The following is a 57,671-nucleotide window of genomic DNA, read 5'->3' as shown; positions in this document are numbered from 1 at the left end:
TTCGCCAAGGTTGCCGAGTACCAGAAGCGCGGCCTGGTCCACTTCCACGCCGTGATCCGGCTCGACGGCCCCGACGGCAGCACCCAGCCCCCACCCTCGTACGCCACCACTGCTGTGCTCACCGACGCCATCCAGGCCGCCGCACCGCGCGCCCGCATCACGCTCGCGTCAGACGCGGTCGGGGAACACCAACTCGGCTGGGGCCAACAGCTCGACGTACGCGAGATCGCCGCCTTCGGCACCGACGCCGAACTGACCGACCAGGCGGTCGCCGCCTACGTGGCCAAGTACGCCACCAAGTCCGCCGACGCCTCCGGCACCCTCGACCGCTCCCTGTACTGCCGCCCCTGCCAGGGACGCGGCGCCACCCTTCTGCCCCACGGAACCCCGCTGCCCTGCACCGTCTGCGACGGCACCGGACAGGCCCGGCCCCTGCCCCGCCTCGCCGTCGCCCGACACGTGCGGCAGATGATCCGCACCTGCTGGGAGCTCGGCCGCCTGCCGGAGTTCGCCGACCTCAAGCTCTGGAAGTGGGCGCACATGCTCGGCTTCCGCGGCCACTTCTCCACCAAGTCCCGCCGCTACTCCACCACCTTGGGCGCGCTGCGCGACGCCCGCCGCGCCTGGCGCACCGAACAGGCCCGCGCCCACGCCGACCTGCCCGAGGCCGACCCGGCGACCACGCTCGTCGTCAGCCACTGGAACTACCTCGGCTCCGGTTACAGCCCCGGCGCGGCCCTCCTCGCCGCCCACGTCCGGCACCGAAACGAACTGGAACGCCGGTTCACGGCCGAAGAGGGCTGCAGATGACCTCGCCCCCGCCCGCCGTCCTCCACACCGGAACGGGCCCGGTCCTGGAGTTGCTGACAGTGCCCCAGGTCATGGCCCGCCTCCAGCTCGGCCGCTCCGCCGTCTACGACCTGCTCCGTACCGGACAGCTCGCCTCGATCACCCTCGGCCGCGCCCGCCGCATTCCCGCCCACGCCCTCACCGACTTCATCCGCACCCGCCTGGAACAGGAAGCCGCCTGATGACCACACACCGCCCCGCTCCGTCCCGCCGCTCCCGCGCTCGCGCGAACGGTGACGGGACCGTCTACCAGCGCAAGGACGGACGGTGGGAAGCCGCCGGATACGTGCTGGCCCCCGGCAACACCTGCAAGCGCGTCCGCGTCTACGGCACCACCCGCAAAGACGCGATGACCAAGCTCACCGAGAAGATCGCCGCCAGCAACCGAGGTCTCCCCGTCGCGGCAGCCGACAGCACCGTGAGCGCCTACCTTGCCTACTGGCTGGACGCCGTCGCCGTTCACCACCTGCGGGAGAACACCCACACCCGCTACGCCGCCTCCATCCGCCTCCACCTCAACCCCGGCCTCGGCGCCAAGAAGCTCGCCCGGCTCACCACCCGCGACATCCGCACCTTCCTCGACGGACTCCGCACCACCTGCCAGTGCTGCGCCCAAGAACGGGACGCTGCTCGGCGGGCCTGCTGCGCCATCGGCCAGTGCTGTGGAAAGCGGCTGTCACCGTTGACCGTGACGTACGTCCACGCGGTCCTCAAGTCCGCCCTGGAACACGCCGTCCGCGAGGACGAACTGCCGCGCAACGTCGCCCGGAACGTCAAGACCACCACGCCCCGCCCCCGGCGTTTCCAGCCCTTCACCGCCGCCGAAGCCCGACAGTTCCTCCAGTCGGTCGGCGCCGACCGGCTGCATGCCCTGTACGAACTCGCTCTGCGCACCGGACTCCGCAAGGGCGAACTCCTCGGCCTCCACTGGGAAGACCTCGACCTCGACGGCGGCACCGCCACCATCCACCGCTCCCTCCAGCGCACCCGCAGCCAGGGTCTGACTGTCCTGAACACCAAGACCCTCGCCTCCGAACGCCGCATCGCCCTCCCAACCGAATGCATCAACTCCCTCAAGATGCACCAGGAACAGCATCAGGAAGAGCGTCAGGCAGCCGGAACGGGCTGGACGGACAACGGCCTCGTCTTCACCACCCCGAAGGGCAGGCCACTCGACCCAGGCAACCTCACCCGCCGCTTCCGCCGCCTTCTCCACAGCGCCGGACTCCGGACGATCCGCTTCCATGATCTCCGCCACTCGACAGCCACCCTGCTCCTGGAACAGGGCGTCGACCTCGTCGTCATCAAGGAACTCCTCGGCCACGCCCATATCGGCGTCACCGCCGGCGTCTACGCCCACGTCCGACTCCGCCTCCAGCGCCAGGCCATCGACACCCTGAGCGACGCACTGGCTGAGGGCGACGACTCCGAAGAGCCGCCGCCCTCAGCGGTGGTCGTCCGCTGACGTTGCCGTCAGCGTTGCCGTCAAACGGCGTTACGCAGGACTCTGGCCATCTGCTTCCACAGGAATATGGGCCACAGTCACTACGCCAGAGAACGAACTTTCCACCACAATGCGGTCACCTGGAGAATAGACCCAGAATTCCGGTACGGATTCTGCGATATCCGGCAGGTGAGAGATGGAGAATTCAAGCCCCATCTCTACACTCGGAACCGCCAAGCTCTCCCAGAAAAAGATTAGGCTGCCAGCCTTCGGGGCGAACTGTTGGATTACGGTGCTCAGCTCGATGGAACCCGACTCCATCGAGCTGAGCACCAAACCATCAGCCACCGCGCCCCACGCGATCGCACCGTCGGAGCTGCGCGGGTAATGACTGAGGCTTTCGCGCTCGTACTGGAGATGCTGATCCAGGTTCAGCAGCTGCACACCCGGCCGGCCAACCCAAGTTAGCCGTCGGTCACCCTGCTGATCTGCACGAACCACTCGAACCATAGATTTGGGCAGGAGGTCCGGCCTGGTTCCGTATACATCGTCGAGCGTCACGAATTACCGCCAAGCATTCTCGCGAAATCGTCTTCTGTCCCATTCCATGGCACTGCCCACTTACGCGCCGAGTCCCCCTTGCCGACTTCCACGTTGATATGGGGACCCTTCACTGGATCGTAATCCATCCTGAACCTCTTGAATTCACCGTTAACCCGAGTAGTGAATCCCACTACCTTGCCGTAGGTCGTCGGCGCAGATTCGAGACGTCCGATGTACGGCTGCCGAGTAGCTGGATCAACCTCACCCAACAGATCAAGCGCTTTGTTGCGGGCTTGTTCGAAGCTGTCAAAGCTAGGCAGGGTTACTTCCTTGCACGCCCCTCCGGAATTGTGAACCAGGACCGGAGTCTGCCCCGCCAGCACATAGTACGTGTGCTTGTCGGAGACGGTGAGGTTGTGGACCGTCGCGTTCTGGGCGGTCCAGTGGGCGACTGCCGTGATCTGGATCAGGATGCCCGTGCTGGTGCGGAGCAGCTGGCCCGGGGTCAGGTCCTTGGCGTCCACCCATGCGCCGAGTGCGGGTACCCAGAACGGGTGTCCGTCCGTCGCGACGAGCGTTTCCGTGGCCGAGCCGGATTCACCGTCCACGTCGACGGTGACCGTGACGAGGTTCTTGAGTCCCTTGCCCTTGATCTCGGCGGTGACGGTCTCGGTCCGGGTCTCGCCGGTCTCCTCGTCGGTGGCGACGACCTGGTCCCCGGTCTTGACGTCCTCGATCGGCTTGGTGGTGCCGTCGGCCATCAGTACCTTGGTGCCGGGTACGAAGCTGTTGTCGGCTTTGCCGGTCTCGCAGCCGCTCCCGGCTTTGCCGGAGCCGCCGGAGCCGCTGGAACCGCCGGTGCTCCGCGAACTGGCGCCGGACTTGCCGCCGGTGCTGCTGCCGGCGCCGCTCTTCCCCTTGGCTGCGCTGCCCGTGACGGCCTTGGCCGAGGCTCCCTTCGGGTTGGCCTTTACCTGGGCCTGCTTGTGAGTGGTGTTTCCGGTCTTCTTCGTCTTGTTTACTGCTGCTTGACTTGTTCTCTTCTTCGCGTCGTCGGCCTTCTTCTTGGCCAACTGGGCGGCCTTCTTCTTCGCCTCCTCGATCGCCTTCTTCTTCATCTCCAGTGCTCGTTGTTCGGCGGCCTTCGCCACCGCGAGCACCTTCTCCGCGGCCTGTTTTGCCGTCTTCCAGGCACTGATGGCGCCGAAAGTCTTCCGGACGCCGTCGAGAACCTTGCCCAGCTTGAGGATCTTCTTGAACGGGATGAGGTCGGTGAAGAAGTCCAGGCAGGCCCACAGGTCGCGGCTGAAGCAGCCCATCGCCGCGTTGAGACCGGTGAACTCGGCGAGGATGCCCCACGCGGCACCGAGGATGACGTCGGTGAGGCTCCGGTTCATGTTGGCCTGCGCCTGGGCGACATCCGCCGAGCTCAGCCCCACACCCGCCAGCGCCGCCGAGAGCTCCGACGAGGTCAGTGACACCGACAGGCCCGAGGGGTCGGAGAGGGTGACCGGGTTGTTGTGTGCGTAGGTGTACCCGTTGAGGGCCAGCGGGTCGGCGAGGTCGAGCACCGGGTCGGCGGAGAGGAAACGGCCGACGGCCGGGTCGTACATGCGGGCGCCGAGGATCTGGTACCCGGAGGCGGTGTCCTTCGGGGCGCCGAGGAAGCCCTTGTCCGCCTGCATGGTGGCGGCGCCGGTGGACGCCCCGCGCTCGTTGCCGAACGGGTCCTGCTTGCGGACACGGACCTGCATGCCGCCGCCGAGGGTGACCTCCGCGTACGGGCTGCCCTGGTGGTCGCCCGCGAGGGCCACCATCTGGTCCCCGCCGTTGCCGTAGCTGTAGCGCATGACGGCGCCACCGGGGACGGCGTAGGTGCGCTGGGTGTTGACCAGGACGCCGCCCTTCTGGGTGGTGACCTGGGTCTCACCGAGGTACAGCGTGGCCTGCTTGCCCTGGATCGTCAGCAGACGGCCGCTCGGCCCGTAGATGTGCCGGGTGTCGTTCTGCGGCTCCCACAGCTGCGCCGCGGCGCTGCCGGAGCAGGTGGCCAGGGCCAGGGGGGTGGACTCGGCCGTGGCTCCGCCCTTCGCCTCGACGCAGAGCCCCGACGGCACGTGGGTGAACTGGCCCGCGGCGTTCCGCTTGAGCTGCTGGGCGGCCGAGCCGTCGCACTTGTGGATCTGGAGCTCGGAGCCGGCGGTGTTGCCGGTCGGCTGCGCGCACCAGGTGTCGTAGATGGACAGGGTGCCCAGGTTGGCGTCCGGCTGGTTCGGGGTCTGGGTGAACGCCCAGCGCTGCGGCCCGGTTCCGTTGCAGGAGTACAGCTGGACCGGCTGCCCGGCCGTGGCCGTGCCCAGTCTCAGGTCGATGCACTTCTGCGCCGGTCCGACGTAGGAGGTCCTGCCGTTCTGGCCCGAACCGGTGACGCGCTCGATCTGGCCGTCGTAGGTCCAGGTGAGCTGCTGCTTGTCGCCGTTCTGGGTGGAGGTGACCGACGTGGTCTCGCCCGTCAGCTCGTACAGCCGCTCCGCCTCGGCGGTGACCTGCGCCCCGGCCGGGGTCGTGTACTTCTTGGTGACCTTGGTCAGGGTGTGCGGCTGGCTCTTCTCGGTTCCCTTTCCGTACGCGTACGTGGTGGTGGTGTCCTTGGCGGTGTCGCCCGCCAGGTTCCGCTCGACCAGCTTGGTGCGGTTGCCGAGCAGGTCGTACTCGTACTCCTGCCAGTAGCCGGAGCTGTCCTTGCCCGTGACCGCGTTGACCTTGCCGTCGGGGCCCTTCGGGCCGGCGGCGCAGGAGTTCTGGTCACCCGAGGTCCAGGCGGTCCTCAGCTGTCCCAGCGGGTCGTAGGAGAAGCACTGGCGCTCCTCGATGCCGGTGGAACCCTCACGGATGGAGGTGACGTTGCCCGCGTTGTCGTAGGCGTAGGAGCGGTGCGAGACCAGGTTGCCCTGGACGACCGCGCCGTCACCGGTCTGCTCGCGGTAGACCTGCTGGTCGGTCACGGCGCCGCTGGCCTCGTCGTACGAGGTCTGCGACCACACCCGGTAGGGCTGGGCTCCGAGGGTGGAGCGCAGCACCTGGCCGTGCGGGGAGTAGACGGTCTCCGCGCCGTACCAGTCCTTGCCGGAGACGGACAGGGGCAGGCCCTCGTCGTTGTACCGGACGACCATCCGTTCGGAGGCCGTCCTGCCGACGGCGGGGATGGTGGCCTCGTCCAGCAGACCGGTGTCGGTGTAGGTGTACGCGTGGGTGTACGAGGACTGCAGGCCCCACGTGTCGGCGATGGACTGCGGCAGGGTCAGTGTGGTCGAGGTGGGCTGGTAGTCCTCCGTGTAGCCGTTGACCTTCTGCGTGTACGCGAGGCCGTCGGTGTAGCGGGTGGCCGTGGCCGGGAGGCCCTTGGCGCCCGTGACGCTGTCGTAGGTGAAGTCCGCCAGCAGGGTGCCGGTGGCGCCGCCGAGGCGGAGCTGCTTGGGGCGCGACAGTTCGTCGTAGTCGGTCCACGTGGTGACGCCGCGCGCGTTGGTGGCGGTCACGGGCCGGTCGTAGCGGTCGTAGGTGGTCCGGCTGGTGCCGGTGTCCGGGTCGTTCGCCGTCTCCATCCGGCCGCGCTGGTCGAAGCCCCAGGTCCACGGGTGGGTGGGGTCCTCGGAGTGGCTGGCCTTCACCATCTGGCCGCGCGTGTCGTACTCGTAGCGCATGGAGGTGAAGCCGGTCCGGCCCGCGTCCGTGAAGGTGTCGACCCTGGCGGAGCGGCCGAGCGCGTCGGTGTAGACCCGGTAGGACGGGGCACCGGACGGGTTGATCACCGTGGAGTGGTCGAGGCCGTACTCGTAGCGGGTGGCCCGGTCCGGGGTCTCGACACCGCTCAGGACGGGCATCTCCTGCAGGACACGGCCGACGTTGTCGTACGTGTACCGGGTGACGTTCGGCAGGGTGGTGTCGGCGAGCGGCGTGAACAGCTCACCGCTGGGCCTGCCGTCGGCGAGGTAGGCGTTGTTGGTCTGCCAGACCTCACCGGAGCTGTTGTACAGCGTGTCGGTGATCAGGCGGGCACCGCCCGGTGCCTGCTCCTGGGACTGGCGCTCGCGCCCCATACCGTCGTACAGGGTGACGTCGGTCTCGACGCGGTTCTCGTGGCCCCGGCTGTAGGTGGTGACGTACGGCGGCTTTCCTTCGCGCAGCGTGTACTCGGCACGGAAGTCCGGCACCGAGTGGGACGCCGGCGAACGCCCCGAGGACCACGCCTCCAGCAGCCGGCCGAGCGGGTCGAAGGAGGCGAGGCTGACCCGCCCGTTGGCGTCCGTGGTCCGCAGGGAGACCCCGCGGCCCGGTTCGACCTCCTGGACCTGGGTGTGGCCGAGGACATTGGTCTCGACGGTCTTGAACACCTGGCCGGCGACCGGCTCATAGGTGATCGTGGAGGACCGCTGCTCGGGGTCGGTCATCCGCACGACACGGCCCACGGCGTCGAAGCCGACGGTGCCGGTGGACTCAAAGCCCGTCCTGTCCGCCTTCAGGTTCCAGGTCTCGGTCGCCTTGGCCCGCGTGCCGGCGCCCGGGACGATGCCCCATGCCTGGCCCTCGTACCCGGTGCGCTGGCCCGAGGTCAGCGTCGTGAGGTTGCCGAAGTCCGCCGTCGCACACGAGGTGGGGCTGGTCAGGACCTGCTTGCTCAGGCCGATGATGTTGCGCTCGGCCTGGTGCAGGTACTCGGAGCGGGTGCACGTCTCGTCGCCCGCCTTGCCCGTGTCACCGAGGACGTCCACCTGGACCGGGAGACCGTAGACCGGCTCGTAGCCGGTCCGCGTCTCCACGACGCGTTCGGTGCGCTTGTCGTCGCCCGTCCCGGAGGACTTGGTGTAAGCCCGCTCCACCGGCTCCAGCACGCGCCAGGCCTTCAGGTCACTGAGCCCGTCTCCGCGCACCCGCTTGGCCAGTTCGACGGCCTCCAGCGTGGTGATGCCGCGTGAGACCCAGCCCTCCGGCGGGGCGTCCGGGTCGGTGTACGTGAGCTGCTCGGCGACACGGCCGGCGAAGGCCTCGCGGTCCTTGCCGATCTCCGCGCCGGTGATGTCCTTGACGGAGACGTTGTCACCCAGGCCGCGGTAGTAGCGGGTCACGGACTTGGTCCGCTTGCCGCCGGTCAGCGGGTTCTCCTGCCCCACCTCCACCGTGCCCTTCACACCGGTGGTGACCGTGGTCATCTCGAAGCCCGCGAACTGCGAGTACGTGCGGGTGGCTTGCTTGGTGAACTCGGACTCGGCCAGCTTCCAGCCCGGGTTCCTGTACTCGTAGCCGGTCGCGTTGGCGTAGGCGCCGTCGACATTCGGCAGCTCCTCGATCTTCTCGACCACGTACTTGTGGAACCAGGAGACCTCGTCCTCCTTCTGCGGGTCCGGGTGCCAGAAGGCCGGGTAGCACAGGCGCGCGTTGTTCTTCAGCGCGTCCTTGTCCTTCGCCGTCGGCAGCCCCGTACCGGTGGCGCACTCGCCCTCCGGCTTGCGGTACGTGACGACCGTCTCACCGCCGTGCTCGTTGATGACGCGGCCGATGCGCAGGCGCGCGAACCCGGGGGTGGGGTCGTTCGCGCCGCGCATGACACGGTTCGGCATGTCGTCGACGTTGTGCTCGAAACGCACCGTCGGCAACGTCACCTTCGTGTCCGTCACGCCCTTGCGGGCATAGCCGGTACGGCTGATCGACTCCAGCCACAGCGCCGTGTTCGGTCCCGTCCTCAGGACCGGGAACGACTGCTTGAGCTGGTACTCGTCCACGACCTGGCGCGCGGTGTCGCCCTCCAGGCGCTGGGCGGAGGTGACGATGGATTCCAGGCGCTTGCGGGAGAAGAACGACGGGCCCGCGTTCCAGCACTTCACCTTCGGGTCCGGCGCGCAGCGCAGGTCGGCCGGGGTGTCGTACCAGATGCGGAACTTGCCCGGGTCCTTCGCCGCGAAGTTGGCGTCCGTGCAGGCGACGGTGGGCTCGTCGAAGCAGCGCTCGGCGGTCTTGAACTGCACGCGGCCGATGGCCTCGGCGGAGAACAGGGTGTCCTTGCGCTGGCCGTAGTCGATGCGGGTCAGGTGGCCGCCGCGGTCGTAGACGACCGGGGCCTTGAAGTCGAAGTTCCGGGCGTAGTAGTTCGTCTCCTTCTGCCACCACAGCGACATGGCGTTGCCGTTGACGTCCTCGACGTAGTCGAGGTTCCAGCGCCATCCCTGGGTGCAGCCGGAGTTCTTCCAGTCGCCCGCCTTGTAGCAGGGCTCACCGGCGTGGTTGCCGTACACGGGGACGTTCAGGACCGAGTCGGTGGTCGGGTCGTCGTCCTTGGTGTCCGGCGTGCCCTTGTCCGACCAGCCCGGGAGCCGGTTCAGGCCGAAGTGGTAGCGGGTGCCGTCCTTGGTCGTGACGACCCAGTACTCGCCGTCCGCGTCACCGTTCTTCAGGCCCGTGTTCTTCAGCAGCTCGACACGCGAGTTGTCGCCGTTGCCGGTGGTCCAGGTGCCCTTGTCCTTGTCCCACACCAGTTCGGTCGTCGAGCCGCCGAGGGAGAGGGTCGCGTTCTCCGAGCCCCAGCACAGGTCGGCGGTCTTGTGGTCCTTGTTGTTGGAGCCCGCCTTCTGCGAGTCCTGGCGGCAGCTCGTGTACGTCCGGGTGATCGAGCCGGCGTTGTAGTCCCAGCCGTCACCGATCCAGGAGGCCTGGTTGTTCGATGCCGAGGTACGGCCGTCGGCCGCTTGCGAGGAATAGCCCAGTCCGACCTTCGGGGTCAGACCGCCCGGTGCCTCGGGAACCTGCACCTGGTACGAGTACGTGAACGCGCCGTTCGACGAGCCCGCGGCCCAGGAACCGGAGGACAGCAGCGGCGTCGCGGTGAAGTCACCCGACGAGGAGGCGCCCGTGTCCATCGCACCGACGACCTGACCGGAGCCCGCCAGGGAGCCTGCGCTCGGCGCGGCCATGCGGCCCTCGGCGACCCCGTCGCGGGTGTCGCCGGTGTTGCCGGGCTCGTCACTCCCGTCGCCGCCGGTGATCCTCTTGCGCCAGCCCGAGTCGCCGAGGAGCGAGGCCACGGGGACGGAACCGGTCAGGACACGGCCGGAGCTCGCGTCCTTCGCCGACGTGCTGCGGGCCTTCTTCGAGGTCTCGGTCTGCACCGTCTTGACCTCGCTGGACAGCCGCTCGAACTTCGGCTCCCCACCGCCCGTCATGGGCGTGGCGCCCGCAGGTCCGGCGGCCGCGCAGTCACCGCTGTCGGGCGCGGTCAGCACACACTCCGGGAGGAGCGTCAGGCCGAAGCGGTCGGCGGCCTGCGGGCCGTAGAGGTCCGCGAAGGGCTTGGTGTCCACCGACATGGCGACCGATGCCGTGGGGGTCGCTGTCGCCGGCGGGGTGACGCGCATGATCAGACCCGCGATGCCGACCTCCTGCGAGGTCTCCGGCGAGGCCACCGCCACCTGCCACTGACCGTCCAGCGCGGCCGGGTCGGTGCCCTCGGGCACACCCAGTGACACCGGCAGGTTCGCGACCTTCACGGACTGACCCGGCGCCACCTCGGTCAGATCGACCGTGCCGACGTCCTGCCGCCAGGGCGTCACGTTCGTCGGCACGTACGGGGTGACGGGCACCTTGTCGGCGGTGGTGAGGTTCTTCTCGGCGTTCTTGTTGGCCTTGACCGGGTCCTGCCCGGGCAGGTCCGGCAGTTTCAGTTCACGGCTGAGGCTGTCGCCGGGTACCGCGTACGCCTGGGCGGTGAGTGTGGTCACCGTCAGCGCCGTGGACAGCATCAGGACGACGCCGGTGCGGCGCAGCCGTCGACGTCGTTGTATCGACTCCGTCATGGCTGGGCGTCCACGGCCCAGCCATGGCAGGGGACTTGTGGCACGCATACGCGGCGACTCCCACCAGGAATTCAAAAGGTTGCGGGCAAGGAATTTGCGGGTCTGCGGAGACGACCGCAGGGCACACGTCCGCTCGGACCCGCGCCGGGGAACTCTCGGACACGGACCGACTGGGAATCAAGGGCACGAAGAGCGACCTCCGCGGAAGGTCTGTGGCGTTCCTCACGCCAGAAATGCCCGCACTCTCCCTGCCCGAGTTGTTGTCGGTCATTTCATACGCAAGGGAGGGGTTAACCGTGCCAACCGCACAGGGTTGCGTCCTGATCGACACTTTTACTGCCGAATTCAGGCCATCACCTCGAATGGCACAGCCCTCACCAAGGGTTCATAACGAACGAGTAAATATCAAACTCCTGGACGTGCCCCTGCTCCCGTGTGATCGTTTGTGCTTCTCTGCCCCACGGTCAGCCGTATGGGGCTGTTTGTGCTGTTCCCATTCCGCTTGGTCCCCCACGGGAGTAGACCGCAGTGACCGTGCCCCGCCTCCTCAGTCCCCTCGTGCGTACGCGCGCCCGGCTGACCTGCACCCTCGGCCTCATCGTGGCCACCTTGACGGCAGCTCTGCTGACCTGGTGGCAACCCGACGGCCCACCACCGGTCCTGGACGCGGCGTCCGGTGACGCCCGGCCGGCGTCCACCGGTCCCCGTGACGCGGTGGCCGCCGCCGCCGAGTCCCGTCGGACCGGCGAGGACGTTCCGGTCGACACCGAGACCGATGCCACGACGCTGACCTGGGCCCAGCCCGACGGCAAACTGCGCACCCGGATATCCGCCGTGCCGCAGCGCGCCAAGAACACCGAGGGCCTCTGGGCCCCCATCGACACGAAGGTGAGCGACGACGCGAAGGCCAGGGACGCCGACGGGCTCACCGTGCGCCCGGCCAACGTGCCGCTGCCGGTGCGCTTCGCCAACGGGAACGAGCCCGCCGCTGGTGACCCCGCCCAGTCCCCCGCCACCACGCCCGGCGTGACCACGGCCCGCCCGGCCGCGTACGGTCAGGCCGCCGCGGCTCCCGCGAAGGCACCGGCACCGGCACCCGCCGCCCCGTCCGGGAAGGACCAGGGTGCGGGCGAGGACATGAGCGTCTCCGTCCTCGCCGAGGTCGACCTCGCGGGTCACACCGTGGCCTACACCTGGCCCGGCCCGCTGCCGAAGCCGGTCCTCGACGGCCCGCGCGCCCTCTACCCCGAAGTGCTGCCCGGGGTCGACCTGTTGCTCGTCGCCCGCCAGGACGGCGGCTTCGGCCAGGTGCTGATCGTCAAGACGAAGGAGGCGGCGGCCCACCCCGCACTCGCCACCGTCACGTACGGGCTGCGCTCCGCCACAGCCGTCTTCCGGCACGACCCCGAGGCCCAGCGCGTCGCCGTTCTCGACCCGGGGTCGGGCGCGGAGATCGGCTCCGTGCCCACCCCCTTCGCCTGGGACTCCTCCGGTCAGGACCCGCAAGCCGCGCAGGACCCGCAGGCCGTGCCCCGGACCTCCGTCGGCAGCTCCGCCGAGGTGCTGCGCCTGTCCGGCCTGGCCGGCATGGAACCGGGCTCCCGCCAGGCCCCGTTGCCGATCGAGGTCGAGGGCGACGGCACCTCCCAGGCGCGGCTGCGCCTGGACGTCGGGGCCACCGGCCTCCTGACGGACCCGGCGACCCGGTTCCCGGTCTTCGTCGACCCGACCATGCACAGTGGTGAGCAGGCCTGGACCACGGCCTACAAACCGCACCCGAACAGCTCGTTCTTCAACGGCACCAACTTCAACAACGGCACCCCCGAGGCCCGCGTGGGCTACGAGAAGGAGTCCGGTGGCACCGCCCGCGCCTTCTGGCGGATGGGCTTCGACGAACGCCTCAAGGGCGCCGCTCTCACCAGCGCGACCTTCCGCGTGCTCAACAACCACACCTGGTCCTGTACCGCGCGCACCTACCGTCTGTACTGGACCGGCCCCATCTCCTCCGGCACCACCTGGAACAAGCAGCCGGACTGGGCGACCCTTCAGGACGAGAAGGGGTTCGCCCACGGACGCACCGGCTGCGCCGACGACTACGTCGGCTTCAACGTGAAGGACGCGGCGCAGAAGGCCGCCGACGCCGGCGCGCCCGACGTCACCCTCGGTCTGCGTTCCGTCGTCGAGAACGACACGTTCACCTGGCGCAAGTTCAAGGCCGACGCCGCCGAACTCACGGTCGTCTACAACCGCGCCCCGGACGAGCCCGTCGACGGGACCATGAACCCCGGTGGGGCCTGCGTCCCCGGTACGGGCGCCGGTCAGATCGTGGCCAAGGCGAACCTGGTGCTCTCGGCCAGGGCCACCGACGCCGACGGCAACCTCACGAGCCTGCGCTTCCGGTTCTGGAAGGACGGCGACGCCGTCCCGGCGGGCACCGTGGTCACCCCGCAGTCCGACGGCCGGGCCTCGACCACCGTCCCCTCCGCCACCCTCGTCGACACCGGCTCCTACTCGTGGGACGTGCGGGCCGAGGACTCGGAGGGCGCCGCCTCCGCCACCTTCCCGGCCGGTGACCAGCCCTGCCGGGTCACCGTGGACGCGAGCGGCCCGCCCGCGCCGGCGGTGACCAGTGCCGTGTTCAAGCCGGCCACCCCGGACGGGGCGACCTGGGCGACGGTCCGCTTCGGACAGACCGGCGCGGCCACGTTCACAGCGGCCGACGCCGTCAAGTTCAGCTACTCCTTCGCGGGCCTGAACATCAAGGAGGTACCCGCCGTCAACGGCACGGCCACCATCCCCGACCTCAAACCCACCCACTCCGGCCCGGTCGCGCTCCTGGTCCACGCGTACGACGCGGCGGGCAACCGCAGCCAGCGCACCGACTACCTCTTCTACCTGCCGCCGCGCCAGGAGGCCGACGGCCCCGGTGACGTGGGCGGCGACGGCCGCGCCGATCTCCTGGCCATCGACGCCGAGGGCAACCTGCGCACCTTCCCCGGCGACGAGCGGGGCGAGATGTACGGCTCGCTCGCGGCCTCGTACACCTCCGGCGGGCAGCTGAACCCGCCCGGCCACTGGTTCGACCCGGCCACCGGCAGGACCGCCCTCATCACCCACCGGACGGACGTGTATCCGGGCGACGGGACCACGGACCTGTTCGCGCGCATCCCCGACGGCAGCTTCTGGATCTACCCCGGCGACGGCTACGGCAGCTTCAACGTGGACAAGCGGATACGGGTGAAGGTCCCCGCCGGCGTGCCGAACCCCGACCAGTGGACCCAGATCATGGCGGTCGGCGACCTGACCGGCGACAAACTGCCCGAACTGCTCCTGCGTACCGGCACCGCGTTCTGGGCCCTGGAGGGGTACACCGGCGGCGCGTTCCAGAAGGCGACGCTCATGAACCCCGACGTGTGGGGCCCCGACCGCGAGCTGCTGACGGTCGGGGACATCGACCTCGACGGCAAGGCGGACCTGGTGTGGCGCAGCCCGGGGACCGGCAACCTCTACCTGCGGTTCGGCAAGCCGGGCACGGCCCCGGGCAGCACGGACCTGCTGTCCATCGCCACCGCCGGCGCCTCCCGCGACAAGGCGGACGTGAACTACGGCGCCGGCTGGACCAAGGCCAGCATCCCCCTGGTCATCAGCACCCCGGACGTCAACGGTGACCGCATACCGGACCTGTGGGCCAAGGGGTCCAACGGCTACACCTGGATCTACCACCCCGGGGCGAAAGACACCGGCGTCGCCGTACAAGCGGTGCTCGGCACGGAATGGTCGGGCATCAAGGCGTTCGGCTGATCCCGGCGCCACATCCACCACCCCATGACTCCCGAAGGGGACGGGACGACGACGTTGTCCCGTCCCCTTCGGGAGTCTTCACCGCATTCGAGGATCGACGTGATCTCCCACCTGATGCGACGCGCACGTGGCGCACTCGCCGTCACTGTCGTCACCAGCGCCCTGCTCATGGTCACCACGCCGGCCCGGGCCACCCCCGCGCCGGCCCTGACGGCCGTCGGCGCGATCCTGATCGACGGCACCACCGGGGCCACTCTCACGGCCAAGAACCCTGACACCAAACGCCAGATGGCGAGCACCACGAAGATCATGACTGCTGTGGTGGTGACCACACTGCCGGGCGTCGACCTCGAACAGAAGGTCACCGTCAAACAGGCGTATCTGGACTACGTCTACCTCAAGGGCGCGAGTTCGGCCCAGTTGAAGGTCGGCGCCACCCCGACGGTCCGCCAGCTCCTGTACGCGATGATGCTGCCGTCCGGCTGCGACGCGGCCTACGCCCTCGCGGACACCTTCGGCGCGGGCACGACCATCGCGGCCCGCACGGCGGACTTCATCGCGCGGATGAACGCCGAGGCGCAGGCGCTCGGGATGACGAACACGGTCTACGACTCCTTCGACGGGATCTCGCCGACCGGCAACAACCTCACCACCCCGCGCGACCTCGCGAAGCTCACGCAGCGCGCGATGACCGGCGCCCTGTTCCAGAGCCTCGTGAGGACCACCACCTACAGCACCGGCGGCACCTCCGCCCTCGCCAACTGGAGCAACAGCAACCTCCTGGTCCAGCCGCGCCCGGCCGGGTACGGGCACCCGGGAGCGATCGGCGTCAAGACCGGCACCACCACCGCCGCCGGCAAGTGCCTCGTCTTCTCCGTCACGCGCGACGGCAGGACGATCATCGGCGTCCTGCTGAACGACGAAGAGCGCTACGTCGACTCCATGGCGCTCTCGGACTGGGCCCTCGGCCCGGCCGCCGGCTCCAGGGCCGCCCTCCGGCGCGGCGACACCGACCCGATCCCCGACGTCCTCGACTGATCCTGTCGCGTCAGGCGGTGGACACGGCTTCCGCGAGGCCGTCCACCACATCGCTCAGCCGGCCGCGGCGGCGGTGGGCGGCCCGTTGTTGGGCCGAGCCGCCGCCTTCGGTCCGTACCCGGTCCAGCAGGGCGTCGGCGAGGGACAGGTCGCCCGCGGCGGCGAGCCCGGGGGCCGCTTCCGCGCGCAGCCGGGTGATCAGGTCCCAGGCCGCCGCGCCGGCCCCGCTGACCGGGTCCAGGCCCTCGCCGTCCAGGCCGTGCACGGCCGCGCGCCGGTGGGCCTCGCTCAGCCGGGCGAACTCCAGGTCGGGGGCCGGCCTGCCCTCGGCCGCCTCCGCGCGCAGGGTGGCGGCGAGTCCTCGTACGAGGACCGCCAGCAGCACGACGGTGTCGATGCGGGCGTTCACGTCGGCGACGCGGATCTCCAGGGTCGGCACGTGCTCGGACGGGCGGGCGAACCAGTAGATCATCCGCCGGTCCAGCACCGCTCCGCTCCGTACGAGCGCGTCGGCGACCCTTTCGTACGCCGCCTCGTCGAGGACCGGGGCGGGCCCCACGGTGGGCCAGCGGGCGTGTTCCACCGCCCGCCAGCTCGCGTACCCCGTGTCCCGGCCCCGGTCGAAGGGGGAGTTGGCGGCGAGCGCCTGGAGCGAGGGCAGCCACGGGCGCATCCGGTTGGCCAGGTCGAGGGCCTCCGCGCGGCTGCTCACCCCGACGTGGACGTGGCATCCGCACACCACCCGGTCGTAGTTCCCGAGGATCGGCGCGACGTGCGAGGCGATGCTCCGGTAGCGCGCGTCGCGGGTGACGGTCAAGGCGCGCTCGGGGCGGATGACGGTCGTTCCGGCGGCCAGCAGCAGGCATCCCTCGCCGGCGGCGGCGCCGACCAGTTCGGCGCGCAACCCGGCCAGCTGGGCCCTGAGTGCGGCGGGGCTCGTCGTGGGGGTGGTGCACACCTCCACCTGGGCGGTGAAGAACTCCGGCTGGACCAGCGGGCCGAGCGTGCGCGAGGCGGCCTCGATGACGCGCGGGCCGCGGCCCACCGGGGCCCGGGTGTGGCGGTCGACGAGCAGGAACTCCTCCTCGACCCCCATCGTCAGCACCTCGCCCCCGCCGGGGACGTCCGCGCGCGGGGCGGCGTGCGTGCGGGCCGCGCCTTGGTGATCGGCGGTGATCGGCGTGGATGCGGTCGGTGACATCGGAAGGCCCCTCCGTCGGTCGAGGCCGACCGCCCGGGTCGCTCCGTCGTACGTCGTCCGTGGTCCCTCGTTCTTCGGGCGGTCGGTCGTGCGTTCGGGTCGCTGTAGAGACGGATACCCCTCGGGCCGGGGCTCACACGGGGTCCGGCCGTCATGGGGGTTCCGGGACGAAGGGGAGGTAGTCCGGCTCCGGGCCGGAAGGGACCACCGTGCAGCTGGCCTCGGGCAGCTCGTTCCAGACGCCGGGCAGGTCCCCCAGCGGTTCGGAGACCACGATGCGGGTCGCGTCCGAGATCTCGCGGAGGTAGTCCAGTTCCGGGTGGAGGTGGCGGACGGTGTCGGCGCGGCTGCTGTAGAAGAGCGACCTGGATTCGCCCCCGCTGGAGTAGCGGAAGGCCCAGACCCGCTCCCCGTCGCTGACCGCCACCGTCATCTGGAGCGGCTGCGGCACGCCGTGTTCCTTGCCGAGCCGCTCCACGAGCCCCGCCATCCTGGCCACCGCGCCCGGGACGTCCTGGTCGAGTCCGAAGGTGACCGCCAGGTAGAACATCACCTCGGAGTCGGTGGACCCCTCGATGGACGGGAAGAGCGCCGGGTCCACGGCCATGCAGAGGTCCCGTTGCAGCCGGTGGAAGTCCGCGATGGCGCCGTTGTGCATCCACAGCCAGCGGCCGTGCCGGAACGGGTGGCAGTTGGTCTGCTGGACGGCCGAACCCGTCGACGCGCGGACGTGTGCGAAGAACAGCGGGGAGCGGACGTGCGCGGCGAGCTCGCGCAGGTTGCGGTTGTTCCAGGCCGGTGCGACGTCCCGGAAGACGGCCGGGGTGCCGTCACCGTCTGGGCTGTACCAGCCGATGCCGAAGCCGTCGCCGTTGGTCGCTTCGGCGCCCATCCGGGCGTGGAGGCTCTGGTTGATCAGGGAGTGCTCCGGGCGGTAGAGCACGGCGTCGAGCAGCATCGGTGAACCCGAGTAGGCGAGCCAGCGGCACATGCGCACCATCCCCTTCGCGGCCTGATCCGAGACTAACCCCGCGACCGTGCTCCCCGCCGGTCCGGAGCCGTCCGGGACCACCTGTCGGCCGGGGCCCGCACCAGCCGATCGAGGGGTCGAACGACTGTTCGTGAGCCTGGGCGCGGGCCCGACGGCACGGGCGGCGCGCGCACCTCCGGCGGACGGAAGGTGCCCGGACCGGCCGGGGCCGGTCCGGGCGCCGCCGTCCCGGAGGGCGGTCAGCAGCCGCTGGTCATCCAGCGACAGGCGGTGATCAGGGCGGCGGCGTGCTCCTCGCCGCGGGCGTCCTCGGTGCGGACGTCCTCGGGCAGGACCTGCAGGGCGTCGATGTCGTACTCGGTCATGGTGGTCTCCTTCGTCGGGAGGGGATGCCGGGCCCGGGCGGGCCCGGCCTGCCGGTGGCCGGTGGCCACCGGAGACTCAGGGGTGGGCGCGTCCGCCCTCGGGCAGCCAGGCGCGGGGCCCGCCGCACCGCATGCGCAGCAGCAGCGAAAGGCTTCCGGCCAGGCCGTTGGCGTACTCGGCGAGCACGGCCTTGCGGTTCTCGTCGGGGACCAGCAGCCGGCCGTCCCGCAGGACCGCCTGGGCCGCCAGGTGCTCGACCAGCAGTTCCGCCCCGGCGAGGTGGTGCTCGTCGCCCGTCAGCGCGGCGGCGTCGAGGAGGAATTCGGCGTTGCCCGCGAGCCCGTGGCAGGTGGCGGCCGAGTCGGTCACCCGGCCGGCCCGGACGGCGCGGGCCGCGCCTTCCACCAGGTCGAGCAGGACGTCGTCGCAGGCGCCGGTGGCCGCCCAGAGCCGGAGCAGGAAGGTGCCCACGCCGGACGAGCCGCTGCACCAGTGCCGGGCGAGGTCCGGGGAGCCGGAGAGGTGACGGGCGCGGTCGACGGGCCAGAGGGCGCCCGCCGGTCCGCGGCGGGCGGCGGCGGTCAAGGTGGTGCCGGCCTCGACGACGGCGGTGCGCAGGCGTTCCTCGCCCGTGGCCTCGGCCACGAGCAGCAGGAAGGTGGCGACCCCGGCCACGCCGTGCGCGAAGCCGTAGTGCCAGGAGCCGGCCAGGGCCGATCCGAAGTCCTCGGGGACCGGCCAGAAGACGCCTTCGGGGGTGCGCCGGGCCGCCGTCAGCAGTCCGTCCGCGGCCTGTGCGGCGCGGTCGAGGAAGCGCGGGTCGCCGGTGGTGCGCCAGAAGTGCAGCTGGGCCAGGCCCGATCCGGCGGCGCCGTGGCAGACGTCGGGGTTGGGCCACCGGACGGGGAGCGTCAGGGCGAGCGCGGTGGCGCGGTCGGCGAGGGCGGGGTCGTCCAGCGCGTGTGCGGCGTCGAGCAGGGCCCAGGCCGTTCCCGAGCGGCCGAAGTGCAGTCCGGGCAGGTTCCCGGGCAGTGCGTCCTGCCGGTCCGCCGTCCAGAGGGCGGCGGCCCGCAGTCCTTCGCGCAGCGCGTCCCGGCCCACGAGCGGTACCGGCCGCGGTCCGGCGTGGAGGTCGTCCCAGTGGCGCAGCGTCCGGGCGAGTACGCCGACGCCGCCCGCCGAGCCGTGCTGGACGGCCACCGGGTCGCAGGTCCCGCCGAAGGAGTCCGAGGCCCAGAGCCGTTCGGTGTCGTCCGGGCGCATGGTGGCCAGGAGGTGGGCGACGCCGTCGAGGAGCAGCCGGGTGCGGGTGTCCGCCGCTTCCGGCCGGTCCGCCCCGTCCGTCGGGCGGGCGGGGACGGGCGTCCGCGCCGGGACCTCGGGCGGGGGCGGCGCGTCCGCTTCCCGCCGCGGCGCTGGGGCGCCGTCGGCGTGCGGGTCCGGGCGCCGGGGCCCGGTGAGGAACCCCCGGGCCTCCTCCAGGCTCCAGCGGTCGGCGGGCTCGTCGCGCATCAGCCCCCGGACCAGCGGCGCGTAGCGCCGCACCAGGGGGTGGTCGCGGGCCAGCAGCTCCACGAGGTCGGCGAGCCGCTGCTCGTCCGGCCGGGCTCCGGCCGCCGGCAGGTCCGCGGCGAACAGCGGATCGGCGCCGCTCAGCGCGTGCAGGACGGTCGCGCCCAGGGCGTACAGGTCGGCGTCCGGCGCCGCGGCGGGCGCCACCTGGTCGAGGGCGCGCAGTTCGGGGGCGGTGTAACCGGGGGTGGCGCCGAGCACCCAGCGCTCGCCCTCCCGGGCCGCCATCTCCAGGTCGATCAGCAGGAGCCGGCCGTCCGGGGTGACCATGACGTTGTTGGGGTTGAAGTCGTGCAGGGTGACGCCCAGTTCATGGGCGGTGGCGACCAGCTCGATCAGCTGGCGGACCAGGGAGTCGGCCGTCCGGTCGTCCGGGCAGCCGACGCCGTCCTGGGCCAGGCGCCGGGCGACGGTCCGTCGCAGGGTCTCGCCCGGTACCGACTCGGCGGCCAGGAACACGCTGCCCTGCTGTTCGAACACCTCGACCAGCCGCGGGACCCGGTCCGGGTGGGCGCTGCCGAAGCGTTCCAGCAGGGCGGCCTCCCGGCGCAGCAGGTCCCGCACGTCCAGCCCTTCGAGGCCGGCTCCGACATGGGGGCGTGCCTGCTTCACGACGACGCGGGCGCCGCCCGCCCCGGTGTCCTCGGCCCGGAAGACCCCGCCCTTGTTGGAGTGCTGGATCGCGCCGCTCACCAGGTAGCGGTCGTTGAGCAGGACGGGCCTGGCCGTGGCCGTGCTGCGGGCGGGGGCGGCCGGGCGGCCGGGGAAGGGGTCGCCCGCCCAGGCCGGGGGGCTGAACCAAGCGTTGCGCTCGTCGGCGACCGGTCGCCCCTCGGGGTCGGTCAGCCGGGCGGCGAAGCCGCCGTCGGCGGTCAGTTCCCGGACGCCCGCGAAGACGCCGTAGCGGTAGAAGACCTGGCTGTCGCGCCGGTAGCGCCGGTCGGAGAGGACCGCGGGTCCCGGCAGCCCCACGGTGGCCCGGTGCAGTTCCTCGGCGAGCGTCCGGAACTGCTCGTCGTCGGACGGGTACACGGTGATGAACTTGCCGCCGCCGCTCCGGGCGAAGCGGCCCGAGGCCAGTGCGGCGACCCGGGCGGGGCTCCCCGCGAACTTGAAGGCCGACCGGTGGGCGATCAGCACTTCGGCGGACCGGGCCAGGGCCAGGGGGGCCGAGAGCGGGGTGGCCGAGACGTGGAGCTTCCAGCCCTGGGCGCGCCGGACGGCTCCGGCGGGGACGACGTGGCACCAGAACTCGCCCGGTTCGACGGTCCAGTCCGTCGCCCCGCTCCCCCGCGCCAAGGGCTCCGTCGCCGTTCCCGGTGGCGTCGCCGTCCCCGTCGCCGTTGCCGGTCGCGTCGGGGGCACGTGCCGGGCGATGACGGCGCGGACCACGTCGGGCAGCAGGGCGAGGTCCGCCGGACGTTCGGCGCGGGCCCGCCGGGGCCCGGGGCCGGACGGAGACGGAGTCTCAGGCACTGATGACACGCTCTTCGGCCTCGTCTTTCGCAACGGGTGGGCTTCCACGACGGGTGGACGGGAGGGGCGGGCCCCCGCGGGGCATCGGCGACCGACGACAACGCGGCAGGCGTGCGGTGCGGGCACTCCACGGTGCGGGCGGGACCGCGCGGACCCGGCCTAGAGCAGGGGCGGGAGGTACTCGTCGCCCCAGCTGGTGTCCGTGGGAATCCTGACGCCTGTCGAGGCGGTCGTTCCGGTCACGTTCCGGTGCTCCGCGGCAGCCGTACCCGGGCCGGTGTCCGTCGTGGCGGCGGACACGCCGCCGGCCAGCAGGACCGTGAGGAGGAGAAGACAGCGGGTGGCTGCGGGCATGGGACAGCTCCTGGACAGGGAGATCGTGAGGGCGAGGGTGGACGCCCGTGTCCGGCGGTTTCGTGCCGGTTCCGGCCGGTGCGGTGTGCCGCGGCCGACAACCAAAGGTTCGTCATGGCGGGTCCGCCTGGTCCAGCGCTTTGACCTGGCAATACCCTGCATGACACGAAAGTCGTAGGGCCGCATTCCGGGGGAATCACATGACAATCGGGATAAACCAAGAGGGGTTGCCTCGGCTGGACGCGAGGGCCGTCGCCGTCTTCGAGCACGTGCTGTCCCGGGGCAGCCTCACCCGCCGGCTGTCCGACGTGCCCGAGGCCCTCGGTCTGAGCCAGGAGGAGGTCGAGGGTGCCTGCCGCACCCTGCTGCTGCTCCGGCTGCTGCGGCAGGCTCCGGGCAGGCCCGAGGAGCTGATTCCGGCCAGTCCGGACGCCGCGGCGGCGGAAGTGGTCGGTCCGCTGGAGGCCCAGCTCGCACGGGCCGCGGCGCACGCCCAGTCCGTACGGGACGATCTGCACTCCCTGATGCCGCACTACCACGCGGCCCGGCGCGAACGGGACCGCCTCGAAGGCGTCGACGTGCTGCCCGACCTGGCCTCCGCTTCGGCGATGCTCACCGAGGAGTCGGCCCGCTGCCGGGAGGAGGTGTTCAGCATCCAGCCGGGCGGCGGGCGTACCCCGAACCGCCTCGGAGAGGCCATCGAGCGGGATCTCGCGATGCTGCGCCGCGGTGTCCGGATGCGCACCCTCTACCAGCACTCGGCCCGGCCCAGCCTCTCCACCCAGGGCTATGTGGAGACGCTCACCGAGGCCGGTGCCGAGTACCGCACCGCCGCCGAGCTGCCCGACCGGGCCGTGGTGTTCGACCGGACCGTGGCCTTCCTGCCCCGGCGCGCGAACGGCGGATCGGGCGAGGGAGCGGTGCTCGTCCGGGACCCCGACGTGGTCGCGTACCTCTGCCGGGTCTTCGACCAGCACTGGTCCTGCGCGACCCCGTTCCGGGGCAGCGGGGAGGCCGCCTACAAGGAGGTCGGGCACAGCCTGCGGCGGGCGCTGGCGGGGCTGCTGGCCGAGGGCGGCAAGGACGAGGTGATCGCACGGCGCATGGGCATGTCGCTGCGCACCTGCCGACGCCACATCGCGGAACTGCTGGAGGAGCTGGGGGCGGAGAGCCGCTTCCAGGGCGGTGTGCTCGCGGAGCGCGCCGGGCTCACCACGCCCCAGGACCCGGACGACGCCGGTACGGAGGCCGCACCGGCGTCGTCCGGGAACGCCGCCCGCCGGGTCGCGGCCGGGAGCTGAGTGCCGGGGCGGGACCACCCACCCCGGCACGGGCGCGGCGGGACACGGGCGCGGCGCGGACACGGCAGGGCACGGGCGCGGCGGGGTGGCCGGCGCTGGCCGATCGGGTGACGTACGGGCGCGGTCGGGCCCCTGCCGCCGCGGGCCTGGCTAGCGTGGGCGGGCGCCTCCCGTTCCCGCGCCCGTACCCGTACCCGAACCCCGTGGAGCCAGATCCATGACGACCGTCTCTCTCTCCTCCCTGACAGGGGACTACAGCATCGACCCGGACCACACCCAGATCGGGTTCGTGGCACGGCACGCGATGGTCACCAAGGTCCGCGGCGCGTTCAACGAGTTCGAGGGCACCGCCCACCTGGACGGTGACGACCCGGCCAAGTCCTCGGTGTCCGTCACCATCAGGACCGCGAGCATCGACACCCGCAACGAGCAGCGCGACGGCCACCTGCGCACCAACGACTTCCTGGACGCGCCCGCCTTCCCCACCATCACCTTCGTCTCCACCGGGGTGCAGCAGCTCGACGACACCCGTTTCCGGGTGACCGGTGACCTCACCGTCAAGGACGTCAGCCGGTCCGTCAGCATCGACTTCGAGTTCCAGGGCAGTGCCACGGACCCGTTCGGGAACCTGCGCGTCGGCTTCGAGGGCTCGGTGCCGATCAGCCGCAAGGAGTACGGCATCACCTGGAACGCCGCGCTGGAGGGCGGCGGTGTCCTGGTCGGCGACAAGGTGGTGCTGGAGTTCGAGGTGTCCGCGATCCGGCAGCCCTGACCGGGCCGCACCTGACCTGACCGGGCCGGGCCATGTCGGTCCCGCCCCGGTGTTCCGGTGTCGGCCACACTGCCCGGTGTGGCGGATACGCGCGGAAATCGGGACCGGGGTACGCAGCCGTCGGGTACGCGGTCGTCGGGGCCGCCCGGCCCGGCCGCCCGGTTTCCCGGGCTGGGCGAGGAGCAGGTGCGGGTGCTGCGCCGGGTGGGGCGGGAGTGGGGGCGGGTCTCGGCCGCTCCCGAGGTCTGGCGGCGCGCCCTGCCCGTGGACCCGGATCTCGGCAGCTTCCCTCCCCCGGCGGAGATCCGGCCGGCCCGGTTCGGCCGACTGGTGACCATCTCCCCGCTGGGGCCGCCGCCCGCGCGGGAGCAGGCCGGCACGGAGCTGCCGACGGGACGGCTGGAGCGGGCCGGGGCGCGGGTGCGGCGGGTGCTGCTGGGTGCGGCGCTGCGGAGTTCCGCCGTCGTGACCGAGCGGATGCGCAAGCTGCTGGCGCTGCCCGTGCTCTCCGCCGACGCGCTCTCCTCGGTCGCGTACGGTCCCGAGGCGATGCTCGCGGTCCTGGTGCTGGCCGGTTCGGCGGGTGTCGCGTACTCGTTCCCGGTCGCCGGGGCGATCGTGTTCCTGATGCTGGCGGTCGGGCTGTCCTACCGGCAGACGATCCGGGCGTATCCGCACGGCGGCGGCTCGTACATCGTCGCGAGCGACAATCTGGGCCGGGTGCCCGGTCTGGTGGCCGCGGCCGGGCTGATGACCGACTACGTCCTGACCGTGGCGGTGTCGATCGCCTCGGGGGTGGCGGCCATCACCTCGGCGGTCCCCTCCCTGGCTCCGGCGACCGTGCCCATCGGCGTCGGGGTGATCGTGCTGCTCCTCGCGGGCAATCTGCGCGGGGTCCGCCAGGCCGGAGCCCTGTTCGCCGCCCCGACCTACGCCTTCATCGCCGCGATGTTCGCCCTGATCGCCTTCGGTCTGGCCGACGCGGCCGGCCGGGGGTTCGAGCCGCGTCCGGCCCCGGCTCTGCCCGTCACCGAGACCGTCGGCCTGCTGCTGGTCATGCGGGCCTTCTCCTCCGGCGCCACGGCGATGACCGGTATCGAGGCGATCTCCAACGCGGTCCCGGCGTTCAAGCCCGTCGAGTGGCGCAACGCCCGCACCACGCTGACCTGGATGGTGGGCCTGCTCATCGCGATGTTCGCCGGGATCGTCGTCCTGATCCACCTGACCGGGGTGGTGCCGGGTGAGGGGGAGACCGTGCTCTCCCGGCTCGCCCATCTCGGTTTCGGCTCGGGCTGGATGTACGTCTTCGTCCAGGCGGCCACGGCGGCCGTCCTGCTGCTGGCGGCGAACACCGCGTACAACGACTTCCCCCGGGTGCTGTCCCTGCTGGCCCGTGACGACTACGCGCCGCGGGTCTTCATGCGGCTGGGCGACCGTCTCGCGTACAGCAACGGGATCGTCCTGCTCTCGCTGGCCGCCGCGCTGGTGTTCGTCGCGTTCGACGGCCTGACCGCTTCGCTGATCCCGCTGTACGCCGTCGGGGTCTTCCTCGCCTTCACCCTCTCGCAGGCCGGGATGGTCGTGCACTGGTGGCGGCTGCGCGACCGTCACTGGCGCAAGAGCCTCCTCTTCAACGCCACCGGAGCGGTGCTGTCGGCCGTGGTCTTCATCACCGCGGGCGTCAGCAAGTTCGCCGCGGGCGCCTGGGTGGCCATCGTCGCCGTCGCCCTGTTCCTGCTGGTCACCCTGGGTATCCGCCGTCACTACGAGGCCGCCCGCACGGCCCTGCGGCTCCGCCCGCACACCATCGAGGTGCCCGCGCACGCCGCGCGGGGGCCGGCGCCGGCGCGCCCGGAACGGGGGGCGGCGGGCGGGGAGCGGGAGGACGAGGAGAACCCCCAGGAGGTCCGCCACCTCTCGGTCGTCGCGATCGCGGCGCTCGACCTGGCCGGGATGCGCGCCCTCGCGTACGCGGCCTCGCTCCAGCAGCCCGTGCTCGCCCTCCACATCGGCCTCACCGACGAGGAGGCCGCGCGTTTTCGCCACTACTGGAACCTGTGGGGCGACCACCTGCCCCTGGAGATCGTCGTCTCCCCCTACCGGGCGACCGTCGCGCCGCTCGTCCACTACATCGAGGCGCTCCACCGGCAGAGCCCGGACCTCACCCTCACCGTGATCCTCCCGGAGATCGTCACCCGCCACCGCAGGCACCAGCTCCTCCACAGCCGCACCGCCACCCGCCTGCGCCGGGCCCTGCGCCCCCTCCCCAAGATCGTCATCACGACCGTGCCGTTCCACCTGCCGTAGGGGCGCTCACGCCGGGCACCCCGATGGGGCCGCGGGCGCGCGGGGTCGGGGCGGCGACGGCCATGACGGGCGGGCCGGGCCCGGGACGCGCATTGGTGTCACCGCCACCGTCTGTACCCACGTGAGCCAGGACGGGGAACTGCAGCGCCCGCCCGCCGGCTGACCGGCGGACGGGCGAGAGATGCCCCCTGCGGGGCTACGGCATGAGTTGGAGCAGTGTTACGGCACCGGCCAGGGCGCTCGTCCGGGTTCAGTGTGCACGCACACCAGGGGACGATGCGCAAAGACCATGAACTCGACAGCGTCGCGCACATCTGCTCCGATATCCCAGACCAGACCATCGAACCAAGAATAGACGCGGCCCGAGCCAGAGACATAGACATGCGCACCGCTCAGCCATCTGCAGAGCGGTGAAAAATCCTCTCCGTAGAGAGAACCCAGTCGCGATGCTTCTTCTCGATGCCGAACACCCCAGCCTGCCGAGAATTGAACAGGATCAGGATTCATGAAGTGGGCACCAGGATGGTCCACCGGCTGAACAGACAGGCCATACAGGTTCTTGTAGAGCTCGGAAACCTGCTCGCCGATGTGATATCCAGCCTCCCGGAGAACGCTCAGGATGTGTGTCACATCGACACTTCTGCCGATGCTCCACCCCGACTCCATCAGCGCATTCAGAACCTCAGGGCGCAGATCACCCGACTTGAATCCCGACATATTACTCAATTCCCAAGTTCACTTGCAGTCGAGCGCAACGCCCGCAGGGCCTCCCCTTGTCAAAGTGCTCCCATTCCCCATCGAGGTCGTCACTCACATGAACAACGTTCATCCTGCCTCCACGTGTTGCTGCCATCCCTTCGGCGCTGTACGCCTTGATCAAGCACTTCGTCTCGGCGCAGCCACCATGATGGTCGTTCTTCGGGTCCTTGAAGAGCTTGTCCATCTCGTCCGGGACCGCGAGCTGCTCCGCATTGTGTGCCCGGTACGTCTTGCCAGTCGGAGAGGTGTATTCGGCCGCATAGTCAGCGCGCGCAATCTCGGCCTTGTCAGCGAACTCCTCGAAGGTCTCACCACAGTTGTGGACCAGGACGGCTGCCGCTGCCGCCAGCACATAGTACGTGTGGACGTTGGAGACGGTCAGGTTGTGGACCGTGGCGCCCTGGCTGGTGCGGCGTTCGACCGCGGTGACCTGGACGTGGGTGCCGGCGCTGGTCTGGAGCCACTGGCCGGGGTGGAGGTCGGTCGCGTCGATCCACCGGCCGAGTTCGGGGACCCAGAAGGGGTGGCCGTCGGTCGCGGTGACCTCGGCGGTCTTCGGGCCGTTCTCGCCGTCGGTGTCGATGGTGACGTCGACCAGGTGCTTGAGGCCCTCGCCCTTGATCGCGGCGGTGACCGTCTCCACCCGGGTCTCGCCCGTCTTCGGGTCGGTGGCCTTGACCTTGTCCCCGGGCTCGACCTCCTCGATCGGCTTGGTGGAGCCGTCGGCCATCAGCACCTTGGTGCCCGGCGTGAAGCTGTTGCTGGTCTTGCAGGAACCGCCCTCGCCGGCCTTGCCGGCGCTGCCGCTTCCGCTGGAGCCGCCGTTGTTGCGGGACGAGCCGCCGGAGGAACCGCCCGGCTTGCCCGCGCTCTTGCCCCCGCCGGATGCCTTGCTGCCGCCCCCCTTGCCCGCGGAGGCCGCGGACGACACCTTCGGGTTGGCCTTGGCCTGGGCCTGCTTCTGGACCGGGCTGCCGGTCTTCTTTGTGGTGTTGACCGCCTTGTTGCTGGTGGTGTTGACCTTCTCCGCGGCCTTCTTCTTGGCCGCCTGGGCCGCCTTCTTGGCCTTCTCGATCGCCGCCTTCTTGGCGGCCAGTGCCGCCTTCTCGGCCGCGCGTGCGGCGGCGAGGACGACCTCGGCCGCCTTCTTGGCCGTACGGAACGCCTGGATGGCGTCGATGGTGCGGCTGACGGCCTTCAGGACGGACGGGATCTTGCCGAGCTTGGTCCAGGGGATCGCCCCGATGATGAGGCTTCCGCAGGACCACATGTCACCGCCGAAGCAGGCCATGGCGTCGTTGATGCCGATGAAGTCCTTGAGCGCGCCCCAGGCCGCGGAGAGGATCACCGAGCTGAGCGACTTGCCCATGGTGGCCTGGGCCTGGGCGACCTGTGCCGCGCTGAGGCCCGCGCCCGCGAGGGCCGCGGCCCGCTCCGAGGAGGTCAGTGAGATGGACAGACCCGTCGGGTCCGACATCGTCACGGGGTTGTTGTGGGCGTAGGCGTACCCGTTGGACTGCAGCGGGTCGGCCAGGTCGAGAATCGGGTCGGCGGAGAGGAAGCGTCCGACGGCCGGGTCGTAGAGACGGGCGCCGAGCGGCGTGTAACCGGAGGCGTCGTCACGGGTCGCGCCGAGGAACCCGGTGTGGGTCTGCAGGTTGACTCCGGCGGTGCCGGCGCCGCGCTGGTTGCCGAAGGGGTCCTGCTTGCGGATCCGTACCTGCATCGTGCCACCGAGGGCGACCTCGGCGTACGTGCTGCCCTGCTGGTCCCCGGCGAGGGCGACGAGCGAGGACGCGGAGGTCCCGTAGGCGTAGCGCATGACCGCACCGCCGGGGGCCGGGTACGTGCGCTGGGAGTTGACCAGCACGCCGCCCTTCTGGACGGTGACCTTGGCCTCGCCCAGTTGCAGGGTGGCCTGCTTCCCCTGGATGGTCAGCAGGCGCCCGCCGTCAGGCCCGTAGATGTGCCGGGTCTGGTTCTGCGGCTCCCACCGCTGTGCGGTGGAGGTGGCGTCGCAGGTCGCCAGCACGATCGGGGTGGAGTTGGCGGTGGCCCCGTCCTTGGCGGTGACGCACAGGCCGGAGGGCACATGGGTGAGCTGTCCGGTCGCGTTCCGCTTCAGCTGCTGGGCGGCCGAACCGTTGCAGTTCTGCACCTGGACCGCCGAACCCGCCGTGTTCGCCGCGGGCTGGAGGCACCAGGTGTCGTACACGGACAGGGCGCCCAGGTTGGCGTCGGGCTGCCCCGGGGCCGAGGTGAAGGTGAAGTTCTGCGCGGCCGAGGCGTTGCAGGCGTGCAGCAGGATCGGCTGGTTCGCGGCCGGAACGCCGGACTTGAGGTCGAGGCACTTGTCCGCCGGGCCGACGTACGGGGTCTTCCCGCCGCTGCCCTGGCCCGTGATCCGGTCGATCTGGCCGTCGTGCGTCCAGGTGAGGTCCTGCCGGTCACCGCTCTGGATCGAGGTGACGGACTTGGTCTCGCCCGTCAGCTCGTAGAGGCGCTGGGCCTCGGACGTGACCTGGGCGCCCTCCGGGGTGACGTACTTCTTCGTGACCTTGGCGAGCGTCCGCGGCTGGGTGCCGTCCGCCTTGCCGTAGGCGTAGTCGCTGGTGGCATCCTTGGTGGCGTCGCCGGTGAGGTTCTTCTCCACCAGCTTGGAGCGGTTGCCGAGCAGGTCGTACTCGTACTCCTGCCAGTAGCCGGAGCTGTCCTTGCCCGCGGCCACGTTGAGGCTGCCGTCGGCGTTCTTCGGACCCGTGCCGCAGGACTCCTGGTCCTTGGAGGTCCATGCCTTCTTCAGCTGGCCGAGCGGGTCGTACGTGAAGCACTGCCGCTCCTCGATGCCGAGGGAGTGCTCGCGGACGCCGGTGACGTTGCCCGCGTTGTCGTACGCGTACGAACGGTTCGAGACGAGGTTGCCGCCGACCAGGGTCTTGTCCGCGGTCTGCTCGCGGTAGACCCGCTGGTCCTTGAGCTCGCCGCTGGCCTCGTCGTACGAGTTCTGGGTCCACACCCGGTACGGCTGGGCGCCGAGCGTGGAGCGCAGCACCTGGCCGTTGGGGGAGTAGATCGTCTCGGCCCCGTACCAGTCCTTGCCGGAGACGGAGAGCGGCAGGCCCTCCTTGTTGTAGCGGACCACGAGCTTCTCGGCGTCGAGACCGCCGACGGCGGGAAGCGTGGCCTCCTCCATGAGGCCGCCGTCGGAGTACGTGTACCCGTAGGTGTAGGAGGCGGGCAGACCCCAGGTGTCGGCGATCGGCTTCGGGAGGGTCAGGGTGGTGGAGGTCGGCTGGTACTCCGTCGTGTAGCCGTTGACCTTCTGCGTGTACGCCAGGCCGTCGGTGTGGCGCGTGGCCGAGGCGGGCATGCCCTTGCCGCCGCTGACAGTGTCGTACTCGAAGTCGGAGAGGACGGTGCCGTCCGCGCCGTTCAGGCGCTGCTGCTTGGGCCGGGACAGCTGGTCGTAGCCGTTCCAGACGGTGATGCCACGGGCATTCGTGACGGTCAGGGGACGGTCACGGTGGTCGTACGTGGTGCGTGTGGTGCCCGAGTCGGGGTCCTTGGAGGACAGCATCCGGCCGCGCTGGTCGTACGACCAGGACCACGGGCGGGTGGAGTCCTCGGAGTGGGTGGCCTGCTCCAGCTGGCCCCGCGCGTCGTACTGGTACCCCATCGACGTGTACCCCTTGGGGGCGGCGCCGTTGAAGGTGTCCACGCGCGAGGTGCGGCCCAGGGCATCCGTGAAGATGCGGTAGGAGGCCGCGCCGGCGGGGTTGACGACCGTGGAGTGGTCCAGGCCATACTCGTACTTGGTGGCGCGGGACAGGTTCTCCACCCCGCGCAGGACGGGCAGCTCCTGCACCACGCGGCCGAGGCCGTCGTAGGTGTACCAGGTGGCGTTGGGCACGGCCGTGTCGGCGAGCGGGGTGACCAGTTCGCCGTTCGGGGCGCCGTCGACGTGGTAGGCGTTTCTGGTCTGCCACACCTCGGCGGAGCTGTTGTACAGCGTGTCCGTGATCAGACGGCCGCCGCCGGTGGCCTGCTCCTGGCTCTGGCGCTCACGGCCGAGACCGTCGTAGAGCGTCACGGACGTCTCGACCCGGTCCCCGGGTCCGCGTGCGTATGTGGTGACGTACGGCGGCTTCCGGTCCGGGGCGGCCGGGTTGTACGCGGGGACGGTGTAGACGGCCTTGAAGTCGGGCACGGCCGTGCCCGACGGTGTGCGGCCGGGGGCCCATGCCTCGGAGAGCCGGCCCAGCGGGTCGTAGGCGGCCTCGCTGACCCGGCCGTTGGCGTCGGTCGTCCTGAGGGCGACGCCGCGGCCCGGCTCCAGCTCCTGGATCTGCTCGTGCAGCAGGGAGTTCTTCTCGGTGATCTTGAACGCCTGCCCGGTGGGCGGCTCGTAGGTGATCGTGGAGGACTTCTGGTCGGGGTCGGTGCGGCGCACGACACGGCCGATGTCGTCGAAGCCCGTGGTGCCGTCGCTCTGGAAGCCGGTGCCGTCGCCCTTGAGCGACCAGGTCTCGGTGGCCAGGCCCCGCGTCGAGCCGGAGAGCGCGGCACCGTACGCCTGGCCGTCGTAGGCGGTGCGGATACCGCCGCTGAGCGTCTTCAGGTTGTCGAAGGCGGCGTTCGCGCAGCTCGTCGGGCTGGTCCGGACCTGGCTGGTGAGACCGATGAGGTTCTTGCCGGTGTGGTGCGTGTACTCCATGGACGTGCAGGACTCGTCGCCGGTCTTGCCGGTGTCCCCGAAGAACTCGGTCCGCGTGGGCAGGCCGTGCACGGGCTCGTACGTCGTGCTGGACTCGACGACGCGCTCGGTGCGCTTGTCGTCGCCGGTTCCGGAGGACTTCGTCCAGGAGACCTGCCGGGGTTCGGTGACGCGCCAGGCGCGCAGCGCGTCCAGGCCCTCACCGCGGTTGCGCTTGGCGAGCTCGGTGGAAGCGGGGAACGTGACGCTGCGGGTGAGCCAGTCGGTGTCCGCGTCGGTGGCGTCGGTGTAGGTGAGCTCCTCGGCGACGCGGCCGGCGAAGGGCTCCTCGTCCTTGGCTATCTCGGCGCCGGTGATGTCCTTCACGGACACGGTGTCACCCATGCCGCGGAAGTAGCGGGTGACGGCCTTGGACTTCTTGCTGCCGATGGCGGGGTCTTCCGCGCCCGTGGTCACGGTGGTCTGCTCGAAGCCCGCGAACTGCGAGTACGTGCGCGTGGACTTCTTCGTGAACTCCTGCTCGGCCAGCTTCCAGCCCGGGTTCTTGTACGCGTAGCCGGTCCGGGTGGTGAAGGCTCCGTCGACGTTGGGGAGTTCCTCGATGCCGGCGACCACGTACTTGTGGAACCAGTCGATGTCCTCCTTCTCCGGGTCCGGGTTCCAGTACGCCGGGTAGCACAGACGGGTATTCGACTTGAGTGCGGCCGTCTCCGTCTTGCCGGGCAGGCCCGCGCCGGTGGCGCACTGTCCCTCGGCACCCTTGTAGGAGACGACCGTCTCGCCGCCGTACTCGTTGATGACACGGGCGACGCGCAGCCGGGAGAAGCCGGGGCGCGGGTCCTTGTCGCCCCGCCTGACGCGGTTGGGCATGTCCTCGGCGTTGGACTCGAAGCGCACCGCGTTGAGGTCGACCTTCGCGTCGGTCGTGCCCTTGCGGGCGTAGCCGGTGCGGGAGATCGACTCCAGCCAGAGGGCGGTGTTGGGGCCGGTCCTCAGGACCGGGAACTGCTGCTTGAGCCGGTACTCGTCCACCACCTGACGGGCGGTGGTGTCCGTGCGCCGGTGCGCCGATGTGGTGATCTTGTCCAGGCGCTTGCGCGACCAGAAGGACGGGCCGGCGTTCCAGCACTTCTTCTTGGACTCGCACCGCAGGTCGGCCGGGGTGTCGTACCAGATGCGGTACTTACCGGGGTCCTTGTCGGTGAAGTTGGCCTCGCTGCAGGTCAGCGGGGCCTCGTCGTAGCAGCGCTCGGCCACGGAGAAGTTAATGCGGGCCGGTGCGGCGGCGGTGAAGACGGTGTCCTTGCGCTGCCCGTAGTCGATGCGGGACAGGTAGCCGCCGCGGTGGTAGGAGACCGGGGCCTTGAAGTTGAAGTTCCGCGCGTAGTAGTTGGACTCGCGCTCCCACCACAGCGACATGGCGTTGCCCTGGACGTCCTCGACGTAGTCGAGGCCCCAGCGCCACGCCTGGGTGCAGCCGGAGTTCTTCCAGTCGCCCGCCTTGTAGCAGTCCTCGCCCGGGTGGTTGCCGTAGACGGGGACCGTCAGCACCGAGTCGGTCGTCGGGTCGTCGTCGGCGGTGTTCTCCGTGCCCTTGTCCGACCAGCCCGGCAGACGGTGCATACCGAAGTGGTAGCGGGTGCCGTCGCGGGTGGTGACGACCCAGTACTCGCCCTCCTCGTCACCGTTCTTCAGACCGGTGTTCTTGATCAGCTCGATCTTCGAGCCGTCGCCGTTCGCGGTGAACCAGGACTTCTTGACCTCGTCCCACACCAGCTCGGTGGTCATGCCGCCCAGGGAGAGGGTGGCGTTCTCCGAGCCGTGGCACAGGTCCGCGGTGCGGTGCGTGGCGTTGTTCGAGCCCGCCTTCTTGGAGTCCTGGCGGCAGTTGGCGTACGTGCGGGTGATGGAACCCGCGTTGTAGTCCCAGCCGTCACCGATCCACGAGGCCTGGTTGTTGGTGGCGGAGGTGCGGCCGTCCACGGACTGCGAGGAGTACGACAGCGCCACCTTCGGCATCAGACCGCCGGAGACCTCCGGCGACTGCACCTGGTAGGAGTACGTGAAGGCGCCGGAGGAGGAACCCGCGGACCACGCGCCCGCGGACAGCAGGGGTGTGGCGGTGAAGTCGCCGGAGGCCGAGGCGCCGGTGTCCAGTGCGCCGACGGCGCGTCCGCCCGCGGCGTTCGCCGCGTTCGCGGCCGGCACCGCCGCGGTGCGCGCCGAGGCGTCGCTGATCAGGGAACCGGGCTGGTCGCCGAGGAGTTCACGGACGGGGAGCGAACCGGAGAGGATCTTGCGGACCGGTTCGTTCTTCGCGGCCGTGGTGCGCGTGGGCGCGTTCTGTGCCGGTACCACCTCGACCGAGCTCGGTACCCGCTCGGCGATGTCGCCGTCGGCTCCGGCGGCCATCGCCTGGAGGCCGCCCTCGGCGGCGCAGTCGCCGGTGTCGGGCGAGTCGATGACGCAGTCGGGCAGCAGCACCAGGCCGAAGCGGTCGGCGGCCTGCGGACCGTAGAGGTCGGCGAAGGCCGTGGTGTCGACGCTGAGGGCGACCTCGGCCGCCGGGTCGACGGTGGCCGGCGGGATGATCTTCATGAGCATGCCGGAGACGCCCGCGGTCTGCGACGCCTCGGGGGCGCGCAGGTCGACCGTCCACTGTCCCGCCAGCGCCGCCGGGTCGCCGCCCTCGGGGACGCCGAGGGCCAGGGGCAGGTTGTTGGAGACGGGGACCGTGGTGCCGGGCTGGGTGTTGGTCAGGTCGGCGGTTCCGGTGTCCTGTTTCCAGGGGGTGACGGCCACGGGGGCGTAGGGGACCACCGGGACCTCGTCCGCGGTGGTGAGGTTCTTCTCGGCGGTGGTGTCCTCGCCGATCTTCTGGGCCTCCGGCAGGTCCGGCAGGTCCAGCTTGGTGTCCTCGCGCTCCATGCCGGGACCGGGCAGGGCTCCGGCCTGCCCGACCAGGGTCGTCACGGTCAGCATCGAGGACAAGAGGAGGACGGTCGCCGTGCGGCTGTGCCGCCGGCGCCGTCTGGCTGACTCCGTCATGGCTGGGCGACCACGCCCCAGCCATGGCAGCGGACTTGAGGCACGCATACTTTCGACTCCCACCCAGGACAGACAGACAACGGCTGAGGTGCGCAAACACCAAGGAGCGCGTGTCCGTTGCCTCAGATGCTTCAGACGCGCGCGTGCGCACTCTCCGCCATGACCACCCCGTTGTTCAAGATCTCGCAAAACGGCTGGACGCGAAGAAAGGTGATGTGCAACACGGTTCAGTTCCGACCAGACCGTGCCACTGTTGATCTTTGGTGCGGATCGGCAGCATCCACCGCGTTCCCTGCCGTAGCGCCGGAGCGAAAAGCCCCAGATGGGGACACCGGCCGTCCGGGCCGGTCCGGTTTCCTGATCTTGGTAACAGATTCATAAAATTCTCATGTCTGGACGCCCTGGTCCCCGCGTGTGACTCTTTGCGCGCCTCTGCCCCTCGGCGTGCCGAACGGGGCTGTCTGTGCTGCCCCTTTCCCTTTCCACCTGGTCCACACGGGAGTAGACCGCCGTGACCGCGCCGCCCCGTTTGCTCAGTCCCTTCGTGCGTACACGCACCCGACTGTCCTGCACCCTCGGCCTTCTCCTGGCCGCACTCACCGCCGCCCTGCTGCCCTGGTGGCCGCAGCCCGACGACCCCGTTCCCGGTGGGGGTACGGCCGCGGACGCCACTGCGGTGGCGACCGGCCCCCGCGACGAGACCGCCGCCGTGGCCGAAGCGCTGCGCACCGGCACACAGGTGCCCGTGGACACGGCCACCACCGCCACCGAGCTCGTCTGGGCTCTGCCGGACGGGCAGTTCCGCGCCCAGATCGCCGCCGTACCGCAGCGCGCGAAGAACGCCGGGGGGCAGTGGGCGCCCATCGACACCAAGCTGAGCCGGACGCAGAACGCGCCCGGCGGCCTGGGTGTCGGCCCCGCCAACGCCCCCCTCCCCGTGCGTTTCTCCAGCGGCACGCAGGACGGGACGGGGCGGGCGGACCGCTCGTACGCCCGTGGCCCGCTCACCGTGCGCGCCGAGGACGCCCCCGCCGGGGAGAGCGTCCTGGCCGAGATGGACGTCAACGGCCACACCGTGGCCTACACCTGGCCCGGCAGGCTGCCGGAGCCGGTGCTCGACGGTCCCCGCGCCCTCTACCCGGAGGTGCTGCCCGGGGTGGACCTGCTCCTGGTCGCCCGTGAGGAGGGCGGCTTCGGACAGCTCCTCATCGTGAAGAACCGGGAGGCCGCCGCGCAGCAGGCGCTGCGGACCGTGACGTACGGCCTGCGTTCGCAGACGGCCGTCTTCCGCCACGACGAGTCCAGCGGCCAGATCCTGGTCCTCGACCGCGAGGGGGCCGAGATCACCTCGGTCCCGGCCCCGTTCGCCTGGGACTCCAGCGGGCGTGACCCCGAGCTCGCGCCGTCCGAGTCCGCCCCGCGCACCTCGGTGGCCACCGCCGCCGACGTGCTGAGGCTGTCGGGTCTGAGCGGCATCGAGCCGGGTGCCCGCCAGGCACCGCTGCCGGTCCGCCTCGACGGCGCGGACAGCGGCGACGCCCGCCTGCACCTGGACGCCGCCGCCACCGGTCTCCTGACCGGCGAGGACGTGCGCTTCCCGGTCTTCGTCGACCCGACGCTCAACAGCGGCTGGCAGGCGTGGACGACCGCGTACCGTCCGTACCCGAACAGCAGCTTCTACAACGGCACCAACTTCAGCTCCGGCACCTCCGACGCCCGGGTGGGCTACGAGAGCGACACCGGCGGCCTCGCGCGCTCCTTCTGGCGCATGGGCTACTCCACCGGTCTCAAGGGCGCGAAGATCACCTCGGCGAAGTTCAAGGTGCTCAACAACCACTCCTGGTCCTGCACGGACCGTGAGTTCCAGTTCTGGCTGACCGGCTCGATCTCCTCCGGCACCACCTGGAACAAGCAGCCGAGCTGGGCCACGCAGCTGGACAAGAAGTCCTTCGCCCACGGCTGGTCCACCGCCTGCGGTGACGAGTACGTCTCCTTCGACGTGCAGAAGGCGGCCCAGGAGGGCGCCGACAAGGGCTGGTCGAACATCACCCTCGGCATGCGGGCCACCAGTGAGTCGGACACCCAGACCTGGCGCAAGTTCCGCGCCACCTCCGCGACCCTGGAAGCCGTCTACAACCGCAACCCCAATCAGCCGACCGGCGGCACCACGACGCCCGGCGGCGCGTGCGTGCCCGGCCCCGGCGGGGGCCGTACGGTCGGCAAGACCAACCTCGTCCTGTCGGCGGCGGCCACCGACCCCGACGGCAACCTCAAGGGGCTGCGCTTCCGCTTCTGGAAGACCGGGGCGGCGGTCCCCACCGGCACCCTCGTCACCAGCCTGAGCGGCGGCAAGGCCACGCTCACCATTGCCTCCGCCTCCCTGGAGGACAAGACGACCTACTCGTGGGACGTGCGCGCCGAGGACTCGGTGACGCCGACGCCGGGCGTGTCCACGTACTTCCCCTCGGGTACGGAGCCCTGCCGGATCACCATCGACGGCTCGGCGCCGCCGCAGCCCGACGTCGAGAGCGCCGTCTTCAAGGAGGCCACTTCCGACGGCATGACCTGGGCGACGGTGAAGTTCGGCCAGAGCGGGCCGGTCACCTTCACCTCCGCGGGCGCGGCCAAGTTCAAGTACGGCTTCGAGGGGGTGAGCTACAAGGAGGAGAACGCGGACGCCAACGGCAGCCTCACCGTGAAGAACCTGGAACCGCCCCACTCGGGCCCGAACTGGCTGCACGTGTACGCCCTCGACTCCTTCGGGAACCAGAGCCCCCGCACGGACTACCAGTTCTACGTCCCGCCGAACGACAAGGCCGACAGCCCCGGTGACGTCGGCGGCGACGGCATCGCCGACCTGCTCGTCATCGATGCCAACGGCAACCTGTTCTCCTACCCGGGAGGCCCCGAGGGCGAGCTGTACGGCGGCCTGGCCGGCTCGTACACCTCGGACAAGGCGATGCACCCGAAGGGCCACTGGTTCGACCCGGCCTCCGGGCAGGCGGCCCTGATCACCAAGTACGCGGACGTCTACCCCGGTGACGGCACGACCGACCTGTTCGCCCGCACCCCCGACGGCGGGTTCTGGCTCTACCCCGGGGACGGGTACGGAACCTTCGACGTCGACCAGCGGCTGAAGGTCCGGCTGCCCGCGAACGCGCCCGCCCCGTCGACCTGGACGCAGATCAAGGCGGTCGGCGACGTCACCGGCGACAAGCTGCCGGACCTGTTCCTGCGGGCCGGGACGGCCTACTGGGCGCTGACCGGCTACACGGGCGCCACTTTCCAGACGGCGACCCTGATGAACGTCGACGCCTGGGCGCGCCGCGAGATCGTCAACGTGGCGGACATCGACCTGGACAGCACGCCCGACCTGCTGTGGCGCAACCTGGACAACGGCAACATGTACGTCCGCCACGGCAAGCCGGGCACGGGCGCGGGCAGTGTGGACCTGAACTCGCTCACCACGGCGGCCAACTCCCGTGACGGTGACGTCGCGTACGGGACGAGCTGGTCGGAGGCGAACATCTCGGCGGTCGTGGGCATCCCGGACGTGAACAACGACAAGATTCCCGACCTGTGGGTCCGCTACAGGTCGGACGGCCAGATGCGCGTCTACCATCCGTCCACCACCAACACGGGCGCGGCGAAGAAACTCGTCCTGTCGGTCAACTGGACGGGCATCAAGTCCTTCGGCTGACCTTCCGGCCGTTCCTGTTCGCGGGCACGCCGATGGGGCCGCGGGGTGTCCGCGGCCCCATCGGGGTGGTGTTCAGTGGGAGTGGCCGTCCGGTTCGGCGGCGGGGGTGGTCGTGGGGGTGGTGGGGGCCTGTGCGGGGGCGGGGTTCGCGGGGGCGCCCGCGTGGACCGTGAAGGCCGCCGTCCGGACCTTGCCCCCGTGCTGGAAGTCGAGGAAGAGCCGGTAGGTGCCCACGCTCGGGGCGGTCGCCGTGAAGGAGACCTCCGGTCCGGGGCCGCCCTCGTTGGGGTGGACGTGGAGGTAGGCGAGGTCGCCGTCGCGCAGGGCGACGAGGTGGCCGTAGGCCCCGAGGTACGGTTCGAGATCGGTGACCGGCTTTCCGTCCTTGCTCACCGTGAGCGTGAGTTCGCCCGCGCGGCCGGGCTCCAGGGTGCCTCCCAGCGCGACCTGGTACCCCTCCACCTCCGCCGTCGTCGCCGCCGGGGGCAGCGCGGCGGGCCGGTAGCCGCCGGGCACCGAGAGGTCCGCGCCGAGGGTGACGCCCTTCGCGCCGGGGGTCGCCGGGGTGAAGTCGGCGAACACCTTGTACCCGCCCGCCGCGGGCAGGTCCACGGGGGTCGACCAGGTCCCGTCGGCCGCCCGCTCGGGGTGCAGGTGGCGGTAGACCGTGAGGTCGCGCGAGGCGACGATGAAGTGCAGCTCCTTGCCGTGCTCGGTCTTGTAGGCGGTGACCTTGCGGCCGGCGTCGTCCTTGACGGAGAACCTGATCCCGCCCGGTCCGGCCTCGACCCGCGGGGTCTCCAGGGAGAGCGTGTAGCCGCCCTCGGAGACCTGGAGGCCGCCGGCCGCGGACGCCTGGGCGGCCTTGCCGTGGTCCGCGTGCCCGTCCCCGCCCCCTTCGTCCCGGGCCGGTGCGGCGTGGCCCGCGTGCTCCGCCTTCGCGGGGGCGCCCATCGGGCCCACGCCCGCCCCGACCCCGTACGCGGTGCCGAAGGTCGCGGCGAGCGCGGCGGCAAAGGCGGTGATCCTGACTCCGGTGTTCATGGGTGATCTCCCGTACGACGTAGTGCCGCGATCGGCTGTTCCATGAGCCCACCATACCCCCAGGGGGTATCAAGTCAAGCTGGGCGAGCACTTGCGAACGGATACCTATGGGGGGTATATCTGGACCCAGTCCGGAGATACCCCCCCAGGGTACTCGGAACGATCAAGGAGAAGCCCATGTCTTCCTGCTGTACTCCCGACAACAGCTGCGGCACGAACGCCGACGCCTCGGCGACCGCCACGGCGGTCGTCGACACCACCGCCACCGTCTACCGCGTGTCCGGCATGACCTGCGGGCACTGCAGGACCGCCATCACCGCGTCGGTCGGCGCGCTCGACGGGGTCGTCTCCGTCGACGTGGACATCGCCGGCGGCCTGGTCACCGTGACCACGGCCGGCGAGCCCGACGACACCGCGATCACGGCGGCGGTCGACGACGCCGGCTACGAACTGACCGGCCGGGCCTGACCGCCCGTACGACCCTGACATCTGACACCTGGCCGCCGGGGCCCGTCCGTCCACCGGGCCCCGGCCCCCGAACCGCTCGCGCTCGAACGAGGAGCAGCACTCATGACCACCATCACGCCCGGCGCCGCCCAGGTCGAGCTCGCCATCGGCGGCATGACCTGCGCCTCCTGCGCGGCCCGCATCGAGAAGAAGCTCAACCGCATGGACGGGGTCGAGGCCACCGTCAACTACGCCACCGAGAAGGCCAAGGTCACCTTCGACGCCGACATCTCCGTCGCGGAGCTGATCGCCACCGTCGAGGCCACCGGCTACACCGCGCAGGAGCCCGTACGGGAGACCCCGGGCGGGCCGCCCGCGGCGCCGGCCGAGGAGTCCGACGAGCTGCGCCCGCTGCGGCAGCGGCTCATCACGGCCGTCCTGCTCTCCGTGCCCGTCATCGCGATGGCCATGGCCCCGGCCCTGCAGTTCGAGTACTGGCAGTGGCTCTCGCTGACCCTGACCGCCCCGGTCGTCACCTACGCCGCCTGGCCCTTCCACCGCGCCGCCTGGACCAACGCCAAGCACGGCGCGGCCACCATGGACACCCTGATCTCGGTGGGCACGACGGCCGCGTTCCTGTGGTCGCTGTGGGCCCTGTTCTTCGGGACGGCCGGCGTCCCCGGCATGACCCACCCCTTCGAGTTCACCATCGCCCGGACCGACGGCGCCGGGAACATCTACCTGGAGGCGGCGGCCGGAGTCACCGCCTTCATCCTGGCCGGCCGCTACTTCGAGGCCCGGTCCAAGCGCAAGGCGGGCGCCGCGCTCAAGGCCCTGCTGGAGCTGGGCGCCAAGGAGGTCACGGTCCTGCGCGGCGGTCGCGAGGTCACCGTGCCCACGGCCGAACTCCAGGTCGGTGACCGCTTCCTGGTCCGCCCCGGCGAGAAGATCGCCACCGACGGCACCGTCGTCGAGGGCTCCTCCGCCGTGGACGCCTCCATGCTCACCGGCGAGTCCGTCCCCGTCGAGGTCTCCGTCGGGGACCCGGTCACCGGTGCCACGCTCAACGCGGGCGGACGCCTGGTCGTCGAGGCCACCCGCGTCGGCGCCGACACTCAGCTGTCCCGGATGGCGAAGCTGGTCGAGGACGCGCAGAACGGCAAGGCCGCCGCGCAGCGCCTCGCCGACAAGATCTCCGCGGTGTTCGTGCCGATCGTCATCGGGCTCGCGCTGGCCACCCTCGGGTTCTGGCTGGGCTCCGGTTCCGGCCTCACCGCCGCCTTCACGGCCGCCGTGGCCGTCCTGATCATCGCCTGCCCCTGCGCCCTGGGCCTGGCCACACCGACCGCGCTCATGGTCGGCACCGGGCGCGGCGCGCAGCTCGGCATCCTGATCAAGGGGCCCGAGGTCCTGGAGACCACCCGCAAGGTCGACACCATCGTCCTGGACAAGACCGGGACCGTCACCACCGGCAAGATGACCCTGCTCAAGGTCCACACCGCGGACAACGCGGACAGGGCCGAGGTGCTGCGTCTGGCGGGCGCCCTGGAGCACGCCTCCGAGCACCCCATCGCGCAGGCCGTCGCCGCCGGAGCCGTCGCCGAGGTCGGGACGCTGCCCGCCCTGGAGGACTTCGCCAACATCCCCGGCCTGGGCGTCCAGGGCGTCGTCGAGGGCCACGCGGTGCTCGTCGGCCGCGAGCGGCTGCTCACCGAGTGGGCGATCGAGCTGCCCGCGCACCTGGAGCGCGCCAAGGCCGAGGCCGAGGTCGCCGGGCGGACCGCCATCGCGGTGGCCTGGGACGGTGAGGCCCGTGCGGTCCTGGAGGTCGCGGACGCGGTCAAGGAGACCAGCGCCGAGGCGATCCGGCGGCTGCGGGCCCTGGGTCTGACCCCGATCCTGCTGACGGGTGACAACAAGGCGGTCGCCGAGTCCGTGGCCGCCGAGGTGGGCATCGACGAGGTCATCGCGGAGGTCATGCCGCAGGACAAGGTCGACGTCGTCAAGAGGCTCCAGGCCGAGGGACGCAGCGTCGCCATGGTCGGCGACGGCGTCAACGACGCCGCCGCGCTCGCCCAGGCCGACCTGGGCCTGGCCATGGGCACCGGCACCGACGCCGCCATCGAAGCGGGCGACCTCACCCTGGTCCGGGGCGACCTGCTGGCCGCCGCCGACGCGATCCGGCTCGCCCGCAAGACGCTCGGCACCATCCGCTCGAACCTGTTCTGGGCCTTCGCCTACAACGTGGGCGCCCTGCCGCTCGCCGCGGCCGGACTGCTCAACCCGATGATCGCCGGAGCGGCCATGGCCTTCTCCTCGGTCTTCGTCGTCGGCAACAGCCTGCGTCTGCGCGGCTTCCGGGCCGCGGGTAGCTGAGGAGCCCGCCATGGCCGGTTACGTACAGCACAAGGAAGACATCATCAGACGTCTGCGGCGCATCGAGGGCCAGGTCCGCGGTGTGCAGCGGATGGTCGACGAGGACGCCTACTGCATCGATGTCCTCACCCAGGTCTCCGCGGTCAACGCCGCGCTCCAGTCCTGCGCCGTGGCCCTGTTGGACGAGCATCTCAGCTGCTGCGTCACCGAGGCCATCGCCCAGGGAGGGGACCAGGCCAGGGTCAAGGTGGGCGAGGCGTCCAAGGCCATCGCCCGGCTCATCCGAACGTAGCCCGGCCTCCGGGTGCCACACACCGTGACCGCCCCGGCGCGAAGGAGACTTCGCTCCGGGGCGGTTCGTCGCCTCAGTGCCACGTTCCTGTAAACATACCTACCAGGGGTATGCCGATTCCGGGTCGGCGGCCCGTACGATGAGCCGCTCACGAGGGGTCGAGGGCCGAGGGGGACGCGCGTGCGCCGGCTGGGAGAGCTGGAGGCCGAGATCATGGACCGGGTGTGGCTGTGGGAACGGCCCGCCACCGTCCGCGAGATCGTCGACGACATAAACCGGGGGCGGCAGGTCGCCTACACCACGGTGATGACCGTCGCGGACATCCTGCACCGCAAGGGCTGGCTGCGCCGCGAGAAGTCCGGCCGCGCCTGGCTCTACGAGGCGGTCCGCAGCCGCGAGGAGTACACGGCGGCCCTCATGCAGGACGCGCTCGGCGACAGCCAGGACCGCGAGGCCACGCTGTTGCGGTTCGTGGAGCACATGTCCCACGAGGACGTGGAGACCCTGGACGCCGTGCTGCGCGCCGCCCGCCGCGACCGGCCGGCCGGCCGCCGGCCCGGGGCGTGAGCGGTGACCCACCACATCCTGCCGCCCCTCGGGCTCGCCCTCGCCGCCGGACTGCTGATCCCCTGGCTCCTGGTCCGGGCCCGCTGGACCCAGCAGGTGCCGCGCCTGGCCCTGACGGCCTGGGCCCTGTGCGGCACGGTCTTCGCCCTCTCGGCCGCCGTGCTCCCGGCGCAGTTGCTGCTGCCCGGCAGGACGCTCCACCGGATCACCGACACGGCCCTGGCACTGGACCCGCCCTCCCCGGGCCGGCTGGCGGACGCGAGCCTCCCCGAGGCCGTCGCCGCCGTGGCGGCCCTCGTCGTCCTGGCCCTGCCCGTCGCCGGTTTCGCGCGCGAGCTGCTGCGGGCCCGCCGGGCCCGGGCCCGCCACACGGAACTGCTGCGGCTGGTCGGCCGGTACGACCCCGCGCTGGGCGCGACCGTCCTGGCCGACGCTCGCCCCGCGGTCTACTGCCTGCCCGGCCGGGCGCGCCGGGTCGTGGTCTCCTCCGGGGCCGTCTCCCTCCTGACGGACCGGCAGCTGGCCGCCGCCCTCTCCCACGAGCGGGCCCACATAGCGGGCCGCCACCACCTGCTGGTCGCCGCCGCCGGGGCCTACGGGGCCGTCTTCCCCCGGCTGCCGCTGGCCCGGCTGGGCCGCAAGGCCGTACCGCTGCTCCTGGAGATGGCGGCGGACGACCGGGCGCTGCGGGCCTGTTCGCGGGAGGAGCTGGCCACGGCGCTCTACACGCTGGCCGTGGGACACGCGCCGCGCGAGGCGTTCGCGGCGGGCGGCCCCTCGGCGGCCCTGCGGATGCGGCGCATCCTGACTCCGTTCCATCCGGGGCATCCGGCGCTGCGCGGGGCGATCGCGGTGACCTCCGCGGTCGGCGCCATCGCCCCCCTCGTCATGGCCTGTTGTGCACTGCCCGGATAGCGACCCCCACCACACCGCCGCCCCCTCCTCACCACCTCATCCAATTACTAAGCAAATTCGTAGATTTGACATCGGCTCCGATCACTCGAATTCCCCGCTATCGTGGGCGCGTGCGGGCCCAGGACCGGGACGGCGAGAGGTGCGGAACAAATGCTGCTGGCTGACGTGCGAACGGCAGCGCCCGGTGACGCGACGGCGATTTCCAGGCTTCTCGCCGAAGGCATTCGGGACGCCTATGGCGCAATACTCGGAGGAACGGGTGCCGAGCGGCTGGTCTCGGACCATTGCGCGCTGCCCCGCATAAGAGCGGAAATAGAAATTCCCGGCGGGGCGCCCGGATGGCTGGGCTGGCTGGTCGCGACCGATCCGGACGGCGCCGTCGTCGGCGCGGTGTCGGGCGGTGTCCCCGTCCCGGCCGAGGGCGAGATCTACGCCGTCTGCGCGTCCGTCACCCGGCGCCGCGAGGGCATCGGCACGGCGCTGCTGGCGGCGGCCACCGAGCGGATGCGCGCGCACGGCGCGCAGTTCCAGCGGATCACCCTCCCCGTCGGGCAGGACCCCGCGCTCCCCTTCTTCGAACACCACGGCTTCACCCTCCTCACCCCGGTCCGGGTCGGCCGCGCCCTCTGACCCCCTCCCGCCCGGCTCCCGCGCTCCCCTCCCGCCCGGTCCCGTGGCAGATCCACGCCATCGCGTGTTCACGCAGCCCTTTCCCCTGGTCCGCGCCCTGGGCCACAGGACAGGATCTCCTCAGCGGCGCGGCCCCGGCGGCACGGGAGCCCCGCCCGGACGGCCGGACCGAACGAGCCCCTGGAGGAGCGGTGCACACACCGAGCGGAACGTCCCTGCCCGTCGTGCCCGCCGCGCTCGCACCGGTCCTGCCGTCCGGACACACCGGCGCCGGCCTCCCCCCGAGGACCGGGACCGGCGAGAGCACCGAGTTCCTTCCCGGCCTCGAATCGGCCTCGCCCGTGGACCGGGACTCGGTCTGGCTGCACGACGTGCTGCTCGGCCCGCACAGCGCGGACATCGTCCGCTACCTGAGCCTGGCGCGCCGCACCGGCGGTCCGGTCCTCGACCTCGGCTCGGGCCCGGGCCGCCTCACCGTGCCCTTCGCCCGCCACGGTTTCCCCGTCGAGGCCGTGGACCGTGACGCCCCGAGTCTGGAGCGGCTCCGGTCGTGGGCCCGGCGCATCGGACCGCAGGTGTCGGGGCTCGTGGTCACCACCCGCGCCGACCTCGCGGAGCTGCGCCTTCGGCGTACGTACCGGCTGGCGCTGCTGGCCGGGGCGATGGTCTCGGCGGTTCCGCCCCGGGCCCGGCCCGCGCTGCTGCGCGAGATCGCCTCGCACCTGGACTCCGGCGGCGCCCTGGCCCTCGACTACACGGCGCACCAGCCGCGCGGACTGGCCGAGGAACCGCACCGGACCTGGGCCTTCCCGGTCCCCCGGTTCGACGGGATCGAGGAGTGGGTGGTGGCCCGTCAGGTCTTCGACCTCACCGACATGAGCGAGAGGATCACCTACTACGCGGCCCGGACCGGCAAGCTGAGCACCGAGCGGGTGGTCCTGACCACCGACAAGTGGGTCGTCGACCCCGATCAGCTCGCCACCGAACTCCGCGCGGCGGGACTCCACGTCGAGGGCCGGCGCCGGCACCGCATCGACGAACGGACCGAGAGCGTGCTCCTCGTCTGCCGGACCGACGGCTGACCTGCCCCGTCCGCCGCCTTTGCCCCGCCGAACGGGAGGGGCAAGAGGTACGATGCCCACAAACCTTTGGGCTGACCAGATGGCGGACCCGGCTGGCGGAGGGTGGCGAGGAGTGGCTGTCGTGGAGGAGTCGACGGGCCGCGAGGCGGTGATCCAGCGCCTCCGTGACGTGGGGCTGCGGGTGACGGGACCCCGCCTGGAGGTGCTCCAGGTGCTGACGGCGGGCGGTCACATGGACGTCGAGGCCATCACCACGACCGCGCGCGAGCGCCTCGGCACCCTGACAAGCCAGGCCGTGTATGAGATGCTGCGGCACTTCCTCGAAACCGGTCTGGCCACGAAGTTCGACCGGCCCGGCCTCCCGGCCGTCTTCGAGATCTCCGGTGCGCCGCACCAGCACGCGCTGTGCCTGCGCTGCGGCCGGGTGGAGAACGTGGAGACCGTGGCGCCGGAACCGATCGGCGCAGGTCTTTCGGAGTGGCGAATGGGGCAGGCGGAGGTAGTGTTCAAGGGCTTGTGCCCCAACTGCCTGGGTACGGCAGGGGGCTGAGGCCGAAACCGGAGGGGGTGCTGCGCTCTGAGCAGGTACGGGACCGGCGCGGGAGCGGGCGGTGACCACTCCCTCGCGCTCTATCTCGAACTTCGCGCGCGCCCGGAGTCCGGCGTGGAGCAGGCCGCCGCCTCCCTCGGGCTCTCGGCCGAGGAACGCGGGGGCTGCCTGGCCGAGTTGTCCGCGCTCGGCCTGCTCGGCGGGGCGGACGACCCCGCGGGCCGGGCGGCCGTCGTCGAGCCCGGCGTGGCCCTGCTGGAACTGCTCCGGTCCGAACGGACCGGCCTGCGGAACCGGTTGGCCGAGACCGGGCGCATCCACGACACCCTGGAGATCCTGGCCGGACCGTTCCTGCGGGCCGGCGCCGTTCCCCGGCCGGAGGTCGGGGTCGAGATCGTGACCGACCCGGGCTGGGTGCGGCGGGAGCGGTCCGCGGCCTCGGCGGCCCTGGCGCACAGCCGCCGGACGATGCACACCGGCGCGGTGAGCCACGAGGAGACCCGGCAGACCCTGGAGGACGACCGGCGCCAGCTCGCCCGCGGGGTGACGGTCCGCGCGATGTACGGCCGCCGCACGGCCTCCGTGCCGGACATGGCCCGGCACCTGCGGGAACGGGCCGAACTGGGCGTGGAGATACGGCTGTCCCCCGTGGTCCCGATGAACATGTTCCTCGCGGACGAGAACTTCGCCCTGCTCCTCACCGACCCCCACGAGAGCGCCGCGGGCGCCATCGTCGCGAAGGGGACCGCGCTGGTCCGCTCGTACCTCGCGCTGTACGAGTACTGCTGGCAGTGCGCCACCCCGTACGGCGAGGAGAGCTCCGCCGGGCAGGGCGGCGACGGACTCTCCGAACAGCAGCAGGCCGCCCTCCACATGCTCGCCTCGGGGATCAAGGACGAGCAGATCGCCCGGAACCTGGGGGTCTCCCTGCGCACGGCGAGCCGTCTCCTCTCGGAGATCATGCAGGAGCTGGGGGCGGCGAGCCGTTTCGAGGCGGGGGTCAGGGCGGCCCGGCTGGGCTGGCTGGACGCGAAGGTGCCCACGTCGGTACCCACGTCGCGGGAGCCCGAGTAGCACGTACCAGGGCCGCAGGGGGCTGGGGTTCCCGTACCGGCCTGTGACAAGGTGTGACGGGTGGTTCGTATGATGAGGGGGTTACTTCGCGATGTCGACGGACGACGGCAGGGACGGTACCCGGTCGGCCGACCGGGTTCTCGCCCTCTACCAGGAACTGCGCCTGCGCGGGGTATCCGATTTCGACCAGGTCTTCCAGGAGATGGAGTTACCTCCGGAGGAGTACGAACGGCGGCGCGGCGAGCTGATCTCCCTGGGCCTCATCGTGCCGACCGGCACCACGCACGCCACGCGCGCCGATCTCCAGGCGGGCACCTGGGAGTCGGGGCCGGACACGGTCGCCGTGGTGGACCCCGAGATCGCCCTGCTGCGGATGCTGCAACGGGAGCGTGAGCGGCTGCGCGAGCACCTGGACGAGTCCGACCGCGCCTACAGCACGCTGGAGACCCTGGTCGGGAGGTTCCTGCGGCCCGGTTCGCTGAGCGGTTCCGAGGTGGAGGTGGAGGTCCTCGACGACTACCGGCGCATCCAGCAGGTGCTGGAGGACATCACGGACGTCATTCAGCACGACCTCGCGTCGATGCACGTGACGGCCCTGGTCCGGGAGGTCGCGGACCGGGTGCTCAGCCGGGACCTGCGCCAGCTCGACAACGGGGTGCGCATCCGCGCCATCTACCACCAGCGCATCAGCGCCGTGCCCGAGGCGGCGGAGATGCTGCGGCGCCGGGTCGAGGCGGGTGTCGAGATCCGGCTCTCCCCCGCCGTCCCCATGAACATGATCATCGCTGACCAGCAGTTCGCCGTGCTCCCCGTCCATCCGCAGGACCGGGCCGCCGGCGCGATCCTGGCCCGGGGCCCCGCGCTCGTCCGCTCCTATCTGGCGCTGTACGAGCACTGCTGGCACACCGCCACCCCGTACGGGGACGACGTCTCGCCCGAGCGCGGCGGGGACGGGCTCTCCGAACAGCAGCGGGCGGCCCTCAAGATGCTGGCCTCCGGGATGAAGGACGAGAAGATCGCCCGCAGTCTCGGGGTGTCGTTGCGGACGGTGAGCCGCATGCTGTCCGAACTGATGCAGGAACTGGGGGCGTCGAGCCGTTTCGAGGCCGGGGTGCGCGCCTACCGGCTCGGGTGGCTCGACTGACCTTTCGCGTTCCGCGCCACGGATCACGGAACAGCGCCGGAGGCGGGGGAAATACGCGTGGAAAAGCCCCGCGATCACCTGGGGAGGGCAATCGCGGGGCCGTTTCTGGGCCGTCCGGGCCGATCGGCCCGGACGGAGTCACCGGGTCCGTACTACGGCTTGGTGGAATCCCAGCCGTTTCCGTTGGACGGGGTGGGGGTCGGGGTGGGCGCCGGGGCCGGCGGGGCCGGAACGTCGGCCCCGTTCGCCACCGAGTGCTGTGCCGCGCTGGACGCCGGGGCCGCGACCACCGCCGCGCCTCCCGCCACCGCGGTGCAGAGCAGGAGGGCGAGGGTGAACTGGCGGGCGGCCTTGCGCATTCCGGTGGTCTGCACAGCGGACATGATTCCTCCAGGAAGTTGGAATGTGGATTCCGCCTCCGTGGGGCCCGTGCCGCCGGGCTTCCCTCGAAGACATCTCTATTCTTGCCGCGCGCCAAAGGCGAATCCAGAGTTTCTCCATGCGTGGACCCGCCATGGCGTGGATGCGACAAAGGGAGGTGGATGTTCCGTCTCCGGGGAGGAGTTCATAAAGCTGTTACACTCCCATATCTTTGGTCAGACCAAAAGAGATGCTAGGGTGGAGCTCCGGCCTTCTCGACCCTCCAGGAGAGAACCGCCGGAGAGGCAGGAGCGTGCCGCCGCTCCTGCCTCATTCGCGTCCACGGCCCGTCGCTGCTCGCTCAGCGCCCGCCGGTACACCTCCAGCGTCCGGGCCGCCGCCGCCTGCCAGCTCATGGCCCGCGCGTGGTGGACCGCCGCCCCGCCCATGACCCCGGCCTCCTCGGGGTGCTCCGCGAACCAGCGCAACTCGCGGGCGTAGTCCACCGGGTCGTGTCCGGACACCAGGGTTCCCGTCACCCCGTCGCGCACCGCGGTCGGCAGCCCGCCGACGGCGGCTGCCAGGACGGGGGTTCCGCACGCCTGCGCCTCCAGGGCGACCAGGCCGAAGGACTCGCTCCGCGACGGCACCACCAGGACGTCCGCCGCCCGGTACCAGTCCGCCAGCCGCTCCTGCGGTACGGGCGGGAAGAGGCGCAGCACGTCCGCCACCCCGAGCGTCCGGGCCAGTTCCCAGGCTCCGCCGCGCGGTCCGGCCCCGGAGTGGCCGCCCACCACCGGGACGAGGAGCCGGCTTCTCAGCCCCGGGGCCGCCCGCAGCAGTTCGGCGACGGCGCCGACCAGCACGTCCGGGCCCTTGAGGGGCTGGACGCGGCCCGCGTACACGGGGAGGAAGGCGTCGGCGGGCAGGCCGAGCCGGGCCCGGGCCGCCGCGCGTCCGTCACCGGGGCAAAAGGTCCGCAGGTCGACGCCGGGCCGGACGACCTGGACCCGGCTCGGCGCGGCCGCGTACAGGTCCCGCAACGCCCGTGCCTCGTCGGCGGTGTTGGCGATGAGCCGGTCCGCGGAGGCCGTGACCTGGTACTCCCCGCGTATCCGCAGTTCCGGCTCGGGCGCGTCGCCCTCGGGGAGGGCCGCGTTCTTCACCCGGGCGAGGGTGTGCGCGGTGTGCACGAGCGGGATCTCCCAGCCGGCGGCGGCGATGCGGCCGGCCTGGCCGGAGAGCCAGTAGTGGGAGTGGACCAGGTCGTAGCGCCGGTCCTCCTTCAGCAGGGCCAGCGAGAACGGGACCACCAGGCCGGGCATGGCCTCCTTGGAGAGGGCGGCCCGCGGGCCCGCGGGCAGGTGGCGGACCCGCACCCCGGGGGCGAGGTCGACCAGCGGCGGGTGGTCCTCGCCGCGGCAGCGGGTGAACAGGTCCACCTCGACGCCCTGTTCGGCCAGGGCCCGGGAGAGCTGGACCATGTAGACGTTCATGCCGCCCGCGTCTCCGGTGCCGGGCTGGTGGAGCGGCGAGGTGTGGACGCTGAGCATGGCGACGCGCAGGGACACGTGGAGCTCCTACTGGAACGGGCCACGTGCCCTGCGCCCGCCGCGTGGCCGGCGCGGCTACGCGGCGAAGGGGGGTTCTTGCCGTCTTACGGTCGTGCTTACCGGTCGTGCCCACTGTCGTGCGTCGCGCCGCGGTGCGTCAGCCCGTGGGCCTGCGGCCGTCAGGTTCCGGGCGGTCGGGTTCCTGGCCGTCACGGTTCGGGCTCCCGGGTCAGAAGCCGAAGACCGGACCCGACGGTGGCGCCAGCCTGGTGTCGGGGACGGGCGGGACGAGGGCCGCGGCGGACACCGGGCGGCCCGGCTCGGCCTTGAGCGCCGCCGCCAGCCGGTCCGCGCCCTCCGGCATCACCGGCCGGGCCCAGGCGCTGAGGGCGCAGGCCACCGCCAGCTGGGCCGACAGGGCCGGCAGGTGCCCGGGGGCGGTGGTGGGGCGGCCCGCCTCGTGGGCGTTGACATGGCCGAAGTCGGAGACCAGACGCACCACTTCGTCGAGCAGGGCCACCGAGCGGCGGGGGTCGAAGGCGTCGGGGCCGTACGCCTCGCGCAGGTCCTCCACCGTCCGCAGCAGCCGCCGTTCCAGGACCTCCCAGCCGGTGCCCCCGGGCAGCGCGGCCGGGGCCAGGCCGGCGCTCTCCCCGCGTACGGCGGTGAAGAGCCGGGAGAGCCAGTTGTTCCAGCTCTCGTCCAGCTCCCGCCGGGCGGCGCCGAGCCCGTCGGCGTGGAAGACCGTCCGGCGGCCCATCGGGCGGGCCTGCAGGACGTGGCGGCGCAGGGTGTCGGAGCCGTACTCGGTGAGCAGGTCCAGTGCCCACACCTGGTGGTCCGAGCCGCAGGTGATGGCGCGGTCCTCGATGACGTACGACTCGTTGACACAGAATTCCTGGGGCAGTTTGATGCCCCGGGCGAGCAGGAGCACGGGCAGCAGCACCGCGTGGCAGAAGGCGTGCCCGAAGCCGCAGAAGTGGATGGTGCGTTCCGGCAGGGCCCGGTCGTCGCCGTACCCGAAGAGGTGCATCGCGGCGGCCTCGAAGCATCCGTCGATCCGGTGCTCGGGGAAGCCGTCGACCGGGACGGGCAGGCCCCACCGGGCCGGGTGCGACACGGCGACGTCCGGCAGGCCGTCCTCGACCAGCGACTCGCACAGGGCGGCGAGGCGGGGCGGCAGGCCGGTGGCGGCCCAGTAGTCGGCGAGGGTGTCACGGAAGGGTTCCAGCGGGAGGTAGAGGCGACGGCAGCGCCGGGGCAGCGCCGGGGTGGCGCACAGGACGCAGCTCGGCCGGACGAGGTCCCCGCCGTCGTTGGGCCGGGCGCACTCGTGGCACATCCCGCCCTCGCTGACGGCTCCGCAGTGCGGGCAGGAGCCGGTGACGTGCGCGCCGTACAGCCAGCGTTCGCACGGCTCGCAGTACGGCAGCAGCCGGGTGCGGGCGGCGATAACGCCCTCGGCGTGCAGGCGCTGGAAGAGTTCCGACACCCAGGGGCCGTACCCCCGGTCCCGGCGCGGGCGCACGACGTGGTCGAACTCGATGCCCGAGCGCAGCCAGTCCGCGGCGATCGCGGCCCGGTAGCCCTCGGCGACCTCCTCGGGCTTGCGGCCCGTGCGCAGGGCGCGTACGTGGACGGAGCTGGTGTGGTCCGCGGTACCGGTGGTGAACAGGACGGACTCGCCCTCGGCGCGCAGGTACCGGGAGAGGACGTCGGCGGCCACGTACGGTCCCGCGAGATGACCGATGTGGAGTTCGCCGTGGGTGGCGGGCGGGGTCGCGGTGATCCAGAAAGGGGTGCTCATGGGACCTCCTTGACGCTGTGGTGCGAAGTGCTCAGCGAGGCTCGAAATGGAAGGAGCGGATGAAGCAGTCACGTGGCTGCTCCACGGCGTAGACGATGCATTCGAACAGGGCCTGGGTCGTGAGTTTCTCGTCGGGCGTCGTTCCGTCCGCCCGCATGTCCTCCCATTCCGCGAACCGCGGGTCGGCGGTGGAGAAGTCGGGCGGGTAGAGGGAGAACACGCGGACGCCGGAGGGTCTCAGGCGGCGCGCGAGGATGTCGGCGAAGCCGGCCTGGGCGCTCTTGGCCGTCCAGAACGCCTCGTGCGCCGCCGCCGCGGAGGAGCCTCCGGTGTCCCGTACGGCGACCATGTTGACGATGTCGGGGCGCTGGGAGGCCCTGAGCAGCGGCAGGAAGTGCTTGACCATCAGGACCGTGCCTCCGGCCGTGGACTCGATCGTCTCCACGATCTCGTCGTCCGAGGCGTCCTCCAGGTCCACCGCGTCCAGCCAGCGGGCGCCGTTGTTGACCAGGAGGTCGATCCGGTCGGTGCGTTCACCGACCTGGCGGGCGAACTCCCTGATCTCCAGGGGGCGGCTCAGGTCGCAGCCGAAGGCGTGGATGCGGTCGCGGGCCGATCCCATGACTTCGGTGCGGGTCCGTTCGGCCGCCTCCACGGTCCGGGCCGACACGTAGACCTCGGCTCCCAGGTGGGCGAATCCGATGGCGAGCGCGCGGCCGAAATGGCGCGAGGCGCCGGTCACCACGACACGCAGGTTTTCGAATCTCATTCTTCGCTCGGTCTCCCCACTGGATGCGCATGTGGTCGAAATTCATGACGCCCCGTCACCGAAGGGAACGAGCGGGGGGTCCGCATCAGCCTGGCAGAGGAGGGAAGCGGGAGGCGTGCCGGAAGGCTTGCGCGTTCACGCCGTTGCGTGGACACGCCACGGCAGTTCCAGCCGGCCCAGGACGGTGGCGCGCTTGTGGCGGACGCTGATCCGGTCCGGGGAGGCGCAGACGGTGACGGGGCCGCCGGGGGTGTCCACGGCCCCGGTGAGGGGGCCCACGACCGTGCCGGGCAGGACGGAGGCCGCGGCGAGGGCGGTGGCTCCGGTGAGGGCGAGGGAGGGGTGCCAGCCGTCGACGGTGAGGGCCCGGACGGCGGTTCCCGTCGTGGAGCGGACGACCGCGGCGATCTTGGGCAGGGCGGAGTGCGGCGGGTGCCCGAGCGCCCGTGCGGCGTGGGCCCGCAGCGCGAGCAGCCGGCCCAGGGCGGGTGCCCCGGCGGCGAAGAGCTCGTCGCGGCCGTGGAGGCCCAGGTGGTGGGCGTCGACGAAGACGTACGGGTTGCCGTACCGGACGAGCGAGGCGGGCACTCCGTCGAGCAGGTCGACCGCCCGGCCCGTGGGCAGCACACCGGGTGCGTCCGGCGGGCCGAGGAAGTGCAGGGTGTAGCTGCGGTCGGTCCCGGGGCCGGACGCCCCGGCCGGTTCTTCCGGCTGCCCCGGTGCTTGCGGCTGTTGCGACTGTTGCGGCTGTTGCGGCTGTTCCGGTGTGCACAGGACGTGGTCGCCGGTGGTGACGGCGCGCACCGACACCTCGCTCCGCGCGCCGGCGGCGGCCACGCAGGCCAGGAGGGAGTGACCGCACCCGGTGCGGAAGTCGAAGCCGCCGTCGGGCAGGGCCTGGACGAACCGGTAGTCCAGGTCCCTGCCGGGGGTGCGGGAGGGGCCGTACAGGGCGATCTTGGCGAGCCGGTCGTGGCCGGTCCGGGCCAGTGCCGCGCGCAGGGCGCTCAGTTCCTCCCGGGAGGCGAGGGCCTCGGGGGGCAGGCCGGACGACTCCACCACCAGGGTCGGGCCGGGCGCCCCCGCGGCCCGGACCACGGTCGCGATCACGGGAGACGCGTCCGGGTCCGTGTCCTCACCGGCACGGCGGGCTCACGCGGCGCAGCCGACGGGGATGCGCATCCCTCGGACGACCTCGGTCCACAGTTCGTGGACGGCCAGCGCCCAGAGGGCGAGCGCGTCCTGGTCGGAGGGGCGCTCCAGTTGCCGGGCGAGCAGGCGCGCCACCCGGTCGGGCCGGACCTGGCCGCCCCGCGCGAGCCGCTGCGGGGAGAGGAGTTCGCGCACGGTGTCGAGGAGCGGGCTGCCGGGGGTGAGCATCGCGGTGACGGGCAGGGTGAAGGGCTGCTTGGGCCGGTTGACCACGGACGCGGGCAGCAGTTCGCGCGCCGCCCCGTACAGCGCCCGTTTGCCGTGCCGGGCGGCCGGGGGCAGGGCGCGGGCGTGTGCGACGACCGCGGGCTGGCAGAACGGCATCCGGGCCTCGACCGCCGAGGCCATGCTCAGGTGGTCGACGCGGCGCAGGTGGTAGGCGGGCAGCCGCCAGCGGGTCTCGAAGGCGGTGATCGTGGTGAGCCGGTCGGTGCGGGCGGACCGCAGTTCCCGCCGGACGCGGTCGGCGGCCGAGCCCTGTTCGGCGATGTGGGCGCGGTAGGCGGGCGTGTAGAGGTGCGCGCGGAGCATGCGGGGCGCGGCGGAGAGGGCGTCGGCGTAGGCGGCGGCCCAGTCGGTGCCGGGGGCCGCGCGCAGCGCCTCCCCTATCCGGGCGTACCCGCCGAAGAGTTCGTCGGCGCCGTCCCCGGTGAGGGCGACGGTGAACCCGGCTTCCCGGACGGCCCGGAAGAGGGCGTAGGTGCTCAGGGCGATGGGGTCGGCGTTCGGCTGGCCGAGGTGGCGGGTGGCGCGGGTCAGCAGGGAGCCCAGCTCGCCCGGTTCCAGGGCCACCTCGTGGTGGACGGTGCGGGCGTGCCGGGCGACGGCGCGGGCGTGCAGGTGCTCGGAGTGGGGCCACTTGCCCCGGTAGGTGAGGTGGAAGGTGTGCGGGGCGGGTGCTCCCGTCTCGCGCGCGTACTCCGCGGCCAGGGCGGTCACCAGGCCGGAGTCGAGGCCGCCGCTGGTGAGGGCGCAGACCGGTACGTCGGCCCGGGCGAGTCGGCGCACCTCGCGGCGCAGGACGTCCTGGGTGTCGTGGTCGCCTTCCGCCGGGGCGGCGGGCCGGGGCGGACGGCGCCGTACGGCCGGGCCGGTGCCGGGGGTGATCACGGCGGTCGCTCCCGGGGGCAGGACGCTGATGCCTTCCAGGGCGGTCCGGGTGGAGAAGGGGGTCCTGGTGGCGAGGACCGTGTCGAGGCTGTCCGTACGGGGCGCGATCCGTACGCCCTCGAAGGCCAGGAGCGCCGGGATCTCGGAGGCGAACCGGAACGACCCGTCCGCGCCCTGGTGGTGGTGGAGGGGCTTCATGCCCATGGGGTCGACGGCGAGGACGAGCCGGGGGCCGGCCCTGAGGTCGAGGACGGCGACGGCGAACATGCCGTCGAGCCGCTCGGCGAAGGCCGGGCCGTACTCGGCGTAGAGCGCGGGCAGCAGGGTGCCGTCGCACAGGTCGGGGAAGCGGTGGCCGCGGGCGGCGAGTTCGCTCCGCAGGGCGCGGTGGTTGTAGATCTCGCCGTTGAGCACGGCGGTGATCCCGGGCAGGTGGGGCAGCCGGTAGGGCTGCCGGCCGCCACAGGGGTCGGTGACGGCCAGCCGGTCGCACCCGAGCGACCAGCCGGGGCCGCTGAGCACCGCGTGCTCGTCGGGTCCGCCGTGCCGCTGCCGTGCCGAGACGGCCGAGAGCTCGGCCGGGCCGGGCCGGGCCGCTCCGGCCGAGAGGGAGCCGAAAATCCTGCACATGCCGGGTGCCTCCGGATTCCACGGATACATGAGTGAATCAATAATTTGAAGCTACCAAATTTTTGGGTGGCGTAGAAGTGTCATGGCGCAGATACGCCAAGGGAGTTGCCTTGCGGCACGCCACCTCGCACAACAGGCTGGCCCCATGCAGCACTTCGCGACCGATCCCACAGACCGCAGCGCCCCGGAATCCCTGCTGGTGGTGGCCGCGCACCCCGACGACATCGAGTTCTGCGTGAGCGGCACGGTCATGCGGTGGATCGCCCAGGGCACGGCCCGGGTGACGTACTGCATCGTCACCGACGGCGGCGCCGGCGGATACGACGAACAGCTCCCCCGCCAGGCGATGGGAGACCTCCGGCGGGCCGAGCAGGTCCACTCGGCCAAGCGGAGCGGCGTCGACGACGTGCGCTTCCTCGGCTACCCCGACAGCTTCGTCGAGCCGAGCGTGGAGCTGCGCCGCGACCTGTGCCGGGTGATCCGGCAGGTCCGCCCGCAGCGCGCCGTCATACCGAGCCCGGAGATCAACTGGGCCCGGGTGGCCGATCTGCACCCCGACCACCGCGCGGTCGGCGACGCCGCCCTCCGCGCGATCTACCCGGAGGCGCGCAACCCCTTCGCCCACGCCTCCCTCCTCAAGGAGGAGGGCCTGGAGCCGTGGATCGTGCCGGAGCTGTGGCTGATGACCGGCCCCACCCCGAACCAGTACATCGACGTCACCCCCGTCTTCGGGACCAAGGTCGAGGCCCTGCGCATCCACACCTCGCAGACGGCCCACTTCGACGACCTGGCGGGGCTGCTCCGGGACTGGCTGGGGGAACACGCGAGAGCTGCGGGACTGCCCGCGGGGCGGATGGCCGAGGCCTTCCAGGTGGTGAGGATCGACTGAAACCCGGCCCGGCCCGGCCCGTTCTGGACGGCGGGCCGGGCCGTGCCGTGTCCGGTCGCCCGTCGCCGGTACCGGTCACCGGTACCGGTCACCGGTAGATGAGCAGTTCCCCTTCCGTGGCGCCCGTCAGCTCGTAGCGGGTGGCGACCAGCGGGCGGCCCGAGTAGAGGCGGACCAGGGTGGCCGCGTCGCCGTGGAAGCGGGCGGCGGGCCGTCCCGCGACCTCGCCCCCCAGGACGAACAGTCCCGTGTACCCGTTGATCTCGGCGACCAGCCGCGGCGTCTCCCGCTTGCGGCTGGTGGTGCGCAGCAGGGGCAGGGCGAGCCGCAGGCTCTCCCCGCCGTACGCCCCCGACTCCCCGAACGCCTCGCGGACGTCGCCCGCGTGCACCCACTCCCCCAGGGCCACCGCGTCCAGCGCGCCGTCGCCCGAGGCGATCTGCGGGCCGGCCTCGGTGAGGCCGCGCTCCAGCTCGTCGAGGATGCGGGGCAGCGGCCAGTCCTCGCGCTCGGCGACGTCGCAGGCGTTCGCCTCGGGCAGGAACACCCCTTCCTCCAGTCGCCCTTCCACGATCCGCACGAGGGCCGCCGCGCAGTGGGCGAGCACCTGCCGGACGGTCCAGCCCGGACAGGCGGTGCGCAGTTCGTACGCGGCGGCGGGCGTGCGGCGCAACAAGGGCATCAACGCGTCACGTTCCGTCCGCAGCAACCGGTCCGGGAGCCAGGGATCGCGTATCTCGTCGACCGCTCTCATCGGGATCAGTAGCGGTAGTGGTCGGGCTTGTACGGACCCTCGACCTCGACGCCGATGTAGGACGCCTGCTCCGGGCGCAGTGTGGTGAGGCGGACGCCGAGGGCGTCGAGGTGGAGGCGGGCGACCTTCTCGTCGAGGTGCTTGGGGAGCACGTAGACGCCGGTCGGGTACTCCGAGGGCTTGGTGAACAGTTCGATCTGGGCCAGGGTCTGGTCGGCGAACGAGTTCGACATCACGAAGGACGGGTGCCCGGTCGCGTTGCCCAGGTTCAGCAGACGGCCTTCGGAGAGGACGATGAGGACCTTGCCGTCGGGGAACTTCCACGTGTGGACCTGCGGCTTGACCTCGTCCTTGACGATCCCCTCGATCCTCGCGAGACCCGCCAT

General features: G+C 71.5%; 38 protein-coding genes (1 of these 38 running past the window's edge). 20 read left to right on the top strand and 18 right to left on the bottom strand.

The window, feature by feature from the left end:
• The 3 genes in view from ACIA5F_RS23085 to ACIA5F_RS23075 are tightly spaced (each overlapping or abutting the next) and all read left to right on the top strand, a layout consistent with a single transcriptional unit that may run on beyond the window.
• Positions 1-810: the 3' portion of a replication initiator gene (locus ACIA5F_RS23085; RefSeq protein WP_399355946.1), read on the top strand. 567 nt of this gene lie to the left of the window's left edge; 810 of the gene's 1,377 nt are visible here — the last part of the coding sequence; its start codon lies beyond the left edge, outside the window; it ends in the stop codon at positions 808-810.
• Positions 807-1,031: a helix-turn-helix domain-containing protein gene (locus ACIA5F_RS23080; RefSeq protein ID WP_399355873.1), complete on the top strand. Its 225-nt coding sequence runs from the start codon at positions 807-809 to the stop codon at positions 1,029-1,031. Before ACIA5F_RS23085 ends, ACIA5F_RS23080 begins: the two co-directional genes overlap by 4 nt.
• Positions 1,031-2,314 (top strand): tyrosine-type recombinase/integrase, encoded by a 1,284-nt coding sequence (locus ACIA5F_RS23075; RefSeq protein WP_399355872.1) that lies wholly within the window; start codon positions 1,031-1,033, stop codon positions 2,312-2,314. Before ACIA5F_RS23080 ends, ACIA5F_RS23075 begins: the two co-directional genes overlap by 1 nt.
• A gap of 30 nt (positions 2,315-2,344) precedes the next feature.
• Here the strand turns inward: ACIA5F_RS23075 and ACIA5F_RS23070 are convergent, their stop codons facing one another.
• Complete coding sequence (locus ACIA5F_RS23070; protein ID WP_399355870.1) at positions 2,345-2,737, bottom strand: hypothetical protein; 393 nt, start codon at positions 2,735-2,737, stop codon at positions 2,345-2,347.
• A gap of 113 nt (positions 2,738-2,850) precedes the next feature.
• On the bottom strand, positions 2,851-10,680 hold the full coding sequence (locus ACIA5F_RS23065; protein ID WP_399355868.1) for a ricin-type beta-trefoil lectin domain protein: 7,830 nt from the start codon (positions 10,678-10,680) through the stop codon (positions 2,851-2,853).
• Between the two features lie 558 nt (positions 10,681-11,238).
• On the opposite strand from ACIA5F_RS23065, the gene ACIA5F_RS23060 reads away from it, so the two are divergent.
• Complete coding sequence (locus ACIA5F_RS23060) at positions 11,239-14,481, top strand: DNRLRE domain-containing protein (RefSeq protein ID WP_399355866.1); 3,243 nt, start codon at positions 11,239-11,241, stop codon at positions 14,479-14,481.
• A gap of 114 nt (positions 14,482-14,595) precedes the next feature.
• On the top strand, positions 14,596-15,519 hold the full coding sequence (locus tag ACIA5F_RS23055; RefSeq protein WP_399355864.1) for a D-alanyl-D-alanine carboxypeptidase family protein: 924 nt from the start codon (positions 14,596-14,598) through the stop codon (positions 15,517-15,519).
• Positions 15,520-15,529: 10 nt separating this feature from the next.
• Here the strand turns inward: ACIA5F_RS23055 and ACIA5F_RS23050 are convergent, their stop codons facing one another.
• The 5 genes from ACIA5F_RS23050 to ACIA5F_RS23030 all read right to left on the bottom strand — a co-directional run bounded on the left by ACIA5F_RS23050 (position 15,530) and on the right by ACIA5F_RS23030 (position 21,479).
• Positions 15,530-16,720, bottom strand: coding sequence for a glutamate--cysteine ligase (locus ACIA5F_RS23050; protein ID WP_399355862.1), 1,191 nt, complete (start codon positions 16,718-16,720; stop codon positions 15,530-15,532).
• 151 nt (positions 16,721-16,871) lie between these two features.
• On the bottom strand, positions 16,872-17,711 hold the full coding sequence (locus ACIA5F_RS23045) for a class II glutamine amidotransferase (RefSeq protein ID WP_399355860.1): 840 nt from the start codon (positions 17,709-17,711) through the stop codon (positions 16,872-16,874).
• A 239-nt stretch (positions 17,712-17,950) separates the two neighbouring features.
• The gene (locus tag ACIA5F_RS23040; protein WP_399355858.1) at positions 17,951-18,076 is read right to left on the bottom strand and encodes a hypothetical protein; all 126 of its coding nucleotides are present in this window, start codon (positions 18,074-18,076) and stop codon (positions 17,951-17,953) included.
• 76 nt (positions 18,077-18,152) lie between these two features.
• Positions 18,153-21,125 carry a class IV lanthionine synthetase LanL gene (lanL, locus tag ACIA5F_RS23035; protein ID WP_399355856.1) on the bottom strand — a complete coding sequence of 991 codons (2,973 nt, stop codon included), beginning with the start codon at positions 21,123-21,125 and terminating at the stop codon, positions 18,153-18,155.
• Between the two features lie 159 nt (positions 21,126-21,284).
• Positions 21,285-21,479 carry a hypothetical protein gene (locus ACIA5F_RS23030; protein ID WP_399355855.1) on the bottom strand — a complete coding sequence of 65 codons (195 nt, stop codon included), beginning with the start codon at positions 21,477-21,479 and terminating at the stop codon, positions 21,285-21,287.
• A 200-nt stretch (positions 21,480-21,679) separates the two neighbouring features.
• Here ACIA5F_RS23030 and ACIA5F_RS23025 point away from each other — a divergent pair, with 200 nt between their 5' ends.
• From ACIA5F_RS23025 to ACIA5F_RS23015, 3 genes are all read left to right on the top strand, one after another.
• Positions 21,680-22,780: a hypothetical protein gene (locus ACIA5F_RS23025; RefSeq protein ID WP_399355853.1), complete on the top strand. Its 1,101-nt coding sequence runs from the start codon at positions 21,680-21,682 to the stop codon at positions 22,778-22,780.
• 217 nt (positions 22,781-22,997) lie between these two features.
• On the top strand, positions 22,998-23,552 hold the full coding sequence (locus ACIA5F_RS23020) for a YceI family protein (RefSeq protein ID WP_399355851.1): 555 nt from the start codon (positions 22,998-23,000) through the stop codon (positions 23,550-23,552).
• 78 nt (positions 23,553-23,630) lie between these two features.
• On the top strand, positions 23,631-25,859 hold the full coding sequence (locus ACIA5F_RS23015) for an APC family permease (RefSeq protein WP_399355849.1): 2,229 nt from the start codon (positions 23,631-23,633) through the stop codon (positions 25,857-25,859).
• Positions 25,860-26,078: 219 nt separating this feature from the next.
• Here ACIA5F_RS23015 and ACIA5F_RS23010 read toward each other — a convergent pair whose 3' ends face one another.
• Both ACIA5F_RS23010 and ACIA5F_RS23005 read right to left on the bottom strand, forming a co-directional pair.
• Positions 26,079-26,576 (bottom strand): SUKH-3 domain-containing protein, encoded by a 498-nt coding sequence (locus ACIA5F_RS23010; RefSeq protein ID WP_399355847.1) that lies wholly within the window; start codon positions 26,574-26,576, stop codon positions 26,079-26,081.
• A 1-nt stretch (position 26,577) separates the two neighbouring features.
• Complete coding sequence (locus tag ACIA5F_RS23005) at positions 26,578-34,314, bottom strand: ricin-type beta-trefoil lectin domain protein (RefSeq protein ID WP_399355944.1); 7,737 nt, start codon at positions 34,312-34,314, stop codon at positions 26,578-26,580.
• 610 nt (positions 34,315-34,924) lie between these two features.
• Here ACIA5F_RS23005 and ACIA5F_RS23000 point away from each other — a divergent pair.
• Entirely contained in the window at positions 34,925-38,080 is a 3,156-nt protein-coding gene (locus tag ACIA5F_RS23000) for a DNRLRE domain-containing protein (protein WP_399355846.1), read from the top strand.
• Between the two features lie 72 nt (positions 38,081-38,152).
• Here the strand turns inward: ACIA5F_RS23000 and ACIA5F_RS22995 are convergent, their stop codons facing one another.
• Positions 38,153-39,124, bottom strand: coding sequence for a hypothetical protein (locus tag ACIA5F_RS22995; protein ID WP_399355844.1), 972 nt, complete (start codon positions 39,122-39,124; stop codon positions 38,153-38,155).
• Between the two features lie 177 nt (positions 39,125-39,301).
• Here ACIA5F_RS22995 and ACIA5F_RS22990 point away from each other — a divergent pair, with 177 nt between their 5' ends.
• From ACIA5F_RS22990 to ACIA5F_RS22945, 10 genes are all read left to right on the top strand, one after another.
• Positions 39,302-39,592: a heavy-metal-associated domain-containing protein gene (locus tag ACIA5F_RS22990; RefSeq protein WP_399355842.1), complete on the top strand. Its 291-nt coding sequence runs from the start codon at positions 39,302-39,304 to the stop codon at positions 39,590-39,592.
• A 102-nt stretch (positions 39,593-39,694) separates the two neighbouring features.
• Positions 39,695-41,947 carry a heavy metal translocating P-type ATPase gene (locus ACIA5F_RS22985; RefSeq protein WP_399355840.1) on the top strand — a complete coding sequence of 751 codons (2,253 nt, stop codon included), beginning with the start codon at positions 39,695-39,697 and terminating at the stop codon, positions 41,945-41,947.
• Between the two features lie 10 nt (positions 41,948-41,957).
• A complete protein-coding gene (locus ACIA5F_RS22980) occupies positions 41,958-42,239 on the top strand; it encodes a metal-sensitive transcriptional regulator (RefSeq protein ID WP_399355838.1) in 282 nt (93 codons plus the stop codon).
• 180 nt (positions 42,240-42,419) lie between these two features.
• Positions 42,420-42,806 carry a BlaI/MecI/CopY family transcriptional regulator gene (locus ACIA5F_RS22975; RefSeq protein WP_399355836.1) on the top strand — a complete coding sequence of 129 codons (387 nt, stop codon included), beginning with the start codon at positions 42,420-42,422 and terminating at the stop codon, positions 42,804-42,806.
• 3 nt (positions 42,807-42,809) lie between these two features.
• On the top strand, positions 42,810-43,721 hold the full coding sequence (locus ACIA5F_RS22970; protein WP_399355834.1) for a M56 family metallopeptidase: 912 nt from the start codon (positions 42,810-42,812) through the stop codon (positions 43,719-43,721).
• Positions 43,722-43,871: 150 nt separating this feature from the next.
• Entirely contained in the window at positions 43,872-44,351 is a 480-nt protein-coding gene (locus ACIA5F_RS22965) for a GNAT family N-acetyltransferase (protein ID WP_399355832.1), read from the top strand.
• A 191-nt stretch (positions 44,352-44,542) separates the two neighbouring features.
• Positions 44,543-45,433, top strand: a complete 891-nt coding sequence (locus ACIA5F_RS22960; RefSeq protein WP_399355830.1) for an SAM-dependent methyltransferase — start codon at positions 44,543-44,545, stop codon at positions 45,431-45,433.
• 121 nt (positions 45,434-45,554) lie between these two features.
• On the top strand, positions 45,555-45,983 hold the full coding sequence (locus ACIA5F_RS22955) for a Fur family transcriptional regulator (protein ID WP_399355828.1): 429 nt from the start codon (positions 45,555-45,557) through the stop codon (positions 45,981-45,983).
• Between the two features lie 114 nt (positions 45,984-46,097).
• On the top strand, positions 46,098-47,057 hold the full coding sequence (locus ACIA5F_RS22950) for a LuxR C-terminal-related transcriptional regulator (protein WP_399355826.1): 960 nt from the start codon (positions 46,098-46,100) through the stop codon (positions 47,055-47,057).
• 91 nt (positions 47,058-47,148) lie between these two features.
• A complete protein-coding gene (locus ACIA5F_RS22945; protein WP_399355824.1) occupies positions 47,149-48,201 on the top strand; it encodes a LuxR C-terminal-related transcriptional regulator in 1,053 nt (350 codons plus the stop codon).
• Positions 48,202-48,353: 152 nt separating this feature from the next.
• On the opposite strand, the gene ACIA5F_RS22940 is transcribed toward ACIA5F_RS22945, so the two are convergent.
• The 6 genes from ACIA5F_RS22940 to asnB form a co-directional block, all read right to left on the bottom strand.
• Positions 48,354-48,584 carry a hypothetical protein gene (locus ACIA5F_RS22940; protein WP_399355822.1) on the bottom strand — a complete coding sequence of 77 codons (231 nt, stop codon included), beginning with the start codon at positions 48,582-48,584 and terminating at the stop codon, positions 48,354-48,356.
• A 213-nt stretch (positions 48,585-48,797) separates the two neighbouring features.
• A complete protein-coding gene (gene mshA, locus ACIA5F_RS22935) occupies positions 48,798-50,114 on the bottom strand; it encodes a D-inositol-3-phosphate glycosyltransferase (RefSeq protein WP_399355942.1) in 1,317 nt (438 codons plus the stop codon).
• A gap of 229 nt (positions 50,115-50,343) precedes the next feature.
• Positions 50,344-51,993, bottom strand: a complete 1,650-nt coding sequence (locus tag ACIA5F_RS22930; protein ID WP_399355821.1) for a class I tRNA ligase family protein — start codon at positions 51,991-51,993, stop codon at positions 50,344-50,346.
• The gene (locus ACIA5F_RS22925; protein WP_399355819.1) at positions 51,953-52,690 is read right to left on the bottom strand and encodes an SDR family oxidoreductase; all 738 of its coding nucleotides are present in this window, start codon (positions 52,688-52,690) and stop codon (positions 51,953-51,955) included. Before ACIA5F_RS22925 ends, ACIA5F_RS22930 begins: the two co-directional genes overlap by 41 nt.
• Positions 52,691-52,825: 135 nt before the next feature.
• Positions 52,826-53,800 carry a PrpF domain-containing protein gene (locus ACIA5F_RS22920; protein ID WP_399355817.1) on the bottom strand — a complete coding sequence of 325 codons (975 nt, stop codon included), beginning with the start codon at positions 53,798-53,800 and terminating at the stop codon, positions 52,826-52,828.
• 42 nt (positions 53,801-53,842) lie between these two features.
• Positions 53,843-55,642: an asparagine synthase (glutamine-hydrolyzing) gene (gene asnB / locus ACIA5F_RS22915; RefSeq protein WP_399355815.1), complete on the bottom strand. Its 1,800-nt coding sequence runs from the start codon at positions 55,640-55,642 to the stop codon at positions 53,843-53,845.
• 145 nt (positions 55,643-55,787) lie between these two features.
• On the opposite strand from asnB, the gene ACIA5F_RS22910 reads away from it, so the two are divergent.
• Complete coding sequence (locus ACIA5F_RS22910) at positions 55,788-56,531, top strand: PIG-L deacetylase family protein (RefSeq protein WP_399355813.1); 744 nt, start codon at positions 55,788-55,790, stop codon at positions 56,529-56,531.
• A gap of 88 nt (positions 56,532-56,619) precedes the next feature.
• On the opposite strand, the gene ACIA5F_RS22905 is transcribed toward ACIA5F_RS22910, so the two are convergent.
• Positions 56,620-57,285: a maleylpyruvate isomerase family mycothiol-dependent enzyme gene (locus tag ACIA5F_RS22905; protein WP_399355811.1), complete on the bottom strand. Its 666-nt coding sequence runs from the start codon at positions 57,283-57,285 to the stop codon at positions 56,620-56,622.
• A gap of 5 nt (positions 57,286-57,290) precedes the next feature.
• A partial coding sequence (locus ACIA5F_RS22900) for an adenosylhomocysteinase (protein ID WP_399355810.1) occupies positions 57,291-57,671 on the bottom strand: 381 nt, incomplete at its 5' end.

Source organism: Streptomyces sp. NPDC051567 (assembly GCF_044454165.1).
In the GTDB taxonomy this organism is placed as follows: domain Bacteria; phylum Actinomycetota; class Actinomycetes; order Streptomycetales; family Streptomycetaceae; genus Streptomyces.
This window is presented reverse-complemented; position numbering and strand designations above follow the sequence as displayed.

What these genes read in the sequence shown, in the direction of transcription:
- ACIA5F_RS23080 (WP_399355873.1), top strand. Translation starts at nt 807, where the DNA reads ATGACCTCGCCCCCGCCCGCCGTCCTCCACACCGGAACGGGCCCGGTC.
- ACIA5F_RS23075 (WP_399355872.1), top strand. Translation starts at nt 1,031, where the DNA reads ATGACCACACACCGCCCCGCTCCGTCCCGCCGCTCCCGCGCTCGCGCG.
- ACIA5F_RS23065 (WP_399355868.1), bottom strand. Translation starts at nt 10,680, where the DNA reads ATGACGGAGTCGATACAACGACGTCGACGGCTGCGCCGCACCGGCGTC.
- ACIA5F_RS23055 (WP_399355864.1), top strand. Translation starts at nt 14,596, where the DNA reads ATGCGACGCGCACGTGGCGCACTCGCCGTCACTGTCGTCACCAGCGCC.
- ACIA5F_RS23050 (WP_399355862.1), bottom strand. Translation starts at nt 16,720, where the DNA reads ATGTCACCGACCGCATCCACGCCGATCACCGCCGATCACCAAGGCGCG.
- ACIA5F_RS23045 (WP_399355860.1), bottom strand. Translation starts at nt 17,711, where the DNA reads ATGTGCCGCTGGCTCGCCTACTCGGGTTCACCGATGCTGCTCGACGCC.
- ACIA5F_RS23040 (WP_399355858.1), bottom strand. Translation starts at nt 18,076, where the DNA reads ATGACCGAGTACGACATCGACGCCCTGCAGGTCCTGCCCGAGGACGTC.
- ACIA5F_RS23030 (WP_399355855.1), bottom strand. Translation starts at nt 21,479, where the DNA reads ATGCCCGCAGCCACCCGCTGTCTTCTCCTCCTCACGGTCCTGCTGGCC.
- ACIA5F_RS23025 (WP_399355853.1), top strand. Translation starts at nt 21,680, where the DNA reads ATGACAATCGGGATAAACCAAGAGGGGTTGCCTCGGCTGGACGCGAGG.
- ACIA5F_RS23020 (WP_399355851.1), top strand. Translation starts at nt 22,998, where the DNA reads ATGACGACCGTCTCTCTCTCCTCCCTGACAGGGGACTACAGCATCGAC.
- ACIA5F_RS23010 (WP_399355847.1), bottom strand. Translation starts at nt 26,576, where the DNA reads ATGTCGGGATTCAAGTCGGGTGATCTGCGCCCTGAGGTTCTGAATGCG.
- ACIA5F_RS23005 (WP_399355944.1), bottom strand. Translation starts at nt 34,314, where the DNA reads ATGCTGACCGTGACGACCCTGGTCGGGCAGGCCGGAGCCCTGCCCGGT.
- ACIA5F_RS22995 (WP_399355844.1), bottom strand. Translation starts at nt 39,124, where the DNA reads ATGAACACCGGAGTCAGGATCACCGCCTTTGCCGCCGCGCTCGCCGCG.
- ACIA5F_RS22990 (WP_399355842.1), top strand. Translation starts at nt 39,302, where the DNA reads ATGTCTTCCTGCTGTACTCCCGACAACAGCTGCGGCACGAACGCCGAC.
- ACIA5F_RS22985 (WP_399355840.1), top strand. Translation starts at nt 39,695, where the DNA reads ATGACCACCATCACGCCCGGCGCCGCCCAGGTCGAGCTCGCCATCGGC.
- ACIA5F_RS22980 (WP_399355838.1), top strand. Translation starts at nt 41,958, where the DNA reads ATGGCCGGTTACGTACAGCACAAGGAAGACATCATCAGACGTCTGCGG.
- ACIA5F_RS22965 (WP_399355832.1), top strand. Translation starts at nt 43,872, where the DNA reads ATGCTGCTGGCTGACGTGCGAACGGCAGCGCCCGGTGACGCGACGGCG.
- ACIA5F_RS22945 (WP_399355824.1), top strand. Translation starts at nt 47,149, where the DNA reads ATGTCGACGGACGACGGCAGGGACGGTACCCGGTCGGCCGACCGGGTT.
- ACIA5F_RS22940 (WP_399355822.1), bottom strand. Translation starts at nt 48,584, where the DNA reads ATGTCCGCTGTGCAGACCACCGGAATGCGCAAGGCCGCCCGCCAGTTC.
- mshA (WP_399355942.1), bottom strand. Translation starts at nt 50,114, where the DNA reads ATGCTCAGCGTCCACACCTCGCCGCTCCACCAGCCCGGCACCGGAGAC.
- ACIA5F_RS22925 (WP_399355819.1), bottom strand. Translation starts at nt 52,690, where the DNA reads ATGAGATTCGAAAACCTGCGTGTCGTGGTGACCGGCGCCTCGCGCCAT.
- asnB (WP_399355815.1), bottom strand. Translation starts at nt 55,642, where the DNA reads ATGTGCAGGATTTTCGGCTCCCTCTCGGCCGGAGCGGCCCGGCCCGGC.
- ACIA5F_RS22910 (WP_399355813.1), top strand. Translation starts at nt 55,788, where the DNA reads ATGCAGCACTTCGCGACCGATCCCACAGACCGCAGCGCCCCGGAATCC.
- ACIA5F_RS22905 (WP_399355811.1), bottom strand. Translation starts at nt 57,285, where the DNA reads ATGAGAGCGGTCGACGAGATACGCGATCCCTGGCTCCCGGACCGGTTG.